Annotated in this window: 51 protein-coding genes, 1 other RNA gene, 2 pseudogenes and 1 other annotated feature; of the genes and pseudogenes, 29 read left to right on the top strand and 25 right to left on the bottom strand. The window is 56.9% G+C overall.

Annotation, left to right across the window (positions count from 1 at the left end; translation table 11 throughout):
• The first annotated feature begins 45 nt into the window (after nt 1-45).
• The gene (locus tag URZ40_RS01865) at nt 46-573 is read left to right on the top strand and encodes a YbaY family lipoprotein (protein ID WP_028012173.1); all 528 of its coding nucleotides are present in this window, start codon (nt 46-48) and stop codon (nt 571-573) included.
• A gap of 33 nt (nt 574-606) precedes the next feature.
• Here URZ40_RS01865 and URZ40_RS01860 read toward each other — a convergent pair.
• Nucleotides 607-1,003, bottom strand: a pseudogene (locus URZ40_RS01860) (MGMT family protein).
• A gap of 84 nt (nt 1,004-1,087) precedes the next feature.
• Here URZ40_RS01860 and ffs point away from each other — a divergent pair.
• The 3 genes from ffs to URZ40_RS01845 all read left to right on the top strand — a co-directional run bounded on the left by ffs (nt 1,088) and on the right by URZ40_RS01845 (nt 1,908).
• Nucleotides 1,088-1,184: signal recognition particle sRNA small type (gene ffs, locus URZ40_RS01855), an RNA gene on the top strand.
• Between the two features lie 260 nt (nt 1,185-1,444).
• Nucleotides 1,445-1,696: a hypothetical protein gene (locus tag URZ40_RS01850; RefSeq protein WP_006176926.1), complete on the top strand. Its 252-nt coding sequence runs from the start codon at nt 1,445-1,447 to the stop codon at nt 1,694-1,696.
• The gene (locus tag URZ40_RS01845) at nt 1,693-1,908 is read left to right on the top strand and encodes a hypothetical protein (RefSeq protein ID WP_023310588.1); all 216 of its coding nucleotides are present in this window, start codon (nt 1,693-1,695) and stop codon (nt 1,906-1,908) included. Before URZ40_RS01850 ends, URZ40_RS01845 begins: the two co-directional genes overlap by 4 nt.
• An 81-nt stretch (nt 1,909-1,989) precedes the next feature.
• Here URZ40_RS01845 and URZ40_RS01840 read toward each other — a convergent pair whose 3' ends face one another.
• Nucleotides 1,990-3,411: a PLP-dependent aminotransferase family protein gene (locus URZ40_RS01840; RefSeq protein ID WP_320719682.1), complete on the bottom strand. Its 1,422-nt coding sequence runs from the start codon at nt 3,409-3,411 to the stop codon at nt 1,990-1,992.
• A gap of 87 nt (nt 3,412-3,498) precedes the next feature.
• Here URZ40_RS01840 and URZ40_RS01835 point away from each other — a divergent pair, with 87 nt between their 5' ends.
• The 3 genes from URZ40_RS01835 (at nt 3,499) to URZ40_RS01825 (ending at nt 8,449) form a co-directional block, all read left to right on the top strand.
• Nucleotides 3,499-4,110 carry a YitT family protein gene (locus URZ40_RS01835; protein WP_192983420.1) on the top strand — a complete coding sequence of 204 codons (612 nt, stop codon included), beginning with the start codon at nt 3,499-3,501 and terminating at the stop codon, nt 4,108-4,110.
• Nucleotides 4,111-4,186: 76 nt separating this feature from the next.
• Nucleotides 4,187-5,257 carry a LacI family DNA-binding transcriptional regulator gene (locus tag URZ40_RS01830; RefSeq protein WP_116341582.1) on the top strand — a complete coding sequence of 357 codons (1,071 nt, stop codon included), beginning with the start codon at nt 4,187-4,189 and terminating at the stop codon, nt 5,255-5,257.
• Between the two features lie 102 nt (nt 5,258-5,359).
• Entirely contained in the window at nt 5,360-8,449 is a 3,090-nt protein-coding gene (locus URZ40_RS01825; RefSeq protein WP_320719681.1) for a beta-galactosidase, read from the top strand.
• Nucleotides 8,450-8,488: 39 nt separating this feature from the next.
• On the opposite strand, the gene URZ40_RS01820 is transcribed toward URZ40_RS01825, so the two are convergent.
• Nucleotides 8,489-9,307: a nickel/cobalt efflux protein RcnA gene (locus URZ40_RS01820; RefSeq protein WP_316380344.1), complete on the bottom strand. Its 819-nt coding sequence runs from the start codon at nt 9,305-9,307 to the stop codon at nt 8,489-8,491.
• A 133-nt stretch (nt 9,308-9,440) separates the two neighbouring features.
• Here URZ40_RS01820 and URZ40_RS01815 point away from each other — a divergent pair, with 133 nt between their 5' ends.
• Complete coding sequence (locus tag URZ40_RS01815; protein WP_116341576.1) at nt 9,441-9,713, top strand: metal-sensing transcriptional repressor; 273 nt, start codon at nt 9,441-9,443, stop codon at nt 9,711-9,713.
• On the opposite strand, the gene URZ40_RS01810 is transcribed toward URZ40_RS01815, so the two are convergent.
• On the bottom strand, nt 9,706-11,271 hold the full coding sequence (locus tag URZ40_RS01810; protein WP_316380345.1) for an EAL domain-containing protein: 1,566 nt from the start codon (nt 11,269-11,271) through the stop codon (nt 9,706-9,708). The genes URZ40_RS01815 and URZ40_RS01810 overlap by 8 nt on opposite strands.
• A 220-nt stretch (nt 11,272-11,491) precedes the next feature.
• On the opposite strand from URZ40_RS01810, the gene URZ40_RS01805 reads away from it, so the two are divergent.
• Nucleotides 11,492-11,752 carry a type B 50S ribosomal protein L31 gene (locus URZ40_RS01805; RefSeq protein ID WP_006176933.1) on the top strand — a complete coding sequence of 87 codons (261 nt, stop codon included), beginning with the start codon at nt 11,492-11,494 and terminating at the stop codon, nt 11,750-11,752.
• 2 nt (nt 11,753-11,754) lie between these two features.
• A complete protein-coding gene (gene ykgO, locus URZ40_RS01800; RefSeq protein ID WP_003859006.1) occupies nt 11,755-11,895 on the top strand; it encodes a type B 50S ribosomal protein L36 in 141 nt (46 codons plus the stop codon).
• On the opposite strand, the gene URZ40_RS01795 is transcribed toward ykgO, so the two are convergent.
• Nucleotides 11,892-12,602 carry a GNAT family protein gene (locus URZ40_RS01795; RefSeq protein ID WP_320719679.1) on the bottom strand — a complete coding sequence of 237 codons (711 nt, stop codon included), beginning with the start codon at nt 12,600-12,602 and terminating at the stop codon, nt 11,892-11,894. The genes ykgO and URZ40_RS01795 overlap by 4 nt on opposite strands.
• Nucleotides 12,603-12,703: 101 nt before the next feature.
• On the opposite strand from URZ40_RS01795, the pseudogene URZ40_RS01790 reads away from it, so the two are divergent.
• Nucleotides 12,704-14,164: pseudogene (locus tag URZ40_RS01790) on the top strand (PLP-dependent aminotransferase family protein).
• Here the strand turns inward: URZ40_RS01790 and URZ40_RS01785 are convergent.
• The 6 genes from URZ40_RS01785 to acrA all read right to left on the bottom strand — a co-directional run bounded on the left by URZ40_RS01785 (nt 14,136) and on the right by acrA (nt 20,976).
• A complete protein-coding gene (locus URZ40_RS01785) occupies nt 14,136-14,603 on the bottom strand; it encodes a YlaC family protein (protein ID WP_116341568.1) in 468 nt (155 codons plus the stop codon). The pseudogene URZ40_RS01790 and the gene URZ40_RS01785 sit on opposite strands and share 29 nt — an antisense overlap.
• Nucleotides 14,604-14,721: 118 nt before the next feature.
• Nucleotides 14,722-15,273, bottom strand: a complete 552-nt coding sequence (maa, locus tag URZ40_RS01780) for a maltose O-acetyltransferase (protein ID WP_163330441.1) — start codon at nt 15,271-15,273, stop codon at nt 14,722-14,724.
• A gap of 209 nt (nt 15,274-15,482) precedes the next feature.
• Entirely contained in the window at nt 15,483-15,701 is a 219-nt protein-coding gene (locus URZ40_RS01775) for an HHA domain-containing protein (RefSeq protein WP_008499287.1), read from the bottom strand.
• 27 nt (nt 15,702-15,728) lie between these two features.
• Nucleotides 15,729-16,103, bottom strand: a complete 375-nt coding sequence (gene tomB, locus URZ40_RS01770) for an Hha toxicity modulator TomB (RefSeq protein ID WP_008499288.1) — start codon at nt 16,101-16,103, stop codon at nt 15,729-15,731.
• A gap of 510 nt (nt 16,104-16,613) precedes the next feature.
• Nucleotides 16,614-19,760, bottom strand: a complete 3,147-nt coding sequence (gene acrB, locus URZ40_RS01765; RefSeq protein WP_061099017.1) for a multidrug efflux RND transporter permease subunit AcrB — start codon at nt 19,758-19,760, stop codon at nt 16,614-16,616.
• 22 nt (nt 19,761-19,782) lie between these two features.
• The gene (gene acrA / locus URZ40_RS01760; protein ID WP_061099016.1) at nt 19,783-20,976 is read right to left on the bottom strand and encodes a multidrug efflux RND transporter periplasmic adaptor subunit AcrA; all 1,194 of its coding nucleotides are present in this window, start codon (nt 20,974-20,976) and stop codon (nt 19,783-19,785) included.
• Nucleotides 20,977-21,116: 140 nt separating this feature from the next.
• Here acrA and acrR point away from each other — a divergent pair, with 140 nt between their 5' ends.
• Together acrR and mscK are read left to right on the top strand one after the other, a co-directional pair.
• The gene (gene acrR, locus URZ40_RS01755) at nt 21,117-21,770 is read left to right on the top strand and encodes a multidrug efflux transporter transcriptional repressor AcrR (protein WP_116341564.1); all 654 of its coding nucleotides are present in this window, start codon (nt 21,117-21,119) and stop codon (nt 21,768-21,770) included.
• 112 nt (nt 21,771-21,882) lie between these two features.
• Nucleotides 21,883-25,251 (top strand): mechanosensitive channel MscK, encoded by a 3,369-nt coding sequence (gene mscK / locus URZ40_RS01750; RefSeq protein ID WP_166710290.1) that lies wholly within the window; start codon nt 21,883-21,885, stop codon nt 25,249-25,251.
• A gap of 51 nt (nt 25,252-25,302) precedes the next feature.
• On the opposite strand, the gene rsmS is transcribed toward mscK, so the two are convergent.
• Together rsmS and priC are read right to left on the bottom strand one after the other, a co-directional pair.
• On the bottom strand, nt 25,303-25,479 hold the full coding sequence (rsmS, locus tag URZ40_RS01745) for a pleiotropic regulatory protein RsmS (RefSeq protein ID WP_320719678.1): 177 nt from the start codon (nt 25,477-25,479) through the stop codon (nt 25,303-25,305).
• 14 nt (nt 25,480-25,493) lie between these two features.
• A complete protein-coding gene (priC, locus tag URZ40_RS01740; protein WP_320719677.1) occupies nt 25,494-26,021 on the bottom strand; it encodes a primosomal replication protein N'' in 528 nt (175 codons plus the stop codon).
• A gap of 50 nt (nt 26,022-26,071) precedes the next feature.
• Here priC and URZ40_RS01735 point away from each other — a divergent pair, with 50 nt between their 5' ends.
• The 9 genes from URZ40_RS01735 (at nt 26,072) to URZ40_RS01695 (ending at nt 35,440) form a co-directional block, all read left to right on the top strand.
• Nucleotides 26,072-26,449, top strand: coding sequence for a DUF454 family protein (locus tag URZ40_RS01735; protein ID WP_116341556.1), 378 nt, complete (start codon nt 26,072-26,074; stop codon nt 26,447-26,449).
• A 151-nt stretch (nt 26,450-26,600) separates the two neighbouring features.
• A complete protein-coding gene (gene apt, locus URZ40_RS01730; protein ID WP_012016353.1) occupies nt 26,601-27,152 on the top strand; it encodes an adenine phosphoribosyltransferase in 552 nt (183 codons plus the stop codon).
• An 88-nt stretch (nt 27,153-27,240) separates the two neighbouring features.
• Nucleotides 27,241-29,169, top strand: a complete 1,929-nt coding sequence (gene dnaX / locus URZ40_RS01725) for a DNA polymerase III subunit gamma/tau (RefSeq protein WP_320719676.1) — start codon at nt 27,241-27,243, stop codon at nt 29,167-29,169.
• Nucleotides 28,499-28,563 (top strand) — a sequence feature (DnaX frameshifting element). (Overlaps the previous gene by 65 nt.)
• Nucleotides 29,170-29,223: 54 nt before the next feature.
• The gene (locus URZ40_RS01720; protein WP_003858972.1) at nt 29,224-29,556 is read left to right on the top strand and encodes a YbaB/EbfC family nucleoid-associated protein; all 333 of its coding nucleotides are present in this window, start codon (nt 29,224-29,226) and stop codon (nt 29,554-29,556) included.
• On the top strand, nt 29,556-30,161 hold the full coding sequence (gene recR / locus URZ40_RS01715) for a recombination mediator RecR (protein WP_006809843.1): 606 nt from the start codon (nt 29,556-29,558) through the stop codon (nt 30,159-30,161). Before URZ40_RS01720 ends, recR begins: the two co-directional genes overlap by 1 nt.
• 110 nt (nt 30,162-30,271) lie before the next feature.
• Complete coding sequence (htpG, locus tag URZ40_RS01710) at nt 30,272-32,146, top strand: molecular chaperone HtpG (protein WP_116341552.1); 1,875 nt, start codon at nt 30,272-30,274, stop codon at nt 32,144-32,146.
• Nucleotides 32,147-32,341: 195 nt separating this feature from the next.
• Nucleotides 32,342-32,986 carry an adenylate kinase gene (gene adk, locus URZ40_RS01705; protein ID WP_006809841.1) on the top strand — a complete coding sequence of 215 codons (645 nt, stop codon included), beginning with the start codon at nt 32,342-32,344 and terminating at the stop codon, nt 32,984-32,986.
• A 124-nt stretch (nt 32,987-33,110) separates the two neighbouring features.
• Nucleotides 33,111-34,073 (top strand): ferrochelatase, encoded by a 963-nt coding sequence (hemH, locus tag URZ40_RS01700; protein WP_116341550.1) that lies wholly within the window; start codon nt 33,111-33,113, stop codon nt 34,071-34,073.
• A 62-nt stretch (nt 34,074-34,135) separates the two neighbouring features.
• Nucleotides 34,136-35,440 carry an inosine/guanosine kinase gene (locus URZ40_RS01695; RefSeq protein ID WP_116341548.1) on the top strand — a complete coding sequence of 435 codons (1,305 nt, stop codon included), beginning with the start codon at nt 34,136-34,138 and terminating at the stop codon, nt 35,438-35,440.
• Nucleotides 35,441-35,541: 101 nt separating this feature from the next.
• On the opposite strand, the gene ybaL is transcribed toward URZ40_RS01695, so the two are convergent.
• Both ybaL and URZ40_RS01685 read right to left on the bottom strand, forming a co-directional pair.
• Complete coding sequence (gene ybaL / locus URZ40_RS01690; protein ID WP_320719675.1) at nt 35,542-37,218, bottom strand: YbaL family putative K(+) efflux transporter; 1,677 nt, start codon at nt 37,216-37,218, stop codon at nt 35,542-35,544.
• Between the two features lie 229 nt (nt 37,219-37,447).
• Nucleotides 37,448-38,668, bottom strand: a complete 1,221-nt coding sequence (locus URZ40_RS01685) for an MFS transporter (RefSeq protein WP_320719674.1) — start codon at nt 38,666-38,668, stop codon at nt 37,448-37,450.
• Between the two features lie 169 nt (nt 38,669-38,837).
• Between URZ40_RS01685 and ushA the strand changes: the two genes are divergently transcribed.
• Nucleotides 38,838-40,490 carry a bifunctional UDP-sugar hydrolase/5'-nucleotidase UshA gene (gene ushA / locus URZ40_RS01680; RefSeq protein ID WP_316380355.1) on the top strand — a complete coding sequence of 551 codons (1,653 nt, stop codon included), beginning with the start codon at nt 38,838-38,840 and terminating at the stop codon, nt 40,488-40,490.
• 96 nt (nt 40,491-40,586) lie between these two features.
• Here the strand turns inward: ushA and ybaK are convergent, their stop codons facing one another.
• The 3 genes from ybaK to copA all read right to left on the bottom strand — a co-directional run bounded on the left by ybaK (nt 40,587) and on the right by copA (nt 44,608).
• On the bottom strand, nt 40,587-41,066 hold the full coding sequence (gene ybaK / locus URZ40_RS01675; protein WP_320719672.1) for a Cys-tRNA(Pro)/Cys-tRNA(Cys) deacylase YbaK: 480 nt from the start codon (nt 41,064-41,066) through the stop codon (nt 40,587-40,589).
• Between the two features lie 198 nt (nt 41,067-41,264).
• Nucleotides 41,265-42,059: a TraB/GumN family protein gene (locus URZ40_RS01670; protein ID WP_166710300.1), complete on the bottom strand. Its 795-nt coding sequence runs from the start codon at nt 42,057-42,059 to the stop codon at nt 41,265-41,267.
• 50 nt (nt 42,060-42,109) lie between these two features.
• The gene (gene copA / locus URZ40_RS01665; protein WP_320719671.1) at nt 42,110-44,608 is read right to left on the bottom strand and encodes a copper-exporting P-type ATPase CopA; all 2,499 of its coding nucleotides are present in this window, start codon (nt 44,606-44,608) and stop codon (nt 42,110-42,112) included.
• A gap of 108 nt (nt 44,609-44,716) precedes the next feature.
• On the opposite strand from copA, the gene cueR reads away from it, so the two are divergent.
• The gene (gene cueR / locus URZ40_RS01660) at nt 44,717-45,127 is read left to right on the top strand and encodes a Cu(I)-responsive transcriptional regulator (protein ID WP_080328025.1); all 411 of its coding nucleotides are present in this window, start codon (nt 44,717-44,719) and stop codon (nt 45,125-45,127) included.
• Here cueR and URZ40_RS01655 read toward each other — a convergent pair.
• The 3 genes from URZ40_RS01655 to URZ40_RS01645 all read right to left on the bottom strand — a co-directional run bounded on the left by URZ40_RS01655 (nt 45,124) and on the right by URZ40_RS01645 (nt 47,455).
• Nucleotides 45,124-45,576, bottom strand: coding sequence for an NfeD family protein (locus tag URZ40_RS01655; RefSeq protein ID WP_320719670.1), 453 nt, complete (start codon nt 45,574-45,576; stop codon nt 45,124-45,126). The two genes, cueR and URZ40_RS01655, sit on opposite strands and share 4 nt — an antisense overlap.
• Nucleotides 45,573-46,487 (bottom strand): SPFH domain-containing protein, encoded by a 915-nt coding sequence (locus URZ40_RS01650; protein WP_061099000.1) that lies wholly within the window; start codon nt 46,485-46,487, stop codon nt 45,573-45,575. Before URZ40_RS01650 ends, URZ40_RS01655 begins: the two co-directional genes overlap by 4 nt.
• A 110-nt stretch (nt 46,488-46,597) precedes the next feature.
• A complete protein-coding gene (locus tag URZ40_RS01645; RefSeq protein ID WP_302218841.1) occupies nt 46,598-47,455 on the bottom strand; it encodes a hypothetical protein in 858 nt (285 codons plus the stop codon).
• A gap of 246 nt (nt 47,456-47,701) precedes the next feature.
• Here URZ40_RS01645 and fetA point away from each other — a divergent pair, with 246 nt between their 5' ends.
• Nucleotides 47,702-48,373, top strand: coding sequence for an iron efflux ABC transporter ATP-binding subunit FetA (gene fetA / locus URZ40_RS01640; RefSeq protein ID WP_320719669.1), 672 nt, complete (start codon nt 47,702-47,704; stop codon nt 48,371-48,373).
• Entirely contained in the window at nt 48,366-49,148 is a 783-nt protein-coding gene (gene fetB / locus URZ40_RS01635; RefSeq protein ID WP_320719668.1) for an iron efflux ABC transporter permease subunit FetB, read from the top strand. Before fetA ends, fetB begins: the two co-directional genes overlap by 8 nt.
• A gap of 49 nt (nt 49,149-49,197) precedes the next feature.
• On the opposite strand, the gene URZ40_RS01630 is transcribed toward fetB, so the two are convergent.
• The 3 genes from URZ40_RS01630 to tesA are packed head-to-tail and all read right to left on the bottom strand — an operon-like array spanning nt 49,198 to nt 51,534.
• A complete protein-coding gene (locus URZ40_RS01630; protein ID WP_116341526.1) occupies nt 49,198-50,052 on the bottom strand; it encodes a co-chaperone YbbN in 855 nt (284 codons plus the stop codon).
• A 59-nt stretch (nt 50,053-50,111) separates the two neighbouring features.
• Complete coding sequence (locus tag URZ40_RS01625) at nt 50,112-50,882, bottom strand: SDR family oxidoreductase (protein ID WP_116341524.1); 771 nt, start codon at nt 50,880-50,882, stop codon at nt 50,112-50,114.
• Nucleotides 50,883-50,910: 28 nt separating this feature from the next.
• Nucleotides 50,911-51,534, bottom strand: coding sequence for a multifunctional acyl-CoA thioesterase I/protease I/lysophospholipase L1 (gene tesA, locus URZ40_RS01620; protein ID WP_320719667.1), 624 nt, complete (start codon nt 51,532-51,534; stop codon nt 50,911-50,913).
• Here tesA and ybbA point away from each other — a divergent pair.
• The 3 genes from ybbA to URZ40_RS01605 all read left to right on the top strand — a co-directional run bounded on the left by ybbA (nt 51,505) and on the right by URZ40_RS01605 (nt 55,931).
• A complete protein-coding gene (ybbA, locus tag URZ40_RS01615) occupies nt 51,505-52,191 on the top strand; it encodes a putative ABC transporter ATP-binding protein YbbA (protein WP_041912055.1) in 687 nt (228 codons plus the stop codon). The genes tesA and ybbA overlap by 30 nt on opposite strands.
• On the top strand, nt 52,188-54,602 hold the full coding sequence (ybbP, locus tag URZ40_RS01610; RefSeq protein ID WP_320719666.1) for a putative ABC transporter permease subunit YbbP: 2,415 nt from the start codon (nt 52,188-52,190) through the stop codon (nt 54,600-54,602). The genes ybbA and ybbP overlap by 4 nt, the downstream gene beginning before the upstream one ends.
• Nucleotides 54,603-54,785: 183 nt before the next feature.
• Nucleotides 54,786-55,931, top strand: coding sequence for a porin (locus URZ40_RS01605; RefSeq protein WP_116341520.1), 1,146 nt, complete (start codon nt 54,786-54,788; stop codon nt 55,929-55,931).
• Nucleotides 55,932-56,033: 102 nt separating this feature from the next.
• On the opposite strand, the gene URZ40_RS01600 is transcribed toward URZ40_RS01605, so the two are convergent.
• A partial coding sequence (locus URZ40_RS01600) for a hypothetical protein (RefSeq protein ID WP_228265688.1) occupies nt 56,034-56,131 on the bottom strand: 98 nt, incomplete at its 5' end.

The following is a 56,131-nucleotide window of genomic DNA, read 5'->3' as shown; positions in this document are numbered from 1 at the left end:
GGATGGGATCGATCCCGCTGGTGCATTGATGATAAGGAGACTTCAATGAAACTCGTGCCCATGCTAAGTGGTGTAGCTATTGCGGTGGCGTTGTCCGCCTGTGCCGGTAAGAGCGCCCAGGTGCCGGTGCCAGCTGCAGATCCGAACGGGATTAATACCCTTTCACAGCAATCCATTCAGCAGCCTAACGTTTCCGGTACAATCTGGATTAAACAGAGAGTCGCGCTGCCGCCGGATGCGGTATTAACGGTAACGCTGTCTGATGCTTCCCTGGCCGACGCACCGTCGAAAGTTCTGGCCCAGCGTGCGGTCCGTACTGAAGGTAAGCAGGCTCCGTTTAGCTTCGTGTTGCCGTATAACCCGTCAGACGTGCAGCCGAATGCCCGTATCCTGCTGAGCGCAGCGGTAACCATCAACGGCAAGCTTGTCTTTATCACCGATACGGTTCAGGAAGCGATTAATCACGGTGGAACCAAAATTGACCTGAATCTGGTACCGGTTCAGCAAACCGAAGTCCCGGTTGCTCCACAGACCAATCAGCCGTCCCTGCCAACCCCACCGACTCAGATGTAATCGTTGCTATTACCCTCTCCTTCGGGGGAGGGTTTAGTACACCCAGCGGTACTTCTGTAGATCAATCTGTCCTGCTCCTGACACCTGCACACCCTCTGAAAGTAATGCCTGACGCTGACGCTGGAGATCCGGCCCGGTTAACGAGATGGCGCCATGACGGTTCACCACCCTGTGCCAGGGCAGCGTACTCCCTTCCGGCAGCCGCTTCAGAAGGCCTCCAACCTGTCGCGCCGCGCGGGGAGAACCGGCCAGCCGTGCGACATCACCGTAAGTGGTGACGTAGCCTTCCGGAATCGAGGCCACGATTTGCCATACGCGCTGTGGAAAGGAGTCGTGTTCGTCCATACCTTCACCTGTAGGGTTGTCTGGACCGTCATGGTAAACGAAGATCGTCGTGTTTGCTGCGTCTGTTTGCGCAAGAAACCAGCATCCGGTTTGTGGTCGCTTGCAATTGAGGCTTTGCGCAGGGATAATGCGCCAGCGCGTTGGTTATCAACGCTCTCAATGGGGGCTCTGTTGGTTCTCCCGCAACGCTACTCTGTTCACCAGGTCAGGTCCGGAAGGAAGCAGCCAGGGCAGACGACGTGGGTGCCGGGATGTAGCTGGCAGGGCCCCCACCCATTTGTGGCCTCATCCGATCTTTCCTGTTTCCGTCTCTTTTTAGCCTTTATTCCACAAAAATATAATGCCTATACCATGTAATATATATTTCATTGCTTTGAAATATTATTGTCATAAACCTGTAATAATAGACTGGCATTTTATAATTGGACGTCTATTTTTCGTCAAAACTAAAAAAAATATAGAACTGGATAACAGTGATAACTTCGTGTATTAAATAAAGTACTTATTCCGAAGGGAAGTGACAAACATGGCTACTGCAGTTTTAAATGTTAAAATTGACGAAGCGCTAAAAGAAAGACTCCGCCACTATGCGGAAGTAAATAACGAGAATTTAAGCGTGACCACAGAGAAACTGCTGCTGCTGGCGTTTGAAGCAGTAGAAGAGGCGGGAGTATCGGAAGAGGATATTGATAATCAGCATACGGAAGAAGAGAGTGTTTCTCCTTTTACTCCTAAAGAAATCAAGGCCCTACGTAAACTTCTGAAGAAGAGAAAATGAAACAACAACTGTCAACTGCCAGTGACTACAACGAGGCCTGCGATCTGTTGCGTTCAGGCTACGTGAAGCATGTACGTCTTGGCTGGAATGTTGGAAGCGATGAGTTCTTTCGTATTGCGTCTGACTGGTGTGATACCGGTGCAAAAATAAAGAAAGACGGTGATAACTTCGTTATTTCATTGAAAGGCTTCCCGATTCCTCCTCAACACTAAATCACTGACCAGTGAAAACTGCTGACTGCATATATTACAGTCAGCAGTTTTTATTTTATGACCCAGTTCAAAATTTGAATATTAAACCAGGCTGCGTTTGACTGCTGGCGTATTTGAATTTAGCGCGATCCATAATGGTTTAATCCGCAGTAACGCCGCTTCCAGCTCCGCTGGCTCCAGCGAAAAGGGCATACGTAAAAAGCGATCAAACGCCCCCGATAAGCCAAACCGCGTCCCGGTTCCCAGGTTAATCCCGATGATTTCTGCCCGTGCGGCAAGCTGTGTCCCCATCATGCCTGGAAGCTCAATCCAGTAAGAGAGCCCGCCTTCCGCCTCATGGAACTTCCACTCCGGGAAATGTTCTCGCAGCAGGTCACTGCAGCGATCGCGGCGTTCCGCCAGCATCTTGCGGCGAGCGGGAAGAAAACGTTCGCTGTTGTCGATAAGCCACAGCGTCGCCAACTGCTCCAGCAGCGGCGAGCCTAGATCCAGCGTATCGCGTGTCTGGGTAAGGGTGGCGATGGTGCGCGAGGAGGCGCGGATCCAGCCAAGACGCAGACCGCCCCAGAAGCTTTTTCCGGTAGAGCCTAACGTAATTACGTTGGCCTGCGGGTTAAACGATGCCAGCGGTGGTGGCGGAGGCGAATCAAACCAGAGATCGACCATCGTTTCATCGACGACCAGCGCCGTGCGGGTTTGGGCAGCAATATCGGCGATAGCCTGACGGGTGGCGATATCCATACATCGCCCGGTTGGGTTGTGAAAATCTGGCATCAGATAGGCCAGGCGTGGCGCCGTCTGGGCAAGCGTTGCGGCAAAGCCATTCGTATCCCAGCCGGTTTCCGGCAGCGACACCCCGACAGGCCGACACTGCGCCCCCTGAATGGCGGCAATCGCCAGCGGATAGGTGGGATGATCGACCACGACGCGGTCCCCCGGCCCGGTCATCATCCGCAGCACCAGCGCAAACCCGCTGACGGCACCGTTGACCACCATCACCTCGTCTGCGCGGGTAGGCAGACCCCGCGCGGTATAGCGTGCAGCAATCGCCTCACGCAGGGCAGGAAGCCCAAGCTGATCGTAGCCCGTCAGCGAGAGGTGCTGGGTAATGGCCGTGATCGCATGGGTGTAAGCCTGGTGGATCTCCGGCCCGGCATTGAGGGCGGCAGTGGAGAGATCCAGGGCGGCGCTCGCCGCTGAAAGGGTGGGAACGGCGCGCGCATCAGGGAGTATGACGCGCGACCCGCTGCCGTGGCGGCTTTCGAGGTATCCCTCCTCACGCAGGTGGGTGAGGGCGCTGCTGACGGTGGTTCTGCTCACGTCCAGCGCCGCGGCCAGTTCCCGTTCGCCCGGTAGCCGCGTATGCAGCGCCAGCCGGCCATCAAGGATTAACAGGCGCAGCGCGTCAGCCAGCTGGCGCCAGAGCGGTGTGCGGGATGAGGTTTGCTGCCAGTGCCCTAAAAGGCGCACCAAAGACTGGCTTCCGAAGCGGCGTGATGACATATGCAGTCCACTATTTAAAAACTGGACATTAATCTTAGTGCCATTTTGGGTCAGGATGAAAGTCGGGTTCACTGGAGAAGATAAAAAATGGTACGTCGTCTGCTACAACTTTATGTCGGTTTAGGGCTGTATGGGCTTTCAACCGCGATGTTTATTCGCGCCGATCTGGGGGTCGATCCGTGGGATGTGTTTCATCTTGGCGTGGGAATTCAGCTGGGTATGAGCATCGGGACGGTGATCATTTTGACCGGTGCTGCGGTGCTGCTGCTGTGGATCCCACTGCGTCAGATGCCCGGTCTTGGCACGATCAGCAACGTAATTTGTATTGGTCTGGCGGCGGACGCCAGCATGGCGCTGCTCCCCGAACTGAGTTCGTTACCCGTGCGCATCGCTTTCCTCGTGTCTGGCATCGTGATGAATGCGATTGCCACCAGCATGTACATCGGCGCCGGTTTTGGGCCTGGCCCGCGCGACGGCCTGATGACCGGCATTCATGCCCGGCTGGGGTGGTCCATTCGCAGCGTGCGTACCTCCATCGAAGTGTCCGTCCTGCTGATTGGGTGCGTGCTGGGGGGCTCGTTTGGGGTGGGGACCGTAGTGTACGCTCTGAGCATTGGCCCGCTTATTCAGCTCTGTTTGCCCTGGTTCCGCCAGAAGCCGCGCGGTGAGAAAATACCGCAGCCGGAGCGGGTTGTTTAATTTGCGAAGCGCTCACATGCTTTAACGGCATTGCTGTGCCAGAATAGACGCTTCGAAAATAGCGATGCCGGAACGCATGAAAGCAATCACTCTCTATGATGTTGCCCTCCTTGCGGGGGTTTCTTATCAGACCGTTTCCCGCGTGATTAACGACGCGGAGCACGTCTCTGCCCGCACGCGGGAAAAGGTGCAGCAGGCGATGGCGGAGCTGCATTACGTCCCCAACCTGCGGGCGCAGCAGCTGGCGGGTAAACGCACCCGTACGCTGGGCCTCATCACCACCGATCTGGCGCTGCATGCGCCCTCGCAAATTGTGTCGGCGGTAAAATCTCGGGCTGCAGAGCAGGGGGCGAGCGTCCTGATTTCCATGGTGGAACAGCCGCATCAGTGCCAGGCCGCGCTTCAGGCGCTGCTGGCGCAGCGGGTAGACGCGCTGCTGGTAAATGTGCCGCTTGACGATCCGCTCGCCGAAGAGCTCATGGCGCTGGCGACGCCTGTCCCGGTGCTGTTCCTCGACGTGTCGCCGTCAGCACAGGTAAATAGCCTCGTGTTTAACGCCGGGGAAGGGGCGCGCCTGGGCGTTGAACATCTGCTTTCGCTGGGGCATCGGCATATTGCCCTGCTGAGCGGGCCGGAAAGCTCGGTTTCCGCGCGCGCGCGTCTGGCGGGGTGGAAAGCAACGCTGGCACAGGCGGGTCTTGACGCGGTTGCGGTGGCTTACGGAGACTGGAGTGCGGCCAGCGGCTATGAGAAGGGACACGTGCTGCTCTCGGGGGCGGTATTACCGGATGCTATTCTGGTGGCGAACGATCAGATGGCGCTTGGGGTGATGCGCGCCTGTGCGGAAAAAGGGATCGCTGTTCCCGGTCAGATATCGGTGGTCGGGTTTGACGATACGGCCGACAGCGCCTGGTTTTCCCCACCGCTGACGACCATTCGTCAGGCGTTTCGCGAGGCGGGCGAGCGCAGTGTGGAGTGGCTGCTGGACCCCTCCGGGGACGAGGAATGCTGGCAGGTTCAGTTGCCGGTGACGCTGGTGACCCGCCACTCCTGCGCGCGCCGCACCCCGAAGCAGGCCGAACGAGAGGATCTGGCGCAGCAGCTCAGAAGCCTGGCACTCCTTGCCGAGCAGCTTGCCCGCAAATAAAACTTTGTGATCGGACTCGCTACCCCGCGATTCAACGCTTTACCGTCGCCGGGCGCCAGGGCATGTTAACCAAAATTGTGAGCGCTTCGCAAAGAGGTTAATATGCCCAACACTTTATCGCTGACTCTCAGCGCCATTCTGGCCCGACGGGACTGGGAAAACCCGGGCGTCACCCAGTGGAACCGTCTGGAGGCACATGCGCCGTTACACAGCTGGCGTCTTGAACAGCCTGCCCGGGATGATACTGCATCCGCCAGCAGGCGCTCCCTCAATGGGGTGTGGCGATTTAACTACTTTACTGCACCCGAGCAAATCCCGGAGGCATGGATAACCGAAGATTGCGCAGACGCCGTTGCGATGCCCGTGCCGTCGAACTGGCAGATGCAGGGGTTTGATACGCCAATCTACACCAACGTCACCTATCCCATCCCCGTTAATCCCCCTTTTGTGCCGCAAGAAAACCCAACTGGTTGTTACTCGCTCACATTCAATGTGGATGACGCGTGGCTTCAGAGCGGGCAGACCCGCATCATCTTTGACGGCGTGAACTCGGCGTTTCATCTGTGGTGCAACGGGCGGTGGATGGGCTATTCCCAGGACAGTAGGCTGCCTGCCGAATTCGATCTCTCAGCGGTCCTGCGGCCCGGTGAGAACCGCCTGGCGGTCATGGTGTTACGCTGGTGCGACGGCAGCTATCTGGAAGATCAGGACATGTGGCGCATGAGCGGCATTTTCCGCGACGTGACGCTGCTGCATAAACCCGAAACGCAGATTGCTGATTATCACGTGGTGACGGATCTGAATGCAGAGCTGGACCGCGCGGTGCTGAAGGCTGAAGTCGCGCTGGCAGGGACTGGCTTTGCAGACTGCGAGGTGATCTTTACCCTGTGGCGCAAGGGTGAAAAATGCGCCAGCGTTTCCCGGTGTCCGGGGTCTGACATTGTGGACGAGCGCGGCAGCTGGGCCGAGCGCTTAACGGTGGCGATCCCCGTCGACCACCCCGCGCTCTGGAGCGCTGAAACGCCGGAACTGTATCGTCTGACGATAGCGCTCCTTAATCCGCGGGGTGAGGTGCTGGAGGTTGAGGCCTGCGATGTGGGCTTCCGCCGCGTTGACATCAGCAATGGCCTGCTGAAGCTTAACGGTAAACCGCTGCTGATCCGCGGGGTTAACCGGCACGAGCATCACCCGGAAAACGGTCAGGTGATGGACGAAGCGACCATGCGTCGTGATATCGAAATCATGAAGCAGCACAACTTCAATGCCGTGCGCTGCTCCCACTATCCGAACCATCCCCTGTGGTACCGGCTTTGCGATCGCTACGGGCTGTACGTCGTTGACGAAGCCAATATCGAAACGCACGGCATGGTGCCGATGAGCCGCCTGGCTGACGATCCGCGCTGGCTGCCCGCCATGAGCGAGCGCGTTACCCGCATGGTGCAGCGCGATCGTAATCACCCCTCAATTATCATCTGGTCCCTGGGCAACGAGTCCGGCCACGGCGCGAATCACGATGCGCTGTACCGCTGGCTGAAAGCCACCGATCCAACGCGGCCTGTGCAGTACGAAGGCGGTGGGGCCAATACGGCGGCGACCGACATTGTCTGCCCGATGTACGCTCGGGTCGATTGGGATCAGCCCTTCCCGGCGGTGCCTAAATGGTCAATCAAGAAATGGATCGGCATGCCGGACGAGACACGTCCGCTGATCCTCTGTGAATACGCCCACGCGATGGGAAACAGCTTTGGTGGGTTCGCGAAATACTGGCAGGCGTTTCGCAGCCATCCTCGCCTGCAGGGTGGGTTTGTCTGGGACTGGGTCGATCAGGCCCTGACGAAGCAAGACGAAGAGGGCAACGCGTTCTGGGCGTACGGCGGAGACTTTGGCGATCAGCCGAACGATCGACAGTTCTGCCTCAATGGGCTGGTATTCCCCGATCGCACGCCGCACCCGGCGCTGTACGAGGCGCAGCGCGCCCAGCAGTTCTTTACCTTTACGCTGGTCAGCACCTCTCCGCTGGCGATCGAGGTGCAAAGCGGCTATCTGTTCCGTCACAGCGATAACGAAGTGCTGAGGTGGACGGTTGCCCGGGACGGGGACGTGCTCGCTGCGGACGAGGTGACGCTGGCGATGGCGCCGGAAGGTATCCAGCGTCTGGAGTTCGACCTGCCGGAGCTGAAGGACGAGCCGGGTGAAATCTGGCTGAACGTTGAGATTCGCCAGCCGCGGGCAACGCCGTGGTCACCGGCAGGCCATCGATGCGCGTGGGAGCAGTGGCCGCTTCCGGCTCCACTCTTTATTGCTCCGCCAGCTCCGGCGGGCGAGCCGCCGGTGTTAACGCAAAGCGATCGCATCCTGGAGATCACGCATCGTCAACAGCGCTGGCAGTTCGATCGCGCCTCCGGATACCTGACTCAATGGTGGCGAAATGGCGTTGAAACGCTGCTTTCCCCCGTGTCGGATAACGTCTGCCGCGCGCCGCTGGACAACGACATTGGCGTGAGCGAAGCGACGCGCATCGATCCGAACGCGTGGGTGGAACGCTGGAAAGCGGCGGGCATGTACAATCTCACATCGCGCGTTCTGCACTGTGAGGCAGAGCAGCACGCAGGCGAAGTGGTGGTGAGAACTCAGCATGTCCTGGAGCATCGCGGCAAGGCGCTGTTCCTGAGCCGTAAAATCTGGCGGGTGGACGAGCAGGGGATTCTGCATGGCGATATTCAGGTCGATATGGCGTCTGATATACCTGAACCTGCGCGCATTGGCCTGAGCGTTCATCTCGCTGAAGCGCCGGAAAAGGTTGACTGGCTGGGGCTGGGGCCGCATGAAAACTACCCGGACAGAAAGCTGGCGGCGCAGCAGGGGCGCTGGGTATTGCCCCTGGAGGCCATGCACACGCCGTATATCTTCCCGACGGAAAACGGTTTGCGCTGCGATACCCGGAAGCTTCTGCTGGGACCGCACCAGCTGAACGGCCGGTTCCATTTCTCGGTGAGCCGCTACGGCCAGCAGCAGCTTCGTGAGACAACCCATCATCATCTGCTGCGGGAAGAGCCAGGGTGCTGGCTCAACCTCGATGCGTTCCATATGGGCGTGGGCGGCGATGACTCCTGGAGCCCCAGCGTTTCGCCGGAATTCATCCTGCAGACGCGCCAGCTTCGTTATACCTTTAGCTGGCAGCAGAACCCTTAACTGACCATTCAGATGCGGTCACATGGCGTGGCCGCAGGCTTACGCCAGAATGCCGCTCAGGCCATGCAGGCTCATGTAAATCCCTACCACGATAATTAGCGCCGCGGAGATCCACGGCGCTTTGCGGGAAAGTTCGCTAAATCCGGGCCAGCGTTTTGTCGCGTGCTTAAGACTTAAGGCGGCAATCGCGCCGGAAGCGACCAGCGTTAACGCCAGACCGATACTGAAGCTGAATACCAGCGTCGCGCCGAGCGCAAAATGCTTCAACTGCAGGCAGATTAGCAGAACGGTGATGGATGCCGGGCAGGGGATAAGCCCGCCGGTCAGGCCAAACATCGCGATCTGTCCCGTCGTCACGTTTTGCCCGTTAAAACGTCGATTAATATCCTGCGCGTGCGCGCGCTGGTGGGCGTCCTGCCACTCCTCTTCAACCAGCGGCTGTGCATGGTGATGGTGATGATCATGATGGTGGTCATGATCGTGATGGTGGTCATGATCGTGATGATGATCGTGCGGCTGGCTCTCTTTCCAGGTTCGCCACGCCATCCACAGGGCGATCGCAACGATCAACACCCCGGAGATCAGCTGGAACCAGGGTTCGGACGTATGTGCGTCCCAGCCGCGGCCAAACCATAATCCCGCCATGGCAATGATCCAGACCACCGCCGTATGGGAAAGCGTTGCCGCCAGACCGAGCAGCACCGCCTGCTTCAGCGTGCCGCGGATAGCCACGATAAAGGCAGCCATCATTGTTTTTGAGTGGCCCGGCTCCAGGCCATGCAGCGCACCGAGCAGGATAGCGCTGGGAACAAACAGCCAGGCATTACCCTGCTGCAGGAGTGAAGCAAAATCGTTCATTGAAATTTCCAGTGTGGAAAGCGTGCGCAAATAGTACTCCCCCCCAGTAGAGTAATACTACCCCCCAGTAGAAAAATACTCAGGGGGAGTAGAGCGTGATATGCTTAAAAAGCCAAAACAGAGGGAGACAGAGATGTCACATACCGTTCGCGACAAGAAGATGTTATTGACTCGCCTGAAGAAAATTCAGGGGCAGAGCACCGCGCTGGAAAAAATGCTCAACAGCGATCACGAATGTGCCGACGTGCTACAGCAGCTGGCGGCGATCCGTGGAGCGGTCAATGGCATGATGATGCAGGTGATTGAAGGGCATCTTACCGATCATGTCGTGAAAGAGCCTGAAGAGGCGCAGCGTGAAGCCGATCTTGGCGTCGTGCTGCAGGTGATCAAATCCTATCTTAAGTAGAGCGCGTGGCGAGGTTGTTTTCTGCCCAAAGAATAAATTCCGTCTTTGGCAGCGCCTTACTGTAGAACCATCCCTGCCCGTACTGCACGCCATGGCGGTGCAGCCAGGTGAGCTGCCCTTCGGTCTCCACGCCTTCCGCCACCATCGCCAGCTGCAGCGATTTCGCCATTTCGATAATGTGCGGCGTTACGTTTTTGTACTCCAGCGCATCCACGAACGATTTATCAATTTTTAGCGTGTCGACATCAAGATCCTGCAGATAGCTGAGGCTGGAATAGCCCGTGCCGAAATCATCAATGTAGACAGGGTGGCCCGAACGGCGAAACGCGGCGATAGCCGGCGCGCTGATTTTGGGGTCAGCAAAGCCACGCTCGGTTAACTCAAGGGCGATTTGTCTGGGGTGAATCTGCCACTTATTCAGTAGCTGGCTCAGTAAAAGCGGCAGGTTACTGGAGGTCAAATCGGCCGGGGCGAGGTTGATGGAGATATGCTGATCGGGGTGGAGCTGCAGCCAGTGGCCCATATCTTCAAACACTTTTTCCACGACTAACTGCGTCAGCTGCGAGATGAGGCCGGTTTGTTCAGCAAGCGGCACAAAAATATCAGGCGAGAGACTGCTTCCGTCTGGCTGGGGCCAGCGCGCCAGTGCCTCTGCGCCGACAATTTTGCCGCTACACAGCGCCACAATGGGCTGATAGTGAACTACAAAATCGCGGCTGTTAATGGCGTCAAGCAGGCGATTGCGTGGCGACTGGATGCGTCGCAGGATCCGCAGGACAAACAGTGCCGCAAGCACGCTTATCAGCATGCCAAACGGCAGCCAGAAAAGCAGTTGCCGGTGCCAGGTTTCAGCCAGGGGCTTGAGCGTAGCCCATGCGACGACGGTAAACCCCAACTCAGGGACTGGTTTCATCACATACATCGAACCATTGTACTGAATGCTGGAGATACCCCGATCGTTAACCCGATCGCGGATATGCGGATCAAGCGTGTTACTGCTGGCGAAAATAAGATGCGTTGCGCTTCCCACCAGGGCGGCATCAATGGCAATCGCCCCGAAGGGGATCACATCCACAAGCGAGGCAGGATCGATCAGAACAAGGTAATGACCTTTTCCCAGGACGGCCATGTAGCGGTGAAAACCAAGATCGTTTTGTGCGGTAAGCCACGCGCTGTAACCATCTTCGGTTATCCGCATGGGAGGAGGGTAAGGGACCGCTTTGCTGGCCTGCTCAAGCGAAGAGCAGATTGGGCGGAGATTGTCGATGTAGATCACCTCCTGGATATAGCGCCATGAGAACGCGACCCGACGTATCTCCCTCAAGTGCAGCGGGCTACAGGGGACCCCTTTAAATTCCTGCAGATGATTTAACGCTTCTTTAGCTTGATCCACGACCCTGTCGGTGCGCATCAGCACGCGAGAAGCATAGCTATCCAGCGCATCGACAAATTTCTCTTCCGCCTGGCGATGGGCCAGCCAGATGCTGAGGCAAATGGGAACCAGCACGGAAAAGATAAGTACGCCAGTCACCAGACTGACCAGATGTCGGGTTTTCATACTGTCGTTTCCTTTCTCATATGCCCGAATTCGGGCACTGAGTTCCCTACCTGCAGAGAGATATTTTACCGCGAAATGAAATAGTTATAGCACGTGGGGGCAGGGTTTTCATGTTATCTAAAGCAAATCAGAAAATATCGTCGGAAGAGAGGGGGGTTGTTTTTTCAACATGGCCTGGATATTATTTTGTTATGTTATAACAAAACACATGGGGTTTACGATGAAACCAAACATCCATCCAGCGTATCGCACCGTGGTATTCCACGACACCAGTGCCAATGAATACTTTAAAGTTGGTTCAACCATTAAAACCGACCGCGAAATTGAACTCGACGGTGAAACGTATCCGTACATCACCATCGAGGTTTCTTCAAAATCGCATCCGTTTTATACCGGCAAGCAAAAAACGTTCTCCACGGACGGCAGCGCGGCGCGCTTCCGCAAGCGTTTTGGCGGCTTTCTTAATGCGAAGCGGGGCTAACCATGCAGGTGCTTAACTCATTGCGCAGCGCAAAACAGCGTCACCCGGATTGCCAGATAGTCAAACGCAAGGGACGCTTATACGTGATTTGCAAATCCAATCCGCGCTTTAAGGCGGTGCAGGGACGTAAAAAAAGACGCTAAACGCGTGTTTCTCGCCAGCTTTCCAGGGATCTCTTCTGTTTGCCATCGGCAGTAAAATTGTCGGTGGCAAGCCAGCCTTCAAAGGCGCTCGCCAGTGCCGACCACTCTTTGTCGAGAATCGAAAACCAGTCGGTATCCCGGTTACGGCCTTTTATGACCAGCGCCTGGCGAAAGCGCCCTTCAAACTGAAAGCCCAGACGCAGTGCCGCTTTGCGCGAAGGCTCGTTCAGGCTGTTGCACTTCCATTCATATCGCCGATAGCCAAGGGTATCGAGCACGTACCGCATTAGCAGATATTGCGCTTCTGTTGACATGGGCGTACGGCTTAATAGCACGGAGAAGTGAACGTGTCCTACTTCCACAACGCCGTTTTTGGGATCGATCCGCATCAGGGCCAGCGTCCCGACCGGGGCCTGAGTCTGATTATCTATAACCGTAAAGTGCATCGGGTCCGATAACTCACACACGCTTGCCACCCATTCGGCAAACTCCGCGGCCGTGGCATCGGGTTCACGCAGCAGCCACGTCCAGCGGCGGGTGTCTCCGGCCAGAGCATAGGCGGAGAACAACGCTTCGGCATGCTCCACGCGCAGCGGTTCAAGCCGGCAATAACGCCCCTGCAGTACCACCCGGGACGGATGAGGGCGGGGCTGCCAGTTGGTAAGAGCTTCGCCCACAGGTTGTCCAAACTCATTGAATGTCTTCATTTTTATTTCCGTGACGTTGAGAAGAGTTCCAGATTAGAAAATTACTGGTTCCTTAAAAAGAACCACTCGACTATGTTTTAGTGGTACCACAAGGAGATGAAATGAACATACCGGGCGATGAACTTTATACTTTGCTTCACGCTGCGCTGAAAACGCGTGGGGAAGAGACGCTCCAGCGCGCGCTCTATCTCGCTTTGCGGGAGGCCATACTGGGCGGAAGACTTCGCTCCGGGAGCCAGCTGTCCGGCTCGCGAACGTTGGCGTAGCAGCTCTGCGTTTCCCGGAACACCGTCAATGCGGCGCTGGACCAGCTCACGCTTGAAGGCTATTTGCTGCGTAACCGTCAGGGGACGCGGGTGGCGCAATTCGCCCATCGTGCCAGCCGGCGGGTGCTGCCGGATCCTGACGTCCGGCTTGCAAAACGTGTCGCTCAGCTGCCTGAGCCTGTACCGCGCGACACCCCGGTAATGGCGTTTACGCCGGGAACGCCCGCCATCAACTATTTCCCCTTGCCGCTGTGGCGACGATTGTACGATCGCGTCCTGCGGGAGGAGGGGAGCGCTCTGCTGGGCTATGGCGACCCGGCCGGGGAGCCGTCGCTGCGGGCAGCCATTGCCCGCCACCTTGCTCTCTCTCGCGGCATTGACTGTGACGCCAGCCAGATTGTGATAACAGAAGGGGCGCTTGAGGGCGTTAATTTGTGCACGATGCTGTTAAGCGAGCCGGGGGATGTCGCCTGGGTGGAAAACCCTGGCTATAGCGGGGCTAAAAGCGCCTTTGTTAAAACGGGCCTGGCGATGACCGGTATACCGGTGGATGACGAGGGGATGCGCTGGGAAGGGCTGCATGCGCCTTCACCCACGCTGATTTTTACCTCGCCATCGCACCAGTTTCCTTACGGGAGCGTGCTCAGCGCGCGGCGGCGGCTTGCCCTGCTGGAGCTGGCCCGCCAGCACAAGGCGTGGATCATTGAGGACGATTACGACAGCGAGTTCCGTTATGTCGGTGAGCCGGTACCGGCGATGCTGGGAATGGTCAACAACGCGCCCGTTGTGTATCTGGGAACCTTCAGCAAAACGCTGTTTCCGTCTCTCAGAATGGGGTTTATGGTGTTGCCGCCAGCGCTGGCGAAAGCGGCGCGCCCGGCCATCGGCTCGCTGCTGCGCGGCGGGCATCGTGCAGAACAGCGCACCCTGGCGCTGTTTATTGAGGAGGGACACTATGCCCGTCATCTGGCCGCCATGCGTCGCCTTTATCGTAAGCGTTACCGCCAGCTGCGGGAGGTGCTCGGCGCAGAGCTTCATACTCCGCACCGTATTCTGGCCGGTGAAGGCGGTATGCACCTGACGCTGTCGATAGACGGTATTGATGACCAGAGGCTGGTAGAGAAGGCGAGGCCGTTTCAGCTGGCACCCGCGGCACTGAGCGGGTACTACCTGGAGAGGAAGCAGGGGCAAACCGGCCTGGTTTTAGGTTACGGCAACACCTCTGCTTCGCAGTTTGCACCGGGGATCCGACGCCTGCAGGCGTTAATTACGCAGCAGCAGGTCGGGAAAGGGTAAAGACATCATAAAACGAGAGCTGGCCTTTGGTGGCGACCATTTTCTGCAGCTTCTCTTTTTGCACAGTGTCGACAGCCGGAGAGTGCATGATGTTTTCGATTAGCTCCCTGGGCACGAAACGCGTGTTGTACCATTCGCCGTTGTAGCAGACCCGGAAATCGAGCACGTCAATATCTTCGTAACGGTAGCGGGGATTCACGTCGAAAAAGAAAAAGGCGTTAAAGACGACAAACAGCACCACCAGCAGCCAGACGGAGTCCACCAGCGTTTCGGACTTCAGCATTACAATCAGCGTCGCCAGCCAGGCGGCATACATGGCAACAAACAGCCCGGGATGTTTGCGGATAAAGCTAATGCTAAAGCGCGGGCGATTGTCGCGCTTTTCGCGGTGGTTAAGATCGTCGATGGTGGCGGTAAGCAGGCGCTGTATCTCGGTCATTTTTGGCCTTTATGAGAGTTGACAATACAGGGTGTCTGCCAATTTTAGGGGAGCCATCAGGCTGAAAAAAGTAACAGTCTGGTGCTAAAAGACCATAACAGTTGGCTCCCCCGGAGCGTTACAGCGTTTTGATGATTTTTGCCGGGTTGCCGCCCACGACGACGTTAGCCGGGACGTCTTTCGTCACGACGGCACCGGAAGCCACCACCACATTATCGCCAATGGTGACGCCAGGGTTAATGACCGCACGTCCACCAATCCAGACATTATTGCCAATAGTGACGGGCTTACCGAACTCCACGCCGCTGTTACGTTCTTCTGCATCCAGCGGATGGGTTGCCGTATAAATATGTACGCCTGGCGCGAGCATGCAGTTATCGCCAATACGAACAGGGCAGACATCAAGCATCACGCAATCGAAGTTAGCGTAAAAGTCTTTGCCGAGATAAATGTTATATCCATAGTCACAGCGGAAGCTCGGCTCAATATACGCCCCTTCGCTTTGTCCCAGCAGTTCCGCCAGAATGTTCTGGCGTTCTGTTTTTTCGTCAGGCGCGGTGTGGTTATAGCGGTGAATCAGATGGCGTGCCCGCAGCCGGTCGGCTCGTAGCGTCTCATCACCGGGGCGGTAATGTTCACCTGAAATCATCTTCTGTTTTTCTATGCTCATCGGAAACCTCTCTGGATGTTATTCCTGAAGGGTAATCGCAACTGGCAATCAGGGGAACGTTCCCGGAAAGCCGATGTGACCAGAGTCACAACATTGTTGCTGATGAGCGCGTTTAACACGGAGACCTGGCTTTCGCGCAGGGAGCATAACGGGACAGGTGAATACAGCTTATAACGTGGCGTAGAACCTCTACAGACACACTTCAAAGATTAACGAACAAATTTCCACACAGAAGTGGGGATTTTGTCATACAGCTTATTCATCGTCAGCTCTGCAAGGCGATGGTCAGCGGCTGAATAAAATACCGCCAGTTCATTATCAGAAAGCTCGTATTTATTCTTTTCAATGACGCGTTCAAGGGTGTCAATTGACTGGCAACGTCGTAAGCGCATCAAATAATCGATCTTTGTGAGTGGTTTATCAGACATAAATTCACCTTAGTAATTGTAATAATTTTAACAGGAAAGACTAACCGGGTTAGCTCTGCTCACGTTGACGAAACAGCGGAATAGCCGGTTTCCCGATTTACGCCATTTTTGCAAATCCTGGGCGTTAATGCCGTAGCTGCTGAACAACATAAAGGTGTCGTCCAGGTATTCATCAATTTGCTCAATGAGCTTATTATCTTCATTGTACTTAATTTTATAATTAAGTGCGAAGGTAGCAATATGCTCTATCAGCTCATTCAACTGTAAATTGATGGCAGACGTTGGGTCGTTTACCCAGCCATGGTTGCTTTCATCAAGATTGGCAAGGCAGTCATGGTACAAGGATTCGCAGAGAAATTTCAACTGCGCGATATCATGCCTTTTTGGCGAGTACTCGTCCATAGCGCATCCCCTTCTGAGTGATTTCTTACTCACCGAACATCATTGTCGGGATGGATACAACTGACTTAGCTACATGAGTGCTGTGTTCCTGATAACCTAACTATAAGCCACTCCTTCCTGGATTTCACCGCGCTATTACGAAAAATTACAAATAAAACCGCAGGCTGCGAGCGTCTACGCAAATGTTCATCCGGAACCGGACGTTTTTATCCTGATTAACGATTGTTTTTTTCGCTTCCTTACGTTTCATCGGCTTAGCGTACGGTCAGAAGAAAAGTTCAGAACTGGCGTTTTGTTTGTCTGAACTTTTAATTAGGAATATTCCTAACAACTTAAGCGGGGAAATAGATTTAGAAAAATTCTGAATTCACCGATTAAGTTATCAGTTAATTATGATATGCCTGATTAAGATGGCAGAAAATAAATAGGACCTCAATAAGCTTATTTTATGATTTATTCTGAAAATGAAAAAGGCCGCAAATGCGGCCTTTTTATTATATGAAACCGGTATCAGTGAGGTTCTACCGAATGACTATGCTCAACATCTTCATTCTTACGGCTGAAGCGGCGGCGAACCACCACGAAGAACACCGGGACGAAGAAGATAGCCAGTACGGTCGCGGTGATCATACCGCCCATTACACCTGTACCTACCGCGTTCTGCGCACCGGAGCCCGCACCGGAGCTGATAACCAGCGGCATTACGCCGAGGATGAACGCCAGAGAGGTCATCAGGATTGGACGCAGACGCATACGCACCGCTTCAAGCGTCGCCTCGATAAGCCCTTTGCCTTCTTTCTCCATCAGATCTTTGGCGAATTCAACGATAAGTATCGCATTCTTCGCCGACAAGCCAATGGTTGTCAGCAGGCCTACCTGGAAGTATACGTCGTTGGTCAATCCGCGGAACGTTGCGGCAAGCAGCGCACCGATAACCCCGAGTGGAACCACCAGCATAACGGAGAACGGAATTGACCAGCTCTCGTACAGTGCCGCCAGACACAGGAAGACCACAATCAGTGAAATGGCGTACAGGGCAGGGGCCTGGTTACCGGACAGACGTTCCTGATAGGACATACCGGTCCAGTCATAGCCGATACCCGCAGGCAGTTTGCTTGCCAGCTCTTCCATCAGGTTCATGGCTTCACCGGTGCTTCGGCCCGGCGCGGCCTGACCCAGGATTTCCATCGACGGCAGACCGTTGTAACGTTCCAGACGCGGTGAACCGTATTCCCAGCGCGACGTCGAGAAGGCTGAGAACGGCACCATCTGGCCATTGCTGCCGCGAACGTACCAGTTGTTAATATCGTTCGGCAGCATACGGTACTGCGCTTCTGACATCACGTACACTTTCTTCACGCGACCGCGGTCGATGAAGTCGTTGACGTAGCTACCGCCCCAGGCCGCACCCAGCGTGGTATTGATGTCGCTGATGGACACGCCCAGCGCCTGCGCTTTCTCCTGATCGATATCGATCTTGTACTGCGGCGTATCTTCCAGGCCGTTTGGACGTACGCCAACCAGCAGGTCAGGGTGTTTAGCCACTTCGCCGAACAGCTGGTTACGCGCCTGCGTCAGTTTCTCGTGACCCAGACCGCCCTGGTCGATCAGCTGGAAGTCGAAACCGGTTGCCGTACCCAGTTCAACAATCGCTGGCAGGTTAAAGGCGAAGACCATCGCATCTTTAATCTGCGAGAAGGTGCCCATGGCACGGCCCGTGATCGCTTCAACTTTATTCTCATCGCCCGGACGATCCGCCCAGTCTTTCAGAGAAACGAAGGCGATACCGGTGTTCTGACCACGACCCGCAAAGCCAAAGCCGTTAACCGCAAACACGGATTCAACGTTCGCTTTCTCTTTGGTGAGGTAGTAGTCCGTCACTTCATCCAGCACTTTCTGGGTACGCTCTTGCGACGCCCCTGCCGGAAGCTGCGCCATCGTCAGGAACACGCCCTGGTCTTCATCTGGCAGGAACGAGCTTGGCAGACGAACGAACAGGAAAGCCATCCCCACAACGATGATGATATAGAGCAACAGATAACGACCGGTGCTGCGCAGGATATTGCCCACGCTGTCGGTGTAGTGGTGCGTGCTCTTATCAAACATGCGGTTAAACCAGCCGAAGAACCCTTTATGCTCGCCGTGACCGCCTTTCTGAACTGGCTTCAGCATGGTGGCACACAGCGCTGGCGTCAGGATCAACGCCACCAGTACCGACAGCGCCATCGCGGAAACGATGGTAATGGAGAACTGGCGGTAAATCGCACCCGTAGAGCCCCCGAAGAAGGCCATCGGAATAAATACCGCGGACAGCACCATCGCGATACCCACCAGCGCGCCCTGGATCTGGCCCATAGATTTACGGGTGGCTTCCTTCGGCGGCAAACCTTCTTCCGCCATCACGCGCTCGACGTTCTCTACTACCACGATGGCGTCATCCACCAGCAGGCCGATGGCGAGCACCATCCCGAACATCGTCAGGGTGTTTATCGAGAACCCAAAGGCTGCAAGGATGGCAAAGGTCCCCAGCAGAACGACCGGCACGGCGATGGTTGGGATCAGCGTCGCGCGGAAGTTTTGCAGGAACAGATACATCACCAGGAACACCAGGATGATCGCTTCTACCAGCGTTTTAACCACTTCGTGAATCGAAATTTTAACGAAAGGCGTAGTGTCATACGGATAAACGATTTTCAGACCTGACGGGAAGAACGGTTCCATCTTCTTCAGTTCCGCACGGATCGCCGTCGCGGTGTCCAGGGCGTTCGCGCCCGTCGCCAGTTTGATACCCAGGCCAGAGGCCGGTTTACCGTTAAACTTCGCGATGATGTCGTAGTTCTCACCACCCAGCTCAACCTTGGCCACGTCGCGCAGACGAACCTGCGAACCGTCCTGGTTCACCTTCAGCAGAATTTTGCTGAACTCATCGGCGGAGGTCAGACGGGTTTGCGCGATAATGGACGCGTTAAGCTGCTGACCTTTCACTGGCGGCGTACCGCCTAACTGACCGGCTGCCACCTGGGCGTTCTGCGCTTTAATCGCGTTAATCACGTCAACCGGCGTCAGCTGGAAGTTGTTCAGTTTGTTCGGATCCATCCAGATACGCATCGCGTACTGGGAACCGAACAGCTGAACGTCACCCACACCGGACGTACGGCTGATGGCGTCCTTCATGTTGGCGCCCACGTAGTCGGAAATATCCTCCTGCGTCATAGTGCCGTTGGTGTTGATAACGCCGACAACCATCAGGAAGCTGCTGGACGATTTCTCGACGCTCACACCCTGCTGTTGCACTTCCTGCGGCAGAAGAGGCATCGCCAGCTGCAGTTTGTTCTGCACCTGAACCTGCGCAATGTCCGCATCTGTACCGGATTCAAAGGTCAGGGTAATCTGAACCGTACCGGTGGAGTCACTGTTTGAGGACATGTACATCAGGTTATCGATACCGTTCATGTTCTGTTCGATAACCTGAGTTACGGTATCCTGCACCGTTTTCGCATCAGCCCCCGGGTAGGTTGCGGAGATCGTCACCGCCGGTGGCGCAATCGTTGGATATTGCGCAACAGGCAGCTTCAGGATCGCAAGTCCCCCGGCCAGCATGATGATAATGGCGATCACCCACGCAAATATGGGGCGATCGATAAAGAAATTAGGCATGTCTTAACGGCTCCTGTTTAAGTTAAGACTTGGTTTGTTCTGACTGGCCAGCGGCCGAAGCTTGTTGTTTATCGTCAGATGTCACTTCCTGTGCTTTTACCTGCGCGCCAGGACGTACTTTTTGCAAACCAGTAACAATCACGCGATCGCCATCTTTCAGACCTTCCGTCACCAGCCATTTATCGCCAATCGCCTGAGTGGCGGTGATATTGCGCGTTTCGACTTTGTTATCTGCCCCGACAACCAGTGCGCTTGCATCGCCGCGTGGCGTACGGGTCACACCCTGCTGTGGAACCAGAAGTGCGGTTGGATTCGTTCCTTCTTCCAGACGCGCGCGAACGAACATACCTGGCAGCAGATTTTTGTCAGGGTTCGGGAAAATCGCACGTAAGGTGATGGAACCGGTGGTCTGGTCGACCGTCACGTCGGAGAATTCCAGAGTACCTTCCTGCGGGAACTTGATACCGTCGTTGGTAACCAGCTCCACTTTGGCTTTGCCGTTTTCCTGTTTCAGGGTGCCGTTAGCCAGCTCCTGTTTCAGGCGCAGGAAATCATTGCTGGACTGCGTCACGTCAACATAGATCGGATCGAGCTGCTGCACGGTTGCCAGTGCAGTGGTCTGACCGTTCTGTACCAGTGCCCCTTCCGTCACGGAAGATTTACCAATACGTCCGCTGATAGGGGAGGTCACTTTGGTATAGGCCAGGTTGATGCGGGCGGTTTCGACTGCCGCTTTGGCTGCTACCACGGCTGCGTTAGCCTGCTGGGCATCAGCCAGGGCGGTATCGTAATCCTGTTGGCTGATGTACTTCGTGCCGAGCAGTTTCTGGTAGCGGTTCAGCGTCAGCTGGGCAATTTTTGCCGCGGCTTGTGCTTTAGCCAGGTCACCTTTCGCGCTTTCATAAGAAGCCTGATAGGTCGCGGGATCAATCTGATACAGAGACTCACCGGCCTGCACATCGCCGCCTTCGGTAAAGTTACGCTTCAGGATAATGCCGCTAACCTGAGGACGAACTTCCGCAATGCGGTAAGCGCTAGTACGGCCTGGTAATTCGGTGGTGATCTGCAGAGGTTCAGATTTGAGTGTCACAACGCCGACTTCTGGCGCCTGCTGAGCTCCTTGTTGAGCCGGTTTGTCGTCACATCCTGTAAGCGCTAAGCTGCCTGAGAGCATCAGAACGACCGCCAGAGGCGTTAACCCTCTGTTTTTGTTCATATGTAAACCTCGAGTGTCCGATTTCAAATTGATCAAGGGTCCTGAGTCTAAAACCCATTGCTGCGTTTATATTATCGTCATGCTATGGTACATACATTCACAAATGTATGTAAATCTAACTCCTGTAAATTCACTCACCTATGGCACGAAAAACTAAACAACAAGCGCTGGAAACCCGACAACACATTCTGGATGTGGCGATACGTTTGTTCTCTCAGCAGGGTGTTTCTTCAACCTCGCTGGCGCAAATTGCTCAGGCCGCTGGTGTGACGCGGGGAGCGATTTACTGGCATTTTAAAGACAAGTCAGATCTGTTCAGTGAAATCTGGGAGCTTTCAGAGTCCAGCATTAGCGATCTCGAGAGTGAGTATCGGGCAAAATTCCCTGACGATCCACTCTCAGTATTGAGAGAAATATTAGTATATATCCTTGAAGCAACGGTAGTTGAAGAGCGTCGCAGATTAATGATGGAAATTATTTTTCATAAATGCGAGTTCGTGGGCGAAATGGCGGTGGTGCAACAGGCGCAGCGCAGCCTCAGCCTGGAGAGCTATGACCGGATTGAACAGAACCTGAATCTGTGTATGCAGGCAAAACTGTTACCAGCCAGTCTGCTGACCCGCCGGGCGGCTGTCCTGATGCGCAGCTACATTTCAGGGCTCATGGAAAACTGGCTGTTTGCGCCGCAGTCCTTTGACCTCAAAGAGGAAGCCCGCAGCTACGTGGCGATTTTACTGGAAATGCTACAGCTCTGCCCCACGCTGCGCGGCGACGCGCCTTCGTTATCTGCCTGAGTCATTCCAGGATTTATCTTAGAGGGGAATGTTCGCGCTATTCTGCTTCCGGCGAGCGTGATATTCTTCACGCCGGACTATTTTCGGTCATCTGCTGACATCATTCACAACTATGCTGCCCATCAATCGCTCGCAACATCCTGTATTTGCATTGCTCTTTGCTATGCTGTTTTTCTTCTCCACTGCGCCGCTGACCTGGGCTCGCGCAGATAACAGCACTGATATTCCCTCGCGCAGTGAAATTCAGTCGCAGCTCGACACTCTGAATAAACAAAAAGAGCTCTCTCCTCAGGAGAAACTCACCCAGCAGGATCTAACGGAAACGCTGGAAAATATTGATAAGATTGAGCGCGTTAAAGCAGAAACCACCCAACTTCGTCAGAAGGTGGCGCAGGCACCGGAGAACATGCGTAAGGCCACGGAAGCGCTGAGCGCGCTGAGTGACGTCGATAACGACGACGAAACGCGCAAGACGCTCTCCACGCTCTCTTTACGTCAGCTGGAATCGCGCGTCGCGCAGCTGCTCGACGACCTGCAAACCGCACAGTCCGACCTCGCGACCTACAACAGCCAGCTTGTCTCCCTGCAAACCCAGCCCGAGCGCGTGCAAAATGCGATGTACACCGCGTCTCAGCAGCTGCAGCAGATCCGCAACCGACTGAACGGCACGACGGTGGGCGAAGGCACGCTGCGCCCGACGCAGCAAACTCTGCTGCTGGTTCAGCAGTCGTTGCTCAATGCGCAAATCGAACAGCAGCGTAAAAGCCTGGAAGGGAACACGGTGCTGCAGGACACGCTTCAGAAACAGCGTGATTACGTGACGGCGAATATTAATCGCCTTGAACACCAGCTTCAGCTGTTGCAGGAAGCGGTAAACAGCAAACGCCTGACCCTGACGGAAAAAACCGCCCAGGAGGCCGTATCGCCGGACGAAACTGCCCGCATTCAGGCCAACCCGCTGGTGAAACAGGAGCTTGAGGCTAACCATCAGCTCAGCCAGCGCCTGATACTGGCGACGGAAAACGGCAACTCGCTGGTTCAGCAAAATATCAAGGTGAAAAACTGGCTGGATCGCGCGCTACAGGCGGAACGCAATATTAAAGAGCAGATTGCGGTCCTGAAGGGCAGTCTCCTGCTGTCGCGTATTCTCTACCAGCAGCAGCAGACGCTGCCGTCCGCCGACGAGCTGGAGGACATGACCAACCGCATTGCGGATTTACGTCTGGAACAGTTTGACGTCAACCAGCAGCGCGATGCCCTTTTCCAGAGCGATACCTTCGTCGCCAAAATTGAAGAGGGCCATTCCAGCGACGTGAACCCTGAGGTGCATGACGCGCTGCTCCAGGTGGTGGATATGCGCCGCGAACTGCTGGACCAGCTCAACAAACAGCTGGGCAACCAGCTGATGATGGCGATTAACCTGCAGATCAACCAGCAGCAGCTGGTCAGCGTGTCAAAAAGCCTGCAGGAGATTTTGACGCAGCAGATTTTCTGGGTGAACAGCAACAAGCCGATGGACTGGGACTGGATTAAGTCCTTCCCGGAAACGCTGAAAACGCAGATTAAGAGCATGAAAATCACCGTGAACTGGGAAAAAGCCTGGCCTGCGGTAATGATTGCTTTCCTGGCCGGTTTACCGCTGCTGCTGATCGCCGGTCTTATCCGCTGGCGTTTGAAATGGCTGAAACAGTACCAGGCGAAGCTGGCGTCGGAAGTGGGGCAACTGCGCAACGACAGCCAGCTCCATACGCCAAAAGCGATTCTGATCGATCTCATTCGCGCGCTGCCGGTGTGCCTGATCATTCTGGCCGTGGGGCTGATTCTGCTCACGATGCAGCTTAACGTCAGCGATCTGCTCTGGGCGTTCAGTAAAAAACTGGCGCTGTTCTGGCTGGTATTTGGCGTGTGCTGGAAGGTGCTGGAAAAAGACGGCGTGGCGGTGCGTCACTTCAACATGCCTGCTCAGCTAACCAGCCACTGGCGCCGTCAAATTGTGCGCGTCAGCCTGGCGCTCCTGCCGCTGCACTTCTGGTCGGTTATTTCTGAGCTTTCCCCGCTGCATCTGATGGATGATGTGCTGGGTCAGCTGGTCATTCTGCTGAACCTGCTGCTGATTGCCATCCTGATGTGGCCGATGTGCCGCGACAGCTGGCGCGATAAAGAGTCCCACAATCTTCGTCTGGCCACCGTGACGGTGCTGGCGATCATTCCGCTGGCGCTGATGGTGCTAACGGCAACGGGCTACTTCTACACCACGCTGCGTCTGTCCGGGCGCTGGATCGAGACGGTCTATCTGGTGATCGTCTGGAACCTGCTCTATCAGACCGTGCTGCGCGGCTTAAGCGTTGCGGCCCGCCGCATTGCTTACCGCCGTGCGATAGCGCGTCGTCAGCATCAGGTGAAAGAGGGGGCCGAAGGCGCGGAGCCGCAGGAAGAGCCGACCATCGCGCTGGAGCAGGTTAACCAGCAGACGCTGCGTATCACCATGCTGGTGATGATCGCCCTGTTTGCCGTGATGTTCTGGGCGATCTGGTCTGATTTAATTACCGTCTTCGCCTATCTCGACAGTATTACCCTCTGGCAATACAACGGTACCGAAGCCGGCGCGGCGGTGATGAAAAGCGTCACCATGGGCAGCCTGCTGTTTGCGCTGGTGTCTTCGGTGGTGGCCTGGGCGCTAATTCGCAACCTGCCGGGTCTGCTGGAAGTGCTGGTTCTGTCACGGCTGAACCTGCGCCAGGGGGCGTCATACGCCATCACCACCATCCTGAATTACGTCATCATTATTGTCGGCGCGATGACGGTATTCGGCTCGCTGGGCGTCTCGTGGGATAAACTGCAGTGGCTGGCGGCCGCTCTCTCGGTCGGTCTTGGTTTCGGCCTGCAGGAGATCTTCGGTAACTTCGTCTCCGGCCTGATCATCCTGTTCGAGCGCCCTGTACGAATTGGCGATACCGTTACCATCGGTACCTTCTCCGGTACGGTCAGCAAGATCCGTATTCGTGCCACCACCATCACCGACTTCGATCGTAAAGAGGTGATTATCCCGAACAAAGCGTTCGTGACCGAGCGTCTGATCAACTGGTCGCTCTCGGATACCACCACGCGCGTGGTGATTCGCCTCGGCGTGGCCTACGGTTCCGATCTGGATAAAGTGAAAGAGGTATTGCTAAAAGCCGCTAAATCGCATCCAAAGGTCATGCACGATCCAGCGCCAGACGTGTTCTTCACCACCTTCGGGCCAAGCACGCTGGATCACGAACTGCGTTTATACGTGCGTGAACTGCGCGATCGCAGCTACACCGTGGACGAATTGAACCGCGCGATCGACCGCCTGTGCCGTGAAAACAACATTAACATCGCCTTCAACCAGCTTGAGGTTCACCTGCATAATGAGAAAGGCGATGAGCACACGGAAGTGAAGCGCGAGATTAAGGGAGATGACCCTCACCCAGCCCTCTCCCCGGAGGGGAGAGGGTAAAAAGCGAATCAATGCAGATCTTTCAAACCGCACCTAACGGTCCCCTCTCCCTCAAGGGAGAGGGTTAGGATGAGGGTGAGGGCAACCGGCCTTCACCTTTCCTTCAAAATCCCGCCGCACAATCTCCAGTGCCTTCAGCACCGTCTCCGCCGGCATCTCATGATTCTCCAGCAGCATAATTAAATCGACGGCCAGCTTGACCTCATCGGGTGCATTTTCCAGTGACATAGATGTGGCTCCTGTTAACGGGTCAGGCGTTCAATCACGCGCTCAATTTCATCCAGCGCCTGACGGCAGCGAACGATGCGTCCTTCCAGTGCGCTAATCTCGCGCATCAATAGCTGCTGCTCTTCCAGCGTTTCGCTGTTGTTCAGGCGCGTTTCGCGCTCGCGCTTCATCTCAAACAGGCGACGCTCGAACTCCTGGTTCTCCAGCCGCTTGCGCTGCCATTTTCCGAGCCCAGGCGAGGCACTGTCCCAGGCGCGCAGCGGCCAGGCGGCGATTTCACGATGGATGGCAGTGATCTGCTCAGTGAGATGCTCTGCGAGCCACTGAGCCTGCTCCAGCTGTTCACTCTCAACCGCGTGACGAAGCTCGTCAAGGTTGGTCTGCGCCTCCGCAAGATAATCCTGAATTAAGGTACTGCGGGTGCGGAACAGCTGACGGTCAAAGCGCGGCTTCACCGTGGCGTGGCCCATCAGCGGCGTGGCCTGAGTCCGCAGTGTTGTTAGCTGATTTTGCAGCGTCTCAAGAAGCAAGGCTGTTTTCAAGGCGCTCTCCAGTGGTAAAGTAGCCGTTCAGTTTGATAACGATTCGCATTATGCAGCGTACTATTTTAATCATCATTGGCTGGCTCGCGGTAGTGCTGGGCACGCTGGGCGTGGTTTTGCCCTTGCTGCCTACCACGCCGTTCATCCTGCTGGCGGCCTGGTGCTTCGCCCGGTCGTCGCCGCGTTTTCACCACTGGCTGCTCTACCGCTCGTGGTTTGGCGGTTACCTGCGCCACTGGCAAAAACACCGGGCCATGCCGCCCGGCGCCAAGCCTCGCGCGATCGCGGTGATCCTCATCACCTTCGCAATCTCACTCTGGCTGGTGAAAATGATGTGGGTGCGGATCCTGCTGCTGTTCATTCTGACCTGCCTGCTGATCTTCATGTGGCGGATCCCCGTGGTTGATGAAAAGCAACAAAAGCACTGAAGCCTCATAATGGCTGTTGCAATTATTGCGTACAGCCAGTAAATTCGACCGTTTTCGAGCACAGGCGCGCCTGGTTAAAGGTTAAACAATTGTTACCTTTGCCGACTCGTTGCGCGCCGTGAGTAACACTGTTTCATTTAGGCACAAACCGATGACCGCAACTGCACAGCAGCTTGAATATCTGAAAAACAGCATCAAAAGCATCCAGGACTATCCAAAGCCTGGCATTCTTTTCCGTGATGTCACCAGCTTGCTGGAAGACCCGAAAGCGTACGCCCTCAGCATTGAACTGCTGGTCGAGCGTTATAAAAACGCCGGGATCACCAAAGTAGTAGGTACCGAAGCCCGTGGCTTCCTGTTTGGCGCACCGGTTGCGCTGGAGATGGGCGTGGGTTTTGTGCCGGTGCGTAAGCCGCGCAAGCTGCCGCGTGAAACCATCGCGGAGAGCTACGAGCTGGAGTACGGCACCGATCAGCTGGAAATCCACGTTGATGCCATCAAGCCAGGCGACAAAGTGCTGGTGGTGGACGATCTGCTGGCAACCGGCGGCACCATTGAAGCCACCGTGAAGTTGATCCGCCGTCTGGGTGGAGAAGTGACCGACGCGGCATTCATCATCAACCTGTTCGATCTCGGCGGTGAACAGCGCCTGGAAAAACAGGGCATTACCAGCTACAGCCTGGTGCCTTTCCCGGGTCACTAATCCCGGTTTTCACAACCTCGCTCAATGGGTGAGGTTGTGGTAGCATTCCCCTCCATAAATTCACCTTCCAGCGTTGCAGAGCCTGCCCATGAGTTATCAGGTGTTAGCCCGTAAATGGCGACCACAAACCTTTGCTGACGTTGTCGGTCAGGAACATGTGCTGACGGCCCTGGCGAACGGCTTGTCGCTAGGTCGCATCCATCACGCCTATCTTTTTTCCGGCACCCGCGGCGTCGGTAAGACCTCTATTGCCCGTTTGCTGGCGAAAGGTCTCAACTGCGAAACCGGGATCACCGCCACCCCTTGCGGCGTGTGCGATAACTGCCGGGAGATCGAGCAGGGGCGTTTTGTCGATCTGATCGAGATTGACGCCGCCTCGCGCACCAAAGTGGAAGATACCCGCGATCTGCTCGACAACGTGCAGTACGCCCCGGCGCGTGGCCGCTTCAAGGTCTACCTGATCGATGAAGTGCACATGCTGTCGCGCCACAGTTTTAACGCCCTGCTGAAAACGCTGGAAGAGCCGCCCGCGCACGTTAAATTCCTGCTGGCGACCACCGATCCGCAAAAGCTGCCGGTCACGATCCTGTCGCGCTGCCTGCAGTTCCATCTGAAGGCGCTGGACGTTGAGCAGATCCGCGCGCAGCTTGAGCACATTCTTGATGAAGAGAATATTGTCCACGAACCGCGCGCCCTGCAGCTGCTGGCCCGCGCGGCGGACGGCAGCTTGCGTGATGCGCTGAGCCTGACCGACCAGGCCATTGCCAGCGGTGACGGTAAGCTCTCCACCGAGGCGGTCAGCACCATGCTCGGCACGCTGGATGACGATCAGGCGCTGTCGCTTATCGAAGCGATGATTGCCGCCAACGGTGAGCGCGTGATGTCGCTGGTCAACGCCGCCGCGGGGCGGGGGATTGAATGGGAAGCGCTGCTGGTCGAGATGCTCAGCCTGCTGCACCGCGTGGCGATGCTGCAGCTTTCACCGTCCGCCATCGGTGCGGACATGGCCGCCATTGAACAGCGGATGCGTGAACTTGCCCGCACCGTGCCGCCTGCCGACGTACAGCTGTATTACCAGACGCTGCTGATTGGCCGCAAAGAGCTGCCGTACGCGCCTGATCCACGTATGGGCGTTGAAATGACGCTGCTGCGCGCGCTGGCGTTCCACCCGCGCATGCCGTTGCCGGAGCCTGAAGTGCCGCGGCAGTCTTTCGCCCCGGTCGCCCCTACGGCGGTGATGTCGCCGCAGCAGGTGCCACCGCAGCCGACACCGCCGCCGCAGCAAAACGTGCCGCTGTCGGATGCCACCAGTTCGGTGCTTGCCGCACGCAGCCAGCTACAGCGTGCGCAGGGAGTAACCAAACCAAAAAAGAGTGAACCGGCAGCGCCAGGAAGAGCGCGGCCGGTCAACAACGCCGCGCTTGAACGACTGGCCTCGGTAACGGAGCGCGTACAGTCGCGTCCGGCACCGGCCGCGCTCGAGCAGAAAGCCCCGGTGAAAGAAGAGGCTTACCGCTGGAAGGCAACCACCATTACTGAAACGGTGAAGGAAGAGGTCGCCACGCCAAAAGCGCTGAAAAAGGCGCTGGAGCATGAGAAAACGCCGGAGCTTTCCGCGAAGCTTGCCGAAGAGTCTATCGCGCGGGACGCCTGGGCCGCCGAGGTCAGCAAACTCCAGCTGCCGAAGCTGGTGGAGCAGGTCGCGCTGAACGCCTGGAAAGAGCAGGACGGCAATCAGGTGCGTCTGCACCTGCGTCCGGGCCAGCGGCACCTCAACTCCCCTGGCGCGCAAAAGGCGCTGGCCGAGGCGCTTGCTGCTTTACAGGGCTCACCAGTTGAATTGACTATCATTGAAGATGATAATCCGGCAGTGAAAACGCCGCTCGAGTGGCGCCAGGCCATTTATGAAGAGAAGCTCGCGCAGGCGCGCGAGGCGATAATTGCGGATAACAACATTCAGACCCTGCGCCGGTTCTTCGACGCCGATCTGGATGAAGAGAGTATTCGCCCCATTTGATCGTGAGTCTGACTTACGGTTGTAATCCTTAAACGTGAAAGAAGAGAGAAGCCTATGTTTGGTGGAAAAGGCGGTCTGGGTGGCCTGATGAAGCAGGCTCAGCAGATGCAGGAAAAAATGCAGAAGATGCAGGAAGAGATCGCTCAGCTGGAAGTCACGGGTGAATCCGGTGCCGGTCTGGTCAAGGTGACCATCAACGGTGCGCACAACTGCCGTCGCGTGGAAATCGACCCGAGCCTGCTCGAAGACGACAAAGAGATGCTGGAAGATCTGGTTGCAGCCGCGTTTAACGATGCCGCTCGCCGTATCGACGAAACCCAGAAAGAGAAAATGGCCTCTGTTTCCAGCGGTATGCAGTTGCCGCCTGGCTTCAAGATGCCATTCTGATGCAAACCAGTCCGCTGCTCACGCAGTTAATGGAAGCGCTGCGCTGCCTGCCGGGCGTTGGCCCGAAGTCGGCGCAGCGCATGGCGTTTACGCTATTGCAGCGCGACCGCAGCGGCGGGATGCGCCTGGCGCAGGCTTTGACCCGCGCCATGTCAGAAATTGGTCACTGTGCGGATTGCCGCACCTTTACCGAGCAGGACGTGTGTAACATCTGTACGAACCCGCGTCGTCAGGAAAACGGTCAGATTTGCGTGGTGGAGAGTCCGGCGGACATCTACGCCATTGAACAAACCGGGCAGTTTTCGGGCCGCTACTTCGTGCTGATGGGGCATCTCTCCCCGCTCGACGGCATTGGCCCGGATGATATCGGCCTTGACCGCCTTGAACAGCGCCTTGAGTCCGAAACGATCAAAGAGGTGATCCTCGCCACCAACCCAACGGTGGAAGGGGAGGCAACCGCCAACTACATCGCCGAGCTGTGCGCGCAGTACGGCGTTGATGCCAGCCGCATCGCCCACGGCGTGCCGGTGGGCGGCGAGCTGGAGATGGTCGATGGCACCACGCTGTCGCACTCGCTGGCCGGACGCCACAAGATTATTTTCTGACCAAACGGAGGCTGCGCGCGCGGCCTCCGCTTGAAAATTTCTCCCCTTATCCCCATCTCTCCCTCAACGTTTTAAAACCCCATTAAATGGCATTGTTGAGGTCGACTTAGATGAAAGGACAAGAAACCCGTGGTTTCCAGTCAGAAGTAAAACAGCTTCTGCACCTGATGATCCATTCCCTGTATTCCAACAAAGAAATTTTCCTGCGTGAGCTGATTTCCAACGCCTCCGATGCGGCGGACAAGCTGCGCTTCCGCGCGCTGTCCAACCCGGATCTGTACGAAGGCGACGGCGAGCTGCGCGTGCGCGTCTCTTTCAACAAAGAGAACCGCACCCTGACCATCGCCGATAACGGCATCGGGATGAACCGCGACGAGGTGATCGACCACCTCGGAACCATCGCCAAATCCGGCACCAAAGCGTTCCTCGAGTCCATGGGCTCTGACCAGGCGAAAGACAGCCAGCTGATCGGCCAGTTCGGCGTCGGTTTCTACTCGGCGTTCATTGTGGCCGACAAAGTTACCGTGCGCACCCGTGCGGCGGGCGACAGCGCCGAGAACGGCGTGCTGTGGGAATCCAAAGGGGAAGGCGAGTACACCGTTGATGACATCACCAAAGCGGATCGCGGGACTGAAATCACCCTGCACCTGCGCGAAGGCGAAGACGATTTCCTGAACGACTGGCGCGTGCGCTCCATCATCAGCAAGTATTCCGATCACATCGCCCTGCCGGTGGAGATTGAAAAACAGGAAGAGAAAGACGGTGAAACCGTGGTCTCCTGGGAGAAGATCAACAAGGCTCAGGCGCTGTGGACGCGCAACAAGTCGGAAATTAAAGACGACGAATACAACGAGTTCTACAAGCACATCGCCCACGACTTTACCGACCCGCTGACCTGGAGCCACAACCGTGTGGAAGGTAAGCAGGAGTACACCAGCCTGCTGTACATCCCGGCGCAGGCGCCGTGGGACATGTGGAACCGCGATCACAAGCACGGCCTGAAGCTGTACGTGCAGCGCGTGTTCATTATGGACGACGCCGAGCAGTTCATGCCGAACTACCTGCGCTTTGTACGCGGTCTGATAGATTCCAACGATCTGCCGCTGAACGTTTCGCGTGAAATTCTGCAGGACAGCACCGTCACCCGTAACCTGCGCAACGCCCTGACCAAACGTGCGCTGCAGATGCTGGAAAAACTGGCGAAAGACGATGCCGAAAAATACCAGACCTTCTGGAAACAGTTCGGCCTGGTGCTGAAAGAAGGCCCGGCTGAAGACATGGCGAACGTTGAAACCATCGCCAAACTGCTGCGCTTTGCCTCTACGCACACCGACTCCTCCGCGCAGACCGTGTCGCTGGAAGAGTACATCTCCCGTATGAAAGAAGGGCAGGAGAAGATTTACTACATCACCGCCGACAGCTACGCGGCGGCGAAGAGCAGCCCGCACCTGGAGCTGCTGCGTAAGAAAGGCATCGAAGTGCTGCTGCTTTCTGACCGCATCGACGAGTGGATGATGAACTACCTGACCGAGTTCGACGGGAAGGCGTTCCAGTCTGTCGCTAAAGCGGACGAATCCATCGACAAGCTGGCTGATGAAGTGGACGAAAGCGCGAAAGAAGCCGAGAAGGCGCTGGAGCCGTTCGTTGAGCGCGTGAAAACCCTGCTGGGCGACCGCGTGAAAGAGGTGCGCTTCACGCATCGTCTGACCGACACCCCGGCGATTGTCACCACCGATGCCGACGAAATGAGCACCCAGATGGCGAAGCTGTTCGCCGCGGCGGGCCAGGCGGTGCCGGAAGTGAAATATATCTTTGAGCTTAATCCGGATCATCCGCTGGTGAAACGCGCCGCGGATACCCAGGACGACGCCCGCTTTGCCGAGTGGGTTGAACTGCTGCTGGATCAGTCCCTGCTGGCCGAGCGCGGCACGCTGGAAGATCCTAACCTGTTCATTAAACGTGTGAATGCGCTGCTGCTGGCGTAATTAAACACCTCCCCCTCACCCTGCCCTCTCCCCATAGGGGAGAGGGTTAGGGTGAGGGGAATCAACTGCACTAACCCAAATAATCTCCCCCCATTAACCGTTTCAGCCTTCCCGCCTTCCTTGAGCGATGCCCATTCTGGTGGTATTGTTTAGCGCTTTTGAAAAATTGAAACGACTTTTGAGGGGATTTTCGCAATGCGTATTATTCTGCTTGGCGCTCCGGGCGCGGGTAAAGGAACTCAGGCTCAGTTCATCATGGAGAAATACGGTATTCCGCAAATCTCCACCGGTGACATGCTGCGCGCCGCTGTTAAATCTGGCTCCGAGCTGGGTAAACAAGCGAAAGACATCATGGACGCGGGCAAGCTGGTAACCGACGAGCTGGTTATTGCTCTGGTCAAAGAGCGCATTGCTCAGGAAGACTGCCGTAACGGTTTCCTGCTGGACGGCTTCCCACGCACCATTCCTCAGGCTGACGCCATGAAAGAAGCGGGCATCAACGTGGACTACGTTCTGGAGTTCGACGTACCGGACGAGCTGATCGTTGACCGTATCGTTGGCCGTCGCGTACACGCTGCTTCTGGCCGCGTTTACCACATCAAATTCAACCCGCCTAAGGTTGAAGGCAAAGACGACGTGACCGGCGAAGAGCTGACCACCCGTAAAGACGATCAGGAAGAGACCGTGCGTAAACGCCTGGTGGAATACCATCAGATGACCGCGCCGCTGATCGGCTACTACACTAAAGAAGCGCAGGCGGGTAACACCAAATACGCGAAAGTTGACGGTACCAAAGCCGTGGCTGACGTTCGTGCAGAGCTGGAAAAAATCCTCGGCTAATCGCGCGCCTCTCACCCGGGCTCCCGGGTGAGAAATATTCTCATCTCACCTATTACAGCAATGGGTTTCGTTTAAACGCATTTCCGCTACAATTGACAACCTATCAAATGGTTAAGAGGCGTGAATGAGTCAGGCGAAAACCGGCATCCTGCTTGCCAATCTGGGCACTCCAGAAGCACCCACTCCAGACGCGGTAAAACGCTATCTGCGACAATTTTTAAGCGACACGCGCGTCGTGGATTTTCCGAGACTGCTGTGGTGGCCGCTGCTGCGTGGCGTCATTCTGCCGATTCGCTCTCCGCGCGTTGCCAAACTCTATCAGTCCGTCTGGATGGAAGAGGGCTCGCCGCTGATGGTGTACAGCCGTCGTCAGGAAAAAGCGCTGGCCGCCCGCCTGCCGGAGATGCCCGTCGCGCTCGGTATGAGCTACGGCAAACCGTCCCTGAAAAGCGCGGTGGACTCGCTGCTGGCGCAGGGGGTGGACCATATCGTCGTGCTGGCGCTCTACCCGCAGTACTCCTGCTCGACGGTGGCCGCCGTCTGGGACGAGCTGGCCCGCATTCTGGCAACCCGCCGCCGCATTCCTGGCGTGACCTTTATTCGCGATTACGCTGATAACGAGCTTTATATTAAAGCGCTTGCCAACAGCGCCCGTGCGTCGTTTGAAAAACACGGCGAGCCGGATCTGCTGCTGCTTTCCTACCACGGGATCCCGCAGCGTTTCGCTAATGAAGGGGATGATTACCCGCAGCGCTGCCGCGATACCACGCGCGAGCTGGTCTCCGCCCTCGGCCTGCCGCCGGAGAAGGTGATGATGACCTTCCAGTCGCGCTTTGGCCGCGAGCCGTGGCTGACGCCGTACACCGATGAAACCCTTAAAATGCTCGGCGAGAAGGGCGTGAAGCACATTCAGGTGATGTCGCCGGGCTTTTCGGCAGACTGTCTGGAAACGCTGGAGGAGATCGCGGTGCAAAACCGGGAGTTTTTCCTTGAGGCCGGCGGCGAAAAGTATGAGTACATTCCGGCGCTTAACGACTCGCCTGAACATATCGACATGATGGTCTCGCTGGTGACGAACAGCCGCTGATCGCACTCCGGGCCGGGTTTGTGCTACCATTCCCGGCCCATATTCTTCGTACAGTTCAGACCATGAAATTTCCCGGTAAACGCAAATCTAAACATTACTTCCCCGTTGATGCCCGCGATCCGCTCCTGCAGCAAATCCAGCCAGAAAATGAAACCAGCGCGGCGTGGGTCGTCGGTATCGATCAGACGCTGGTGGACATTGAAGCGAAAGTCGATGATGCGTTTGTCGCCCGTTACGGTCTGAGCGCCGGTCACTCGCTGGTCATTGAGGACGACGTCGCCGAAGCGCTGTACCAGGAACTGGTGCGCGAAAATCTGATTACCCATCAGTTTGCCGGCGGCACCATCGGCAACACCATGCACAACTACTCTGTGCTGGCAGACGACCGCTCGGTGCTGCTCGGCGTGATGTGCAGCAATATCGAAATCGGAGGCTACGCCTACCGTTACCTGTGCAACACCTCCAGCCGTACCGATCTGAACTATCTCCAGGGCGTTGACGGGCCGATTGGCCGTTGCTTTACGCTGATCGGTGAGTCCGGCGAACGTACCTTTGCCATCAGCCCGGGTCATATGAACAAACTGCGCGCGGAAAGCATTCCCGAAGAGGTGATCGCGGGCGCCTCTGCGCTGGTTCTGACCTCCTACCTGGTGCGCTGTAAGCCGGGCGAGCCGATGCCGGAAGCGACCATGAAGGCGATTGAGTACGCCAAAAAGTACGATGTGCCGGTGGTGTTAACCCTGGGCACGAAATTCGTGATTGCCGATAACCCGGAGTGGTGGCAGGCGTTTCTGAAAGAGCACGTCTCGATTCTGGCGATGAACGAAGAAGAGGCCGAAGCGCTGACCGGTGAAAGCGATCCGCTATTGGCGTCTGATAAAGCGCTGGACTGGGTGGACCTGGTGCTCTGCACCGCCGGCCCTGTCGGGCTGTATATGGCGGGCTTCACTGAGGAAGAGAGCAAACGCAAAACCCAGCACCCGCTGCTGCCGGGCGCGATTGCCGAGTTCAACCAGTACGAGTTCAGCCGCGGCATGCGCCATAAAGATTGCGTGAACCCTCTGCGTATCTACTCCCACATCGCGCCGTACATGGGCGGGCCGGAGAAGATCATGAACACCAATGGTGCGGGTGACGGCGCGCTGGCCGCGCTGCTGCACGACATTACCGCTAACGCCTACCACAAAACCAACGTGCCGAATTCCAGCAAGCACAAGTTCAGCTGGCTGACCTATTCGTCGCTGGCGCAGGTGTGTAAATATGCCAACCGCGTGAGCTATCAGGTGCTGAACCAGCATTCACCGCGCTTAACGCGTGGGCTGCCGGAACGGGAAGACAGCCTTGAAGAGGCTTATTGGGACAGGTAAAAGAAGGCCCCTCACCCTGACCCTCTCCCCAAAGGGGAGCGGGAACTTGAACACCCTCGCCCCTTTGGGGAGAGGGCCGGGGTGAGGGGGGGCCGCACAAATTACCCCGTAACAGCCTCTTCAGTCGGCGGTTTCGCCAGCAACGTCAGCATCGTATTCGCAATTTCGCGCTCGCCCATCACCACCTGATTTGCACCGCGCTCGGTAATGTACTCCACCTCGTCGTCATAGTGTGCACGGGCGATAATCTCAATTGTTGGGCTCTTTTCGCGTGCGGAGGCCACAATCTCGCCCGCTTCATAGCCGTTCGGAATCGTCAGCAATAGCCAGCGGGCACAGTCCAGATGCGCCAGCTCCATGATCTCTTCGTTCGCCGCATTGCCCAGCACCGCGCGAATACCGCGCTCGCGCAGTTCGTCGACGCGGGTGCGCGACGTTTCTATCACCACCAGCGGGATCCCTTGCGCCATCAGCTTCTCCCCGAGCAGGCTGCCAACGCGGCCAAAGCCCACCAGCAGGGCATGGTTACAGATATCTACCGGGATCTGCTTCTCTTCCTCGATGGCCTCTTCAAGCGTTTGTTCTTCCAGCGTTTCGGTTTTATCGAGGTATTTTTCCAGCAGGGCAAACAGTACCGGGTTCAGCATAATCGACAGAATCGCTCCCGCCAGCACCAGATTTTGCCCGGCCTGCGGCAGCAGGTTAAGGGCCATACCCAGACCGGCGAGGATAAAGGCGAACTCACCAATCTGCGCCAGGCTGGCGGCGATGGTCAAAGCCGTCCGCGGGGAGTGGCCGAACATCCGCACCAGGAAGAAGGCGGCGAGCGACTTACCAAAGATGATGATCGCCAGCGTGCCCAGCACGGCCAGCGGCTGGTGAATCAGAACCATCGGATCAAACAGCATGCCGACGGAGACAAAGAACAACACGGCGAAGGCGTCGCGCAGCGGCAGGGTATCGTGCGCCGCGCGGTGGCTCAGCTCGGACTCGTTCAGTACCATCCCGGCGAAGAACGCGCCCAGGGCAAAGGAGACATCAAACAGCTCGACAGCGCCAAAGGCAATGCCCAGCGCCAGCGCCAGCACGGAGAGGGTAAACAGCTCGCGGGAGCCGGTCGCCGCGCTGCGGGACATGATCCACGGCACCAGACGCCGGCCCACCAGCATCATGATGGCGATAAACGCCACCACCTTGCCGATGGTGATGCTCATGTCCAGCGCCAGCGAGGCGAAGCCGATGTTCTCTTTTTCCATCATTCCGGCGACGGCGGGCAGCAGGACCAGCGTCAGCACCATCACCAGATCTTCCACAATCAGCCAGCCGATCGCGATCTGCCCGCGCTGGCTGTCTATCAGTTGCCTCTCTTCAAGCGCGCGCAGCAGCACCACGGTACTGGCGGTTGAGAGGCACAGCCCAAATACGATGCCGGTCATCAGCGACCAGCCAAGCACTGCGGAAAGCGCCATCCCCAGCAGCGTCGCCACCCCTATCTGGGCGATCGCTCCTGGTATGGCAATCGACTTTACCGCCATCAAATCCTTCAGGGAGAAGTGCAGACCGACGCCAAACATCAGCAGGATCACGCCCAGTTCCGCCAGCTCAGGCGCCAGTTTGGTATCCGCCACGAAGCCTGGCGTGAAAGGTCCCGCCAGTACACCCGCTAACAAATAGCCGACAAGAGGAGAAATACGCAGCTTATTGGCAATCATGCCAAGGATAAAAGCGAGCACAAGTCCACCAACAATGGTGGTAATAAGCGGTGTGGCGTGGTGCATTCCGTCTCCTTTCGTTGTGGGTGTTCCTTTTTGGCGAAAACCAAAAAACCGAGTAATAGTTTATGACAATTTTTACCCTTATGTTTATGAATAATTGTTGAAGTTTGAATAAAACAGCAATATGCACGTAAAAAAGCGCATTTTGATAAATTCAGCTAGGGGATAATGAAGAAACCCTTATGGCATCAGGGTGTCAGGTAGCCAAAGTAAAACTTTGGCTACCTGTAATTCAGGCTTTATGACGGTTATCAGGCAGGAATATGGTTAACATCCCAAGAAGCGGCAGGAAAGCGCAGATTTTATAAACCAGGAAGATGCTGGTGTGATCCGCAACCATCCCTAACACCGCTGCGCCAAGCCCTCCCATGCCGAAGGCGAAACCGAAAAAGAGTCCGGAAACCATACCGATCCGGCCAGGCAGCAGCTCCTGGGCATAAACCAGAATGGCGGAAAAGGCGGAAGCGAGGATAAAACCAATAATCACGGTTAAAATCCCCGTCCATTCAAGGCTCGCGTACGGCAAAATAAGGGTAAACGGTGCAACGCCGAGGATAGAGCCCCAAATGACATATTTACGGCCAATCTTATCCCCCACCGGCCCGCCAATGACCGTACCTGCCGCAACGGCGAACAGGAAGGCAAACAGGTGGAACTGTGCGTTTTGTACCGATAATCCGAATTTTTGCATCAGATAAAAGGTGTAATAACTGCTGATGCTCGCCATATAGAAGTATTTCGAGAAAATCAGCACCAGCAGCACAGAGACGGCCAGGATAACCTTATTGCGCGGCAGGGGATTGATAACCTTCGCTTTAGGTTTCCCTTTATTCACGCGATGCTGAGCGGCATACCAGCGGCTGATCTGCGCCAGCACGATAATCGCCAGCAGCGCGGCCAGCACAAACCAGGCCACGTTGCCTTTGCCGTACGGGGCGATAATCACCGCCGCCAGCAGCGGGCCGAGGGAGCTACCGAAGTTGCCCCCTACCTGGAAGAGTGACTGCGCCAGCCCGTGACGACCACCGGAGGCCATACGCGCCACGCGGGAGGATTCCGGATGGAAGACGGACGAGCCGGTGCCCACCAGCGCCGCGGCAATCAACACCGTTTCAAAACTCCCCGCCATGGCCAGCAGCACCAGCCCGCTTAAGGTAAAGCACATGCCTATCGGCAGCGACCACGGCATCGGGTATTTATCCGTCCAGTAGCCCACCACCGGCTGTAGCAGCGAAGAGGCGAGCTGGAAGGTCAGGGTGATCATCCCGATCTGTACGAAGGTTAACGAAAACTCGGACTGCAGCAGCGGGTAGATTGCCAGAATCAACGACTGGATCATGTCGTTGAGCAGGTGCGAGAGGCTGATTGCGCCTAAGACTTTAAAAGAGGTGCGCGATGCTGGCGGCGACGCCGGCGCGCCCGGAACGGGCTGGGTTGATTCACTGATTGCCATAGAGAGAAGTACCACGTCTTTAGTTATTAGAGATGCAGGGTGTAATTATTATCCGACTAACATACCCGCGTGTGACATTTGAAGAAAGTCGCAATTCTGAAAACTTATTTGTCTATTCTTGTTAGTCACTGTAATTTTTGCCTTTGTCTATTGGTCAGGGAGAGAGAAGATGAAGTTAATGAAGCGAGGCGTCGCGCTGGCGCTCATCGCCGCATGGGGGCTGACAAGCCTGCCCGCGCAGGCGTATGAAAAAGATAAAACCTATAAAATCACCATCCTGCATACTAACGATCATCATGGCCATTTCTGGCGCAGCGAATACGGCGAATACGGCCTGTCGGCGCAAAAAACGCTGGTGGACGGCATTCGCAAAGAGGTGGCGGCCCAGGGCGGCAGCGTGCTGCTGCTGTCTGGGGGCGATATCAACACCGGCGTACCGGAATCCGATTTACAGGACGCTGAACCCGATTTCCGCGGCATGAATTTAATCGGTTACGACGCGATGGCCGTGGGTAACCACGAGTTTGATAACCCGCTGAGCGTGCTGCGTCAGCAGGAGAAATGGTCCAAATTCCCGTTCCTCTCCGCCAATATTTATCAGAAAAGCACCGGCGAACGTCTGTTTAAGCCGTGGGCGCTGTTTAAGCGTCAGGATCTCAAAATCGCGGTCATTGGCTTAACCACCGACGATACGGCAAAAATCGGCAACCCTGAGTTCTTCACCGATATCGAATTCCGCAAACCGGCAGACGAAGCGAAGCTGGTGATTCAGGAGCTGCAGCAGAACGAAAAGCCGGACGTGATTATCGCCACTACCCACATGGGACACTACGATAACGGCGAGCACGGCTCCAATGCGCCCGGCGACGTGGAGATGGCGCGCAGCCTGCCGGCAGGCTCGCTGGCGATGATTGTGGGTGGTCACTCACAGGATCCGGTGTGTATGGCTTCCGAAAACAAAAAGCAGGTGGACTACGTGCCGGGCACGCCATGCGCGCCAGACCGTCAGAACGGTATCTGGATAGTACAGGCGCACGAGTGGGGTAAATACGTGGGTCGGGCGGATTTTGAGTTCCGTAACGGCGAGATGAAGCTGGTGCGCTATCAGCTCATTCCGGTCAATCTGAAGAAAAAAGTAACCTACCCGGACGGGAAAAGCGAGCGGGTACTTTACACGCCAGAGATTGCTGAAAACCAGCAGATGCTCTCCCTGCTGACGCCGTTCCAGAATAAAGGCAAGGCGCAGCTGGACGTGAAAATCGGCACGCTGAACGGTCGTCTGGAAGGGGACCGCAGCAAAGTCCGCTTTGTGCAGACTAACATGGGCCATCTGGTGCTGGCGGCGCAAATGGCGCGCACGAATGCCGACTTTGGCGTAATGAGCGGCGGCGGCATTCGTGACTCCATCGAAGGTGGAAACATCACCTACAAAGACGTCCTGAAAGTGCAGCCGTTCGGCAACGTGGTGGTGTATGCGGATATGAGCGGGAAAGAGGTCGTTGACTACCTGACCGCCGTGGCGCAGATGAAGCCGGACTCGGGTGCCTACCCGCAGTTTGCCAACGTCAGCTTTGTGGCGAAGGACGGCAAGCTCAGCGATCTGAAAATCAAGGGCGAGCCGGTCGATCCGGCGAAAACCTACCGTCTGGCGACGTTAAGCTTTAACGCCACCGGCGGCGACGGCTATCCGCACATCGATAATAAACCGGGCTACGTAAATACCGGCTTTATCGATGCGGAAGTGCTGAAGCAGTACATCGAGCAGAATTCGCCGATTGACGTGAACGCGTATGAGCCGAAGGGCGAGGTGAGCTGGCAGTAGTGCGGGTTGTTTTTTTGCCCGGTGGCGCTGCGCTTACCGGGCCTACGGGTGCAAAATGTAGGCCGGGTAAGGCGTAGCCGCCACCCGGCTTTTCTTTTACTCCCGGCGCGCAATATCCGCAAACTTCGCGTCCAGCATTTTCGCCAGATCGCCCGCCGCCAGCTCGATATCCAGCCCGCGTTTGCCGCCGGATATAAAGATGGTTTCAAACTCCTGGGAAGGCGCATCAATCAGCGTCGGCAGGCGTTTTTTCTGTCCGAGCGGGCTGATCCCACCCACCAGATAGCCCGTGGTGCGTTGCGCAACTATCGGGTCGGCCATATCCACCTTCTTCGCCCCCAGCTCTTTGGCGACTTTCTTCAGATCCAGCTGTCCCGCCACCGGGGTAACCGCCACGGCGAGGTGCTTCATATCACCATTCACCGCGACCAGCAGCGTTTTATAGACCTGGTCAGCGTTCAGCCCCAGCTTTCGCACCACTTCATCACCAAAGTTGGTTTCGTTCGGATCGTGATCGTAGGTGTGGATCCGGAAAGAAATGTTGTGTTTTTCGAGTAATTTAACGGCGGGAGTCATAGCTATCCTTCTTACGGCAGACAATTCATGCGGCCAGCATACGCCTGACGTTTGTCTAAAAAATAGCACCATCTTGCGCAATAGTGTTGGCAGTGATGGTCACTTTGAGCGACAATCGGCTCAGCCGAAGGTCACTTCGGTATAATAAAAACGATGAAATTCCTCTTTGACGGGCCAATAGAGATATTGGCCATTTTTTTATTTCAACAGCGACGGCAAATTCCCTTCGCCGTATAAATGCAGCGCCCCGACCGCCACCACGTATTCCCCCGCAGGTAAAGCATGCAGCGTCTCTCGCCAGGCTTTGTTGCGCGCATTCATCAGCACATCATACAGCGATTCGCTGAACGTCGACGGTAACGCCAGCTTACCGTCCGCGGGCGGTGCATCCAGCCACCAGCCAATCATGGTTTGCAGCAGGCGCGCGTTGGTGTGCCAGTGGGTGAGGGTATCATCCAGCAGCATCAGACCGTCATCAGGAAGCTGGCGCAGGAGCGCAATCTGGCTGTCCGTCCCTTCCAGCTCGATGATGGGCATACGGCGCGCCCGCGCCACGTTCAGCAGCTGGTAATCAATGCCGTAATCACCGCGCAGGCCCAGACGCTGCGCCTGCGTGGCCTGCAGTACCATCGCAATTTGCCACAGCGGCAGGGTATCAATCATGGGGAGCGACACGCCAGTTTCATCCGCGACGCGCGTCAGTTCCGCAAGCTGGGCCTCATTCAGACGTTCCGCCAGTGGGAGATCGCTTTCAAGCCCGGCAAACGGCGACTCGTGGCCGGAAATGTCCGCCTCGACGACCAGCGCGTCGGCGCGCTTCAGGCGTTTTATCAGACCGGGTGGCAGGGGGGACATCCCCTGCGTGCCCATATGGATGCTGCCGACCAGGTGAAGGTGTTGCCCACCCGGAAGCGTAATATCCATACCGGGCCAGTCATAGCGGCGGGGGAAGAGGGCGCGAAACGATGCTTTTATACGATTAAACAGACTCATACGCGCTCCATGACCGGAAAGGGTCATGCTAGCGCGTACGAGAACAAGGTTCAATCTTTCGGTTTAAACCGCAGCAGACGGTTGGCGTTGCTCACCACGGTGATGGACGAGAGCGCCATCGCAGCACCCGCAACAACCGGGTTCAGCAGGGTGCCGGTCAGCGGCCACAAAATGCCTGCGGCAACCGGGATACCGAGCGAGTTATAAATAAATGCCCCCAGCAAGTTCTGCTTCATGTTGCGCAGCGTGGCTTTTGAAATGGCCAGAGCATCGGCAACGCCCATCAGGCTGTGGCGCATCAGCGTAATGGCAGCGGTTTCAATGGCGACATCGCTCCCGCCGCCCATGGCAATCCCCACGTCCGCCTGGGCCAGCGCCGGGGCATCGTTGATGCCGTCGCCCACCATCGCCACCTGGCGACCCTGACTTTGCAGGTTCTTGATGGCGTCCGCTTTGCCATCCGGCAGCACGCCCGCAATCACCTCATCTATACCGGCTTCTTTCGCGATGGCGTTGGCGGTGGTCGGGTTGTCCCCGGTCAGCATCACCAGACGGTAGCCGGCGCGGTGCAGGCGCTGTAAGGCATCCACGCTGTCCTGGCGAAGCGGATCGCGCACGGCCAGCAGCGCGGCAGCGTTGCCATCCACCGCCAGCAGAACCGGGGTGGCGCCCTGAGAGGCCTGCGCTTTCAGCTCATCTTCCAGCGCGGACGTATCAACACCGTTTTCATTGAGCAGCGCCTGGTTACCCAGCAGCAGCGCGTGGCCGTCGGCTTCACCGCTGACGCCTAGCCCGCGCAGGGTGCGGAAATTGCTGACCTGCGGCAGGGCAGAAGCATTCGCCTTATCGAGAATGGCGCGGGCCAGCGGGTGGCTGGAACCCTGCTCCAGCGCGGCGGCAAGGCGCAGCGCGTCCTCTTCCGCAATGCCAGCGGTGCTCACGGCCACAACCTGCGGTTTGCCCTCGGTTAGCGTGCCGGTTTTATCAAAGACAATGGTATCCAGCGTGCTCGCCCGCTGCAGGGCATCCGCATCACGGACCAGCACGCCAAACTCGGCGGCGCGTCCGACGCCGGAGATAATCGACATCGGTGTCGCCAGGCCAAGGGCGCACGGACAGGCGATGATCAGCACCGTGGTGGCGATCACCAGGGTGTAAACAATCTGCGGTGCCGGGCCGAAGAAATACCAGATAGCCGCGCTCAGCAGGGCAATGCCGACCACCACCGGCACAAAAATGGCCGAGATTCTGTCAGCAAGCTGGCCAATTTCCGGCTTGCTGCTCTGCGCCTGACGCACCATGCGGATAATACGCGACAGCGTCGTGTGGCTGCCGACGGCGCTGGCGGTAAACAGCACGCTGCCGTCCTGCACCACCGTGCCAGCATGAACGGCGTCGCCGTCTGATTTCTGCTGAGGGATAGGCTCGCCGGTCAGCATCGCTTCATCCAGCCAGGCTTCACCCTGGGTTATCTTACCGTCAACGGGAACGCGATCGCCCGTCGTCAGGCGCAGCGTCATGCCGGGCTGAACTTCCGCCAGCGGGACGCTTTTCTCCCCGTCGTCCGTAACCACGCGGGCCGTCGGCGGGGTTAAATCGAGCAAGCGTTCCAGCGCTTTCGAGGAGCGCTGACGGGCACGGGCTTCCAGCATATGGCCCAGGTTAATCAGGCCGATAATCATCGCGCTCGCTTCATAATAGAGATGCCGCGCCTCCATCGGGAACCACTGGGGCCAGACGTTCACGCTCATTGAATAGAGCCACGCCGCGCCGGTACCGAGCGCGACCAGCGTATCCATCGTCGCAGTGCGGTTTTTCAGGCTCTTCCAGGCGCTGGTATAGAAATGCCCGCCTGCAAAGACCATGACCGCCAGAGTAATCAGGCCTATCGCCAGCCACAGCGTGCGGTTTTCAGCGGTGACCATCATGTTGTCACCCATCATGCCCCAGACCATCACCGGAATACCGACCAGCAGGGCAACGATCGCCTGCCAGCGGAAGCGCTTCATGGTGGCGATAGCCGTTTCCTGCTGGCGCTCGCGGCGCTCGGCATCGTCTTCGATGGCCTCCGCCCCGTAGCCCGCTTTCTCAACGGCCTGCACTAAATCTGCGGCGGAGGCACTGCCCATCACCAGCGCAGTACGCTCCGCAAGGTTGACCCGTGCCTGCGCGACGCCCGGTACGGCCTGCAAGGCGTTTTGTACCCGAGAGACGCAGCTGGCGCAGCTCATGCCGTTGATCAGCAGCTGTTGGCTGTCATCAATATCATCAGCTGCCGGAAGCTCAGGAGTGGCCGCTGTCAGTGCTTCCGACGGGGATGATGACTCTGCCAGCGGTTTAGCCTTTGGGTGGCTTAACTCCGCCCCGTAACCGGCCTGTTTAATGGTATCAATCAGCGCGTCGGCGCTGGCGCTGCCGGTTACGGCGGCATGATCGATCGTCACTTCAGCGCTTTCCACATCAGGACGCTGTTCCAGGCTTTCTTTCACGCGTTTGACGCAGTGGCCGCAGGAGAGGCCGTCCAGCGTAAGGTCGATAGTGTGAGACATAACAAAACTCCCGTATAATATATTGGTCAGTTGTTGACCGGAGTAACGCTTTTCGCTAACTGTTATGAAGGTTAAACCTTCCATCAAGGGGAAGGTCAAGGGGGAAATGTGAATATCAGTGACGTGGCAAAAAAAACGGGCTTAACCAGCAAGGCAATCCGCTTTTATGAAGAGAAGGGGCTGGTGACGCCACCGCTGCGCAGTGAAAACGGCTACCGCAGCTATACGCAGCTGCATCTCGATGAACTGACGCTGCTGCGCCAGGCAAGACAGGTGGGGTTTAACCTGGAAGAGTGCGGCGAGCTGGTTAACCTGTTTAACGATCCGAAGCGCCACAGCGCCGACGTAAAAAAACGCACGCTGGAAAAAGTGGCAGAGATTGAACGCCACATCATCGAGCTGCAGGCGATGCGCGAACAGCTGTTGCAGCTGGCGGAATCCTGTCCGGGGGATGACAGCGCCGACTGCCCGATTATCGATAATCTTGCCGGCTGCTGCCATCGCAAAACCCACGCTTAGCAGGCTTTCACCCGCAGCGTAATGCCTTCCACCGCAATGACCTCAACCTGTGTTCCGGCGCTGAGGTCGTCGTCGGCCACCACCGGCCACGAGCTGTCGCCCACGCGCATATGCCCGCGCCCGTTCACCAGCGCGGCGTCGAGCGTAAAGCGCTTGCCGACAATCTGCTGTCCGCGCTGGTTAAGATGCGCGTCCAGCGGTTTCTGCTCTTTTACCTGGCGGTTAAGCCAGCGCCACCACAGCCAGGCGGCGACCAGCGTCAGCACGGCAAACAGCGCGCCCTGCCACGCCCAGTCCAGAGGAAGGATCCAGACCAGCAGGCCAGTAATGACAGCGGCAACACCGCTCCAGAGCAGGTAGCCGTTGCCGCCCAGCATTTCCGCCGCCAGCAATAAGCCACCAAGGCTTAGCCAGAAGGCATGAGGATGTGCAACGATGAGCTCAATCATTTTTTACGCTCGTTTCCGCTGTCTTTGATCAGTTCGGCGATCCCCGCGATAGAGCCCATCAGGCTGCTGGCGTCCAGCGGCATCATCACCACTTTGCTGTTGTTCGCGGAGCCGATCTCTTTCAGGGCATCGGTATATTTTTGCGCCACGAAGTAGTTCACGGCCTGAATGTCCCCGGCGGCAATCGCCTCGGAGACCATCTGCGTCGCACGGGCTTCCGCTTCTGCGGAACGTTCACGCGCTTCCGCCTGTAAGAACGCGGACTGACGGTCGCCTTCGGCTTTCAGGATTTGCGACTGTTTTTCCCCTTCCGCTTTGAGGATCTCCGCCTGACGGACCCCTTCGGCTTCCAGAATATAGGCGCGCTTGGTGCGCTCGGCCTTCATCTGGGCGTTCATGGAGGCGATAAGCTCAGCCGGCGGGCGCACGTCGCGGATCTCAATACGGGTAACTTTGATCCCCCACGGGTTCGTTGCCTCGTCGACAATGTGCAGCAGGCGGGTATTAATGCTGTCGCGCTGGGAAAGCATCTCGTCCAGCTCCATCGAGCCGAGCACGGTACGGATGTTGGTCATGGTCAGGTTGACGATCGCCAGCTCCAGGTTGCTCACCTCATAGGCCGCTTTCGGGGCATCAATCACCTGAATAAAGCAGACGGCATCAATGGTGACGTTGGCGTTATCTTTGGAGATCACTTCCTGAGAGGGGATATCCAGCACCTGTTCCATCATGTTGATCTTGCGACCAATTCTGTCCATGAACGGGATAATCAGGCTTAAGCCGGGCTGCAGCGTGTTGGTATAGCGGCCGAAGCGCTCTACGGTCCACTGATAACCCTGCGGGACAATTTTGACGCCTGCGCCCACGATAACCAGCGCAACGAATATTAGGACAGGAACAACGATGAGCATAAAAACCTCCTGTTTTGCATGCTTTGGTGAGAAAAAGAGCGTGTTTGCTATTCGTAAGTATATCGGCTAATGGGCTAAAATTCGCCCCGTCCGGCGGGCGGGGCGGTTTGTCAGTGGTAGCTGTAGGTAAAGTCAGCGATCAGCGCATCGTCACCCGCATCAGCGATGGCTTTCGACAGGCCGTGATAGAAGGTTTCCAGCCCAATCTCTTCTACCTGGTGCAGCTGCTCACGGATCGGTGCGCAGAACAGTTCCGCATTGCCCGCGCCAACGCGCTTGTTGTTCGGCGGAAGTTGACCGGTGATCCCTTTGAACCAGGTGCGTACCGCGCCTTTCAGAGAGCTGGGCGCGTCGTTGACGGCGTCGTGTCCCGTCAGAATTTGCAGCGTCGGGAACTGGTCTGCACACACTGCCGTTTTCATGCGCGCATAAAACTGGCTGAAGAGTTCGAAAGACTGCAGATCGGTGACTTTGGGTTTGGTCGTTTTGCCCTGAACGTTGCCTGTCTTTTTCGCTGCGGGCTGCGCGGGCGCCAGCTTATTAAGCTGCAGATCGAACAGCAGGTTCGCGTGTTCGCGTCGTTTGCTTACGTCCGGGAAGCGTTCGATAAACGCGCGGATAAATTCCGGCGTCATCAGGTCAGCAAAATCATGGTTGACCAGCCACTGGCCGCGGGCAAACTCACCGGGAGACTGGAACCAGGCCGGAACCTTGCCCGGCTCGAACTCTTTGACATTTCCTTTGCCGTCGATTTCAACGAAGCGAGTGCCGTTGTCAAACGCAAAGCGGCAATTCTTCAGCTGAATGACCGGCTTCATCTTCAGCAGGCCCTTAACAAACCGGACAAGCTCTCCCCCGAACACATAAGCCGTAACGGATTCTGAAGCAATAGCGGCAAGAAGCTGATCGATGGTTTTCACGCCAGGTTCAAGTTCAGAAAACTCATAAAAAGTGTGAATATTAGACATTCTGGTACTTCCTTATTGTGTTGCGGGCAGAGCTTAACACCACTTTAACGAATGTTCTAAACCAGGGATGCGGAAGTGTCGCTAAGGTCACGGCGTAAACTGTAAAGCGAAAGTGTAAAGCATGTCTAATGAATGCACGTTAAACACAATGGGAAGTCTTGGTGGCGAAAGGGGGCGCTAAAACGCGTTGTGACGAACGTGCGGCACGGATTATGCTAATAACGCTCGGTGGTTACTGGAAAAAATATGAACAACGAAAATGCAGTTTTGCAGATAAAGGACGTCGGCTTTCGTGTCGCGAATAACACGATCCTTCAGCACGTTGGCTTTAACCTTTCTCGCGGTGAGTTCAAGCTAATAACGGGGCCGTCAGGCTGCGGTAAAAGTACCTTACTGAAGATTGTGGCCTCACTTCTGAGCCCAACGGAGGGGACCATTCTGTTTGAAGGGCAGGATATTGCGTCCCTTTCTCCGGAAAGCTATCGCCAGCAGGTCTCTTATTGCGTACAAACGCCAACGCTTTTTGGCGACACGGTTTTTGACAACCTGATTTTTCCGTGGCAAATCCGCAATAAAACGCCGGAGCCGGAAAAATTCATCAACGATCTGGCCCGTTTTGGCCTGGCGAAGGAGACGCTGACCAAATCCGTCAGTGAGCTCTCGGGCGGAGAGAAGCAGCGCGTCTCGCTGATCCGTAATCTGCAGTTCTTACCGAAAGTATTGCTGCTGGATGAAATCACCAGCGCGCTCGATGACGCCAACAAACGCAACGTCAACGAGATTATTCATCGTTACGCCCGCGAGCAGAATATTGCCGTGCTGTGGGTGACGCATGACTCAAACGAAATTACCCATGCGGATGACGTGATTACGCTCCAGCCGCACGGCGGGAAAATGCAGGAGGCCAACCGTGGGTGAGCATAACATTACCAATGAATCTCTGGCGTTATCGATGGTGCTGGTGCTGATTGCGATTGTGGTCAGCTACCGGGAAAAGCTGGGGCTGGAAAAAGATATTGTCTGGAGCATCTGCCGCGCGGTGATTCAGCTCATCATCGTCGGCTATGTGCTTAAGTATATTTTCAACGTCAACCACGCGGTGCTGACGCTGCTGATGGTGCTCTTTATCTGCTTTAACGCGGCGTGGAACGCGCAGAAACGCAGTAAATATATTGATAAGGCGTTTATCTCGTCGTTTATCGCGATTACCACCGGGACGGCGCTCACCCTGGCGGTGCTGGTGCTCTCCGGCTCGATTGAGTTTACGCCGATGCAGGTTATCCCTATCTCCGGGATGATTGCGGGGAACGCGATGGTGGCCGTTGGGCTGTGCTACAACAACCTCGGCCAGCGCTTCAGCAGCGAACAGCAGCAGCTGCAGGAGAAGTTAAGCCTGGGGGCGACGCCAAAGGTGGCCTCGGCGCGGCTGATCCGTGAGAGCATTCGCTCATCGCTGATCCCTACCGTGGATTCAGCCAAAACGGTGGGGCTGGTGAGCCTGCCGGGCATGATGTCGGGGCTGATCTTTGCCGGTATCGATCCGGTAAAAGCGATTAAGTATCAGATCATGGTGACGTTTATGCTGCTTTCCACGGCGAGCCTGTCAACCATCATTGCCTGCTACCTGACGTATCGGAAGTTCTACAACGCGCGTCACCAACTGGTGGTGACGCAGTTGAAAAAGTCGGTGTAAACCGTCTTTTGTAGGCCCGGTAAGGCGGAGCCGCCACCGGGCTTTTTTATCAGTACAGCAGCGCGTACAGCTGACGACGATACTTCGACGCCAGCGCGTCTCCGGTGCCCAGTGCGGCCAGGATCTCCTGGAACATCTTGCGCGCCTGGCCGTCTGCGGCAGCCAGATCTTTCTGCAGGTGGCTGAACAGCAGCTCCAGCGCCTCTTCGTTACGTCCTACCTGATGCAGCTGCAGCGCCAGCTGGCTTGCCAGCGCGGCATCCGCCGGGTTGTCGGCGACCTGCTGCTGCAACTGCTGAATTTCCGGGGTGTCCGCTGCCTGCTTCAGCAGCTCAATCTGCGCTACCAGTCCCTGATAGCGGGTGTCCTGATCCTGCATTGGAACCGTCTTGAGCACGGCTTCTGCGTCTTCTGAACGGTGCAGGGCAATCTGCGTTTCCGCCAGCAGCAGGCCAATCTGGCTGTTCTGGTTCGACAGCTGCCACGCCTCTTTCAGCAAAGGCAGTGCTTCGTCGTATTTGCCTTCCTGCATCAGCGCCATGCCTTCCTGCGCTTTAAGCTCTTCTTCGCGCGGCAGCACCTTATCCAGCAGGGCGCGGATAGCCTCTTCCGGCTGCGGTCCCTGGAAGCCATCAACAGGCTGACCGTTCTGGAACAGGTAGACGGTTGGAATGGCGCGCAGACCAAACTGCGACGCGACCATCGGCTCGGCGTCACAGTCCAGCTTAGCGAGAATAAACTGCCCGTTGTACTGGGCGGCAAGGCTTTCCAGCACCGGCGTCAGCTGCAGACAGTGCTGGCTGCGCTCAGACCAGAAGTAGAACAGCACCGGTTTGGTCATTGACTGTTCGAGGACCTGTTGCAGGTTTGCTTCAGTAATATTGACGATATTCTGTACGGACATGCGGCTTTCTCTTTTGTCGGTTTGTTCTTTACATGGGGGATAAGCGTCGTCGCTTCAACTCAACCCTGTAAAATTTTGTCCATTATCCTGCCCGGCAGCAGGCGCTTTAACCAGCCTACGGCATGGGTGACCAGCGTCACCGGGTAGCGCATCTTCGGATGTTCACTCTCAAAAGCATGGCGCACTTTGGCAACCACCGCCTCTGGCCCGAGGGTAAAGCGTGCGGCAATGCCGGGGTTTTCGACCGGCTTATCCGCCTGCGTCTGGTTAACGTTCTCGGTAAAGCGGGTGCGGATCGGGCCGGGCTCAATCAGGCTGACCTTGATGCCGCTATGGCGTAACTCCATGCGCAGGGCATCGGACCAGGCTTCCAGCGCATATTTACTGGCGGCGTAGGCGCCGCGACCCGGGGTAGAAATCAGCCCCATCACTGACGATGTCATTACGATGCGCCCTTCGCCGTGCGGTAGCATGGCCGGGAGCAGACGCATGGTGAGCTGATGCACGCCAAAGAAATTGGTTGAAAACTGTTTCTCCAGCGTTTCACGCGAGAGCGTATCCAGCGGGCCATATACGCCGTAGCCGGCATTGTTAAAGAGCCCGTACAGACGATTGTTGGTCAGGGCTATCACCTCGTCGGCGGCGCGTTCAACGCTCTCCGGCGAGTCCATATCCAGCTGTACGCCGGTGAAGCCCATTGCGTTCATGCGCTCGACATCGTCAGGCTTGCGGCAGGCTGCCAGCACCCGAAATCCCTGGCGCTTTAATTCGAGCGCGCTTTCAAGACCGATTCCGCTGGAACATCCTGTAATTAAGACCGATTTTTGCATAACTTTACCTGTCAGGATCTCCGCTTAATCAGGAGTCATGTTTAACTAAAGGAGCCAGCCGCGTTGCCATCCAGTCGGCAATAAACGGCTGCGCATCGCGATTGGGGTGGATACCGTCGTCCTGCATCCACTGGGGTTTGAGATAGACCTCTTCCATGAAAAATGGCAGGAGCGGAATATCAAACTCTTTGGCAAGCTTAGGGTAGATCGCGCTAAAGGCCTCATTATACCGACGACCGTAGTTGGCGGGCAGGCGAATTTGCATCAGCAGCGGTTTGGCGTTTGCCGCCTTGATGTCCTGCAAAATGGTGCGCAGCGTTTGCTCGGTTTGCTGAGGCTGGAAGCCGCGCAGGCCGTCATTACCGCCCAGCTCAACCAGCACCCAGCGCGGCTGATGCTGCTTGAGCAGCGCAGGCAGGCGCGACAGCCCTTGCTGAGAGGTATCGCCGCTGATGCTGCCGTTGACAACGGTTGTCTTGCTTTGCCATTTGTCATTGAGCAGAGCCGGCCAGGCCGCGCTGGCCGCCATGCGGTAGCCCGCGCTCAGGCTGTCGCCAAGAATCAGTAACGTGTCCGCTGCCGCCGCGCGGAAGGTCATCAGCATCAAAAACAGGAAGGGCAAATGCCAGCGGAAAACAGTGTTGAAGTTCATCGTCTTAAGAAGTCCGTCGGTCAGGGGGAGCAGGAGCTTTCAATCCTTACCGGAGTTGAACTCGTTGTCAAACGCGCCGAAACCATCGCGCTGATTGGCGAATCCGGTTCCGGCAAATCCACGCTGCTGGCGATTCTGGCCGGTCTGGATGACGGCAGCAGCGGAGAAGTCCACCTTGTCGGGCAGCCGCTGCACCAGCTTGATGAAGAGGCGCGAGCCGCGCTGCGCGCGCGTCATATCGGTTTTGTCTTTCAGTCCTTTATGCTGATCCCGACGCTGAACGCGCTGGAAAACGTCGAGCTCCCGGCGCTGCTGCGCGGCGAAAAGAGTCGCGAAAGCCGCACGCATGCGAAGGCGCTGCTGGAACAGCTCGGTCTGGGCAAGCGCCTCGACCATCTTCCCGCCCAGCTTTCCGGCGGCGAGCAGCAGCGCGTGGCGCTGGCGCGCGCCTTTAACGGACGCCCCGAGGTGCTGTTTGCCGATGAGCCCACCGGCAACCTTGACCGTAAAACCGGCGACAAAATTGCTGACCTGCTGTTTTCGCTGAACCGTGAACATGGCACCACGCTTATTCTGGTGACGCACGATCCGCAGCTGGCCGCCCGCTGCGACCGTCGCCTGCGGCTGGTGAACGGTATCCTTCAGGAGGAAGCATGATTGCCCGCTGGTTCTGGCGCGAGTGGCGCTCGCCCTCGCTGCTGATTGTCTGGCTGGCGTTAAGCCTGGCGGTGGCCTGCGTGCTGGCGCTCGGCAGCGTCAGCGACCGCATGGAAAAAGGGCTTAGCCAGCAGAGCCGCGAATTTATGGCAGGGGACCGGGCGCTGCAAAGCTCGCGTCCTGTTCCGCCTGGCTGGATTGAGGAAGCGCGCAAAGAAGGGCTGAAGGTGGGGGAGCAAATCACCTTCCAGACCATGACCTTCGCGGGAGACACCCCTCAGCTCGCCAGCGTGAAAGCCGTGGACGACGTCTACCCGATGTACGGTGAATTACAAACCAGCCCGCCGGGGTTAAAGCCGATGCCCGGTACGGTGCTGCTGGCATCGCGCTTGATGGCGCTTCTGAACCTGAAACCCGGCGACAGTATCGACGTGGGCGACGCGACGCTGAAAATCGCCGGGGAAGTGGTGCAGGAGCCCGACTCCGGCTTTAACCCGTTCCAGCTTGCGCCGCGCCTGTTGATGAACACCGCGGATGTTCCGGCAACCCATGCCGTCCAGCCGGGAAGCCGCGTGACCTGGCGCTACAAGTTTGGCGGCACGCCTGCCCAACTTGAGGCGTATGAAAAATGGCTTCTGCCGCAGCTCAAGCCGGAGCACCGCTGGTACGGGCTGGAGCAGGACGAGGGGGCGCTCGGTAAATCCCTGGAGCGTTCTCAGCAGTTCCTGCTGCTGTCGGCATTGTTGACCCTGCTGCTGGCGGTGGCGGCGGTTGCCGTGGCTATGGGGCATTACTGCCGCAGCCGCTACGACCTGGTGGCGATCCTTAAAACCCTCGGCGCGGGGCGCAAGCAGCTGCGCAAGCTGATCGTTGGCCAGTGGCTGATGCTGCTGGTGCTGTCAGCATTCAGCGGCGGGATAATGGGGCTGCTGTTTGAAAAGCTGCTGATGGTGATGCTGAAACCGGTACTCCCGGCCACATTGCCCCCGGCCAGCCTCTGGCCGTGGCTGTGGGCGATTGGCGCGATGACGGTGATTTCGGTGCTGGTGGGGCTGCGTCCGTACAGGCTGCTGCTCGCGACGCAGCCTCTGCGCGTGCTGCGCAATGATGTGGTGGCGAACGTCTGGCCGCTGAAGTTCTATCTTCCGGTGATTATTGCCGTCGCTGTCGGGCTGCTGGCCTGGCTGATGGGCGGCAGCACGCTGCTGTGGGCGGTGCTGGCCGGGGCGGTTGTGCTGGCGCTGCTGTGCGGCGTGCTGGGCTGGATACTGCTCAACGTTCTGAAAAGGCTGACGGTAAAATCCCTACCCGTGCGGCTTGCGGTCAACCGCCTGCTGCATCAGCCCTGGTCAACGCTAAGCCAGCTGTCGGCTTTTTCTCTGTCGTTTATGCTGCTGGCGCTGCTTTTAGTGTTGCGCGGGGATCTGCTGGATCGCTGGCAGCAGCAGCTTCCCCCGGAAAGCCCGAACTATTTCCTGATCAACATCGCGCCGGAACAGGTCGCGCCGCTGAAGGGCTTCCTGTCGGAGCATCACATTATCCCCGAGTCGTTCTACCCCATCGTTCGCGCGCGTCTGACGCAGATCAACGGCCAGTCAACCGAGGGGAACAAGGACGAGTCGCTGAACCGCGAACTGAACCTGACGTGGCAGGAGAAACGTCCAGACCATAACCCGATTATGGCCGGTAGCTGGCCGCCGAAAGCGGGGGAGGTGTCGATGGAAGAGGGGCTGGCGACGCGCCTGAAGGTGAAGATCGGGGACAGCGTGACCTTCACCGGTGATACCCAGGATTTTACCGCGAAAGTTACCAGCCTGCGTAAAGTGGACTGGGAAAGCCTGCGGCCAAACTTCTTCTTTATCTTCCCGCCGGGCGCGCTGGACGGACAGCCGCAGAGCTGGCTGACCAGCTTCCGCTGGGAAAACGGCAACGGCATGCTGACGCAGCTTAACCGGGAATTCCCGACGGTCAGCCTGCTGGATATTGGCGCGATCCTGAAACAGGTGGGGCAGGTGCTGGAGCAGGTCAGCCGCGCGCTTGAGGTCATGGTCGTGCTGGTGACGATCTGCGGCGTGCTGCTGCTGCTGGCTCAGGTGCAGGTGGGCATGCGCCAGCGTCATCAGGAGCTGATAGTTTACCGCACGCTCGGGGCGGGTAAGCGCCTGCTGCGCATGACGCTCTGGAGCGAGTTTGCGCTGCTGGGGCTGGTGGCGGGTCTGGTCGCGGCGATTGGCGCTGAGACGGCGCTGGCGGTGCTGCAGACAAAGGTCTTCGACTTCCCTTGGGAGCCTGACTGGCGCCTCTGGTTGATCCTGCCTCTATGCGGTGCGGTGCTGCTTTCTCTTTGCGGAGGCTGGCTCGGCACGCGGCTGTTAAAGGGTAAAGCGCTGTTCCGTCAGTTTGTGAGTTGATTTAGCACGGTGATAGTTGCGCGCCGGGTTTTAATGCCGGCGCGTAATGTTTAAATAGCACAAAATGATAATACCCACTCATTTAGTAGCACAAAACATTAAAAACCAGTCCCCACAGCCCGATTATTTCCAGTTAATATTCACCAGCTAAATATTTAGCAGCGTGTCTATTAAGGAAAAATAATGACTATAAAAAAATCAGCGCTGGCGGTAACGATTGGCGCGGCAGTGGCATTAACGACGTTCGCCTCTCAGGCGGAAATCACCGTTCTTAAGCAGGATCCTCAGGCGGGTAACCCGCTGAGCCGCCTGAACTTCACCGTTGGCGGCAGTATCCGTCCTCAGTTCCAGAACATGACCGGCGACGACGGTAAAAACAGCTACAAGCGTAACGGCTTTGACGGCGGCACCCGTTTCCGTTTCGCGGCTGATTACTACCTGTTTGATGACATCAGTTGGATCAGCTACTACGAGCTGGGAGTGAACATTCCTGCCCAGTTTAACTGGGATCATCACTATGCAGACGGCGCCCACGACACCACTCGCCGTATGCTCTACACCGGCCTGAAGAGCGATACCTGGGGTACGCTGACCTTCGGTCAACAGAACAGCGTTTACTATGATGTGGTTGGCGTGAAAACCGATATCTGGGACTACGACATGATCGGTCAGGCACCGGGTAACGGGATCAACGGCGACTACGACGGCTCTTACCGTTCACGCCAGATGCTGAAATACAAGAAAACCGTGGGCGATGCTGACATCTACGCATCCTACCTGTTTGAAGACAGCGAATACCTGCCGGGCAACGGCCTACGCTACAAGCGTAAAGGCGGCGGCTCGCTGGGTATCGATTACCACCTGACCACCGATCTGACCTGGGGCGCAGCGTGGAACTACACCCGCGCCGACATGCGTAACCCGGACAACGGCGACAGCAAAACCTACGATCAGAATATCGTCGGTACCGCACTGAGCTGGACGCCGGACAACTGGACCTTCTCCGCGGGCGGCGGCTGGTACCAGAACTTCCTGACCACCAAAAAAGTGTCTGTTAACGACTACTTTGCGGGCGACGCGTGGGGTATTGAATACTTCGCAGGGTATAAATTCCCAATCGGTCAGTACGCGGTGAAATCCATCCAGCCTTACTTCATGGGTGACCGTATTGAGTACGTGAACGGCCGTAACTACCAGCGTATCGACAACGGCGTGGGTATCAGCTTCCAGCTGGATTACGGTTTCCGCGTGGATTACGAACACGTGTTCACCTCCAGCACCGACAACCTGGGCGACATGAACCTGGTGCGTCTGCGTTACGACTTCTAAGTGGTTTTGTAGGGTGCGGCCTGATGCCCTCACCCTGACCCTCTCCCACGGGGAGAGGGAACAAACATTAAAAACGGCAACCCTGGTTGTAATGCCAGTCAGTTAAGCAACTGACTGGCTTTTTTTCGGGGCTGTGGGGTATCTCCAGGGCCTTTCCTTTACCACCCTCGGGAAGGCCCTTTCCCTTCTTGTCGGCAACT

The organism is Enterobacter sp. 296B2 (genome assembly GCF_034106185.1).
Classification (GTDB): domain Bacteria; phylum Pseudomonadota; class Gammaproteobacteria; order Enterobacterales; family Enterobacteriaceae; genus Enterobacter; species Enterobacter cloacae_N.
This window is presented reverse-complemented; position numbering and strand designations above follow the sequence as displayed.

Bases quoted from the DNA above. Each gene is read 5' to 3' on its own strand.
- URZ40_RS01625 (WP_116341524.1), bottom strand. From the start codon at position 50,882: ATGCAAAAATCGGTCTTAATTACAGGATGTTCCAGCGGAATCGGTCTT.
- URZ40_RS01850 (WP_006176926.1), top strand. From the start codon at position 1,445: ATGGCTACTGCAGTTTTAAATGTTAAAATTGACGAAGCGCTAAAAGAA.
- URZ40_RS01835 (WP_192983420.1), top strand. From the start codon at position 3,499: ATGGTACGTCGTCTGCTACAACTTTATGTCGGTTTAGGGCTGTATGGG.
- ybaL (WP_320719675.1), bottom strand. From the start codon at position 37,218: ATGCACCACGCCACACCGCTTATTACCACCATTGTTGGTGGACTTGTG.
- acrB (WP_061099017.1), bottom strand. From the start codon at position 19,760: ATGCCTAATTTCTTTATCGATCGCCCCATATTTGCGTGGGTGATCGCC.
- URZ40_RS01865 (WP_028012173.1), top strand. From the start codon at position 46: ATGAAACTCGTGCCCATGCTAAGTGGTGTAGCTATTGCGGTGGCGTTG.
- URZ40_RS01605 (WP_116341520.1), top strand. From the start codon at position 54,786: ATGACTATAAAAAAATCAGCGCTGGCGGTAACGATTGGCGCGGCAGTG.
- URZ40_RS01825 (WP_320719681.1), top strand. From the start codon at position 5,360: ATGCCCAACACTTTATCGCTGACTCTCAGCGCCATTCTGGCCCGACGG.
- ushA (WP_316380355.1), top strand. From the start codon at position 38,838: ATGAAGTTAATGAAGCGAGGCGTCGCGCTGGCGCTCATCGCCGCATGG.
- URZ40_RS01820 (WP_316380344.1), bottom strand. From the start codon at position 9,307: ATGAACGATTTTGCTTCACTCCTGCAGCAGGGTAATGCCTGGCTGTTT.
- recR (WP_006809843.1), top strand. From the start codon at position 29,556: ATGCAAACCAGTCCGCTGCTCACGCAGTTAATGGAAGCGCTGCGCTGC.
- ybaK (WP_320719672.1), bottom strand. From the start codon at position 41,066: ATGACTCCCGCCGTTAAATTACTCGAAAAACACAACATTTCTTTCCGG.
- mscK (WP_166710290.1), top strand. From the start codon at position 21,883: ATGCTGCCCATCAATCGCTCGCAACATCCTGTATTTGCATTGCTCTTT.
- URZ40_RS01670 (WP_166710300.1), bottom strand. From the start codon at position 42,059: ATGAGTCTGTTTAATCGTATAAAAGCATCGTTTCGCGCCCTCTTCCCC.
- tomB (WP_008499288.1), bottom strand. From the start codon at position 16,103: ATGGACGAGTACTCGCCAAAAAGGCATGATATCGCGCAGTTGAAATTT.
- URZ40_RS01650 (WP_061099000.1), bottom strand. From the start codon at position 46,487: ATGCTCATCGTTGTTCCTGTCCTAATATTCGTTGCGCTGGTTATCGTG.
- URZ40_RS01685 (WP_320719674.1), bottom strand. From the start codon at position 38,668: ATGGCAATCAGTGAATCAACCCAGCCCGTTCCGGGCGCGCCGGCGTCG.
- acrA (WP_061099016.1), bottom strand. From the start codon at position 20,976: ATGAACAAAAACAGAGGGTTAACGCCTCTGGCGGTCGTTCTGATGCTC.
- copA (WP_320719671.1), bottom strand. From the start codon at position 44,608: ATGTCTCACACTATCGACCTTACGCTGGACGGCCTCTCCTGCGGCCAC.
- URZ40_RS01655 (WP_320719670.1), bottom strand. From the start codon at position 45,576: ATGATTGAGCTCATCGTTGCACATCCTCATGCCTTCTGGCTAAGCCTT.
- URZ40_RS01795 (WP_320719679.1), bottom strand. From the start codon at position 12,602: ATGAAGACATTCAATGAGTTTGGACAACCTGTGGGCGAAGCTCTTACC.
- URZ40_RS01775 (WP_008499287.1), bottom strand. From the start codon at position 15,701: ATGTCTGATAAACCACTCACAAAGATCGATTATTTGATGCGCTTACGA.
- URZ40_RS01695 (WP_116341548.1), top strand. From the start codon at position 34,136: ATGAAATTTCCCGGTAAACGCAAATCTAAACATTACTTCCCCGTTGAT.
- URZ40_RS01720 (WP_003858972.1), top strand. From the start codon at position 29,224: ATGTTTGGTGGAAAAGGCGGTCTGGGTGGCCTGATGAAGCAGGCTCAG.
- adk (WP_006809841.1), top strand. From the start codon at position 32,342: ATGCGTATTATTCTGCTTGGCGCTCCGGGCGCGGGTAAAGGAACTCAG.
- URZ40_RS01630 (WP_116341526.1), bottom strand. From the start codon at position 50,052: ATGTCCGTACAGAATATCGTCAATATTACTGAAGCAAACCTGCAACAG.
- URZ40_RS01840 (WP_320719682.1), bottom strand. From the start codon at position 3,411: ATGTCATCACGCCGCTTCGGAAGCCAGTCTTTGGTGCGCCTTTTAGGG.
- dnaX (WP_320719676.1), top strand. From the start codon at position 27,241: ATGAGTTATCAGGTGTTAGCCCGTAAATGGCGACCACAAACCTTTGCT.
- URZ40_RS01785 (WP_116341568.1), bottom strand. From the start codon at position 14,603: ATGACCGAGATACAGCGCCTGCTTACCGCCACCATCGACGATCTTAAC.
- URZ40_RS01735 (WP_116341556.1), top strand. From the start codon at position 26,072: ATGCAGCGTACTATTTTAATCATCATTGGCTGGCTCGCGGTAGTGCTG.
- rsmS (WP_320719678.1), bottom strand. From the start codon at position 25,479: ATGTCACTGGAAAATGCACCCGATGAGGTCAAGCTGGCCGTCGATTTA.
- apt (WP_012016353.1), top strand. From the start codon at position 26,601: ATGACCGCAACTGCACAGCAGCTTGAATATCTGAAAAACAGCATCAAA.
- htpG (WP_116341552.1), top strand. From the start codon at position 30,272: ATGAAAGGACAAGAAACCCGTGGTTTCCAGTCAGAAGTAAAACAGCTT.
- ykgO (WP_003859006.1), top strand. From the start codon at position 11,755: ATGCAGGTGCTTAACTCATTGCGCAGCGCAAAACAGCGTCACCCGGAT.
- tesA (WP_320719667.1), bottom strand. From the start codon at position 51,534: ATGAACTTCAACACTGTTTTCCGCTGGCATTTGCCCTTCCTGTTTTTG.
- acrR (WP_116341564.1), top strand. From the start codon at position 21,117: ATGGCACGAAAAACTAAACAACAAGCGCTGGAAACCCGACAACACATT.
- ybbA (WP_041912055.1), top strand. From the start codon at position 51,505: ATGCCAGCGGAAAACAGTGTTGAAGTTCATCGTCTTAAGAAGTCCGTC.
- URZ40_RS01815 (WP_116341576.1), top strand. From the start codon at position 9,441: ATGTCACATACCGTTCGCGACAAGAAGATGTTATTGACTCGCCTGAAG.
- hemH (WP_116341550.1), top strand. From the start codon at position 33,111: ATGAGTCAGGCGAAAACCGGCATCCTGCTTGCCAATCTGGGCACTCCA.
- ybbP (WP_320719666.1), top strand. From the start codon at position 52,188: ATGATTGCCCGCTGGTTCTGGCGCGAGTGGCGCTCGCCCTCGCTGCTG.
- URZ40_RS01845 (WP_023310588.1), top strand. From the start codon at position 1,693: ATGAAACAACAACTGTCAACTGCCAGTGACTACAACGAGGCCTGCGAT.
- URZ40_RS01645 (WP_302218841.1), bottom strand. From the start codon at position 47,455: ATGTCTAATATTCACACTTTTTATGAGTTTTCTGAACTTGAACCTGGC.
- URZ40_RS01810 (WP_316380345.1), bottom strand. From the start codon at position 11,271: ATGAAAACCCGACATCTGGTCAGTCTGGTGACTGGCGTACTTATCTTT.
- fetA (WP_320719669.1), top strand. From the start codon at position 47,702: ATGAACAACGAAAATGCAGTTTTGCAGATAAAGGACGTCGGCTTTCGT.
- maa (WP_163330441.1), bottom strand. From the start codon at position 15,273: ATGAGCATAGAAAAACAGAAGATGATTTCAGGTGAACATTACCGCCCC.
- URZ40_RS01830 (WP_116341582.1), top strand. From the start codon at position 4,187: ATGAAAGCAATCACTCTCTATGATGTTGCCCTCCTTGCGGGGGTTTCT.
- URZ40_RS01805 (WP_006176933.1), top strand. From the start codon at position 11,492: ATGAAACCAAACATCCATCCAGCGTATCGCACCGTGGTATTCCACGAC.